At 70.4% G+C, this 51101-nt stretch carries 47 protein-coding genes and 1 riboswitch; of the genes, 24 read left to right on the top strand and 23 right to left on the bottom strand.

Annotated elements, in window-relative coordinates:
- The 3 genes from addB to trxA form a co-directional block, all read left to right on the top strand.
- Positions 1–2400: double-strand break repair protein AddB (gene addB, locus B2742_RS05890; protein ID WP_292064002.1), on the top strand; the 2400-nt coding region annotated here is incomplete at its 5' end.
- Positions 2397–5894, top strand: a complete 3498-nt coding sequence (gene addA / locus B2742_RS05885) for a double-strand break repair helicase AddA (protein ID WP_292063999.1) — start codon at positions 2397–2399, stop codon at positions 5892–5894. The genes addB and addA, both read left to right, overlap by 4 nt.
- A gap of 98 nt (positions 5895–5992) precedes the next feature.
- Positions 5993–6331 (top strand): thioredoxin, encoded by a 339-nt coding sequence (gene trxA, locus B2742_RS05880; protein ID WP_292063997.1) that lies wholly within the window; start codon positions 5993–5995, stop codon positions 6329–6331.
- A 68-nt stretch (positions 6332–6399) separates the two neighbouring features.
- Here the strand turns inward: trxA and B2742_RS05875 are convergent, their stop codons facing one another.
- The 12 genes from B2742_RS05875 to B2742_RS05820 all read right to left on the bottom strand — a co-directional run bounded on the left by B2742_RS05875 (position 6400) and on the right by B2742_RS05820 (position 15742).
- A complete protein-coding gene (locus B2742_RS05875; protein ID WP_292063995.1) occupies positions 6400–7686 on the bottom strand; it encodes a bifunctional folylpolyglutamate synthase/dihydrofolate synthase in 1287 nt (428 codons plus the stop codon).
- A 10-nt stretch (positions 7687–7696) separates the two neighbouring features.
- Positions 7697–8593, bottom strand: coding sequence for an acetyl-CoA carboxylase, carboxyltransferase subunit beta (gene accD / locus B2742_RS05870; RefSeq protein WP_292063993.1), 897 nt, complete (start codon positions 8591–8593; stop codon positions 7697–7699).
- 9 nt (positions 8594–8602) lie between these two features.
- Complete coding sequence (gene trpA, locus B2742_RS05865) at positions 8603–9433, bottom strand: tryptophan synthase subunit alpha (RefSeq protein ID WP_292063990.1); 831 nt, start codon at positions 9431–9433, stop codon at positions 8603–8605.
- Entirely contained in the window at positions 9433–9861 is a 429-nt protein-coding gene (locus tag B2742_RS05860) for a hypothetical protein (RefSeq protein ID WP_292063988.1), read from the bottom strand. The genes trpA and B2742_RS05860 overlap by 1 nt, the downstream gene beginning before the upstream one ends.
- The gene (locus B2742_RS05855) at positions 9858–10268 is read right to left on the bottom strand and encodes a hypothetical protein (protein ID WP_292063987.1); all 411 of its coding nucleotides are present in this window, start codon (positions 10266–10268) and stop codon (positions 9858–9860) included. Before B2742_RS05855 ends, B2742_RS05860 begins: the two co-directional genes overlap by 4 nt.
- 2 nt (positions 10269–10270) lie before the next feature.
- Entirely contained in the window at positions 10271–11455 is a 1185-nt protein-coding gene (gene trpB, locus B2742_RS05850) for a tryptophan synthase subunit beta (RefSeq protein ID WP_414633047.1), read from the bottom strand.
- 62 nt (positions 11456–11517) lie between these two features.
- Positions 11518–12156: a phosphoribosylanthranilate isomerase gene (locus B2742_RS05845; RefSeq protein ID WP_292063983.1), complete on the bottom strand. Its 639-nt coding sequence runs from the start codon at positions 12154–12156 to the stop codon at positions 11518–11520.
- Entirely contained in the window at positions 12153–12566 is a 414-nt protein-coding gene (locus B2742_RS05840; protein WP_292063980.1) for a type II toxin-antitoxin system VapC family toxin, read from the bottom strand. Before B2742_RS05840 ends, B2742_RS05845 begins: the two co-directional genes overlap by 4 nt.
- Positions 12563–12811 carry a type II toxin-antitoxin system Phd/YefM family antitoxin gene (locus tag B2742_RS05835; protein ID WP_292063979.1) on the bottom strand — a complete coding sequence of 83 codons (249 nt, stop codon included), beginning with the start codon at positions 12809–12811 and terminating at the stop codon, positions 12563–12565. Before B2742_RS05835 ends, B2742_RS05840 begins: the two co-directional genes overlap by 4 nt.
- A 36-nt stretch (positions 12812–12847) precedes the next feature.
- The gene (locus B2742_RS05830) at positions 12848–14062 is read right to left on the bottom strand and encodes an NAD(P)/FAD-dependent oxidoreductase (protein ID WP_292063975.1); all 1215 of its coding nucleotides are present in this window, start codon (positions 14060–14062) and stop codon (positions 12848–12850) included.
- Between the two features lie 52 nt (positions 14063–14114).
- Entirely contained in the window at positions 14115–14804 is a 690-nt protein-coding gene (locus tag B2742_RS05825; protein ID WP_292064014.1) for a pseudouridine synthase, read from the bottom strand.
- Positions 14805–14842: 38 nt separating this feature from the next.
- Positions 14843–15742, bottom strand: a complete 900-nt coding sequence (locus tag B2742_RS05820; protein ID WP_292063971.1) for a class I SAM-dependent methyltransferase — start codon at positions 15740–15742, stop codon at positions 14843–14845.
- Positions 15743–15884: 142 nt separating this feature from the next.
- On the opposite strand from B2742_RS05820, the gene B2742_RS05815 reads away from it, so the two are divergent.
- The 3 genes from B2742_RS05815 to B2742_RS05805 all read left to right on the top strand — a co-directional run bounded on the left by B2742_RS05815 (position 15885) and on the right by B2742_RS05805 (position 20241).
- On the top strand, positions 15885–17246 hold the full coding sequence (locus tag B2742_RS05815; protein WP_292063969.1) for a serine hydrolase domain-containing protein: 1362 nt from the start codon (positions 15885–15887) through the stop codon (positions 17244–17246).
- Positions 17247–17364: 118 nt separating this feature from the next.
- Entirely contained in the window at positions 17365–19257 is a 1893-nt protein-coding gene (recQ, locus tag B2742_RS05810) for a DNA helicase RecQ (RefSeq protein WP_292063967.1), read from the top strand.
- 90 nt (positions 19258–19347) lie between these two features.
- Positions 19348–20241, top strand: coding sequence for an aldo/keto reductase (locus B2742_RS05805; protein WP_292063966.1), 894 nt, complete (start codon positions 19348–19350; stop codon positions 20239–20241).
- On the opposite strand, the gene B2742_RS05800 is transcribed toward B2742_RS05805, so the two are convergent.
- Positions 20225–22063, bottom strand: a complete 1839-nt coding sequence (locus tag B2742_RS05800; protein WP_292063965.1) for a TonB-dependent receptor plug domain-containing protein — start codon at positions 22061–22063, stop codon at positions 20225–20227. The two genes, B2742_RS05805 and B2742_RS05800, sit on opposite strands and share 17 nt — an antisense overlap.
- A 165-nt stretch (positions 22064–22228) precedes the next feature.
- Positions 22229–22437: riboswitch (cobalamin riboswitch) on the bottom strand.
- Positions 22438–23151: a DUF4328 domain-containing protein gene (locus tag B2742_RS05795; RefSeq protein WP_292063963.1), complete on the bottom strand. Its 714-nt coding sequence runs from the start codon at positions 23149–23151 to the stop codon at positions 22438–22440.
- A 97-nt stretch (positions 23152–23248) separates the two neighbouring features.
- On the opposite strand from B2742_RS05795, the gene mutS reads away from it, so the two are divergent.
- On the top strand, positions 23249–25939 hold the full coding sequence (gene mutS / locus B2742_RS05790) for a DNA mismatch repair protein MutS (RefSeq protein ID WP_292063961.1): 2691 nt from the start codon (positions 23249–23251) through the stop codon (positions 25937–25939).
- On the opposite strand, the gene B2742_RS05785 is transcribed toward mutS, so the two are convergent.
- Positions 25940–26581 carry a CAP domain-containing protein gene (locus B2742_RS05785; RefSeq protein WP_292063959.1) on the bottom strand — a complete coding sequence of 214 codons (642 nt, stop codon included), beginning with the start codon at positions 26579–26581 and terminating at the stop codon, positions 25940–25942.
- 61 nt (positions 26582–26642) lie between these two features.
- Here B2742_RS05785 and glnD point away from each other — a divergent pair, with 61 nt between their 5' ends.
- The 4 genes from glnD to B2742_RS05765 are packed head-to-tail and all read left to right on the top strand — an operon-like array spanning position 26643 to position 32506.
- Entirely contained in the window at positions 26643–29372 is a 2730-nt protein-coding gene (gene glnD, locus B2742_RS05780) for a [protein-PII] uridylyltransferase (RefSeq protein ID WP_292063957.1), read from the top strand.
- Positions 29373–29403: 31 nt separating this feature from the next.
- Positions 29404–30999, top strand: coding sequence for a murein biosynthesis integral membrane protein MurJ (gene murJ, locus B2742_RS05775; RefSeq protein WP_292063956.1), 1596 nt, complete (start codon positions 29404–29406; stop codon positions 30997–30999).
- A complete protein-coding gene (gene trpS / locus B2742_RS05770) occupies positions 30999–32048 on the top strand; it encodes a tryptophan--tRNA ligase (RefSeq protein ID WP_292063954.1) in 1050 nt (349 codons plus the stop codon). Before murJ ends, trpS begins: the two co-directional genes overlap by 1 nt.
- Positions 32048–32506 carry a hypothetical protein gene (locus tag B2742_RS05765; protein WP_292063953.1) on the top strand — a complete coding sequence of 153 codons (459 nt, stop codon included), beginning with the start codon at positions 32048–32050 and terminating at the stop codon, positions 32504–32506. The genes trpS and B2742_RS05765 overlap by 1 nt, the downstream gene beginning before the upstream one ends.
- On the opposite strand, the gene B2742_RS05760 is transcribed toward B2742_RS05765, so the two are convergent.
- Together B2742_RS05760 and B2742_RS05755 are read right to left on the bottom strand one after the other, a co-directional pair.
- Positions 32503–33906, bottom strand: a complete 1404-nt coding sequence (locus tag B2742_RS05760; protein ID WP_292063951.1) for an RsmB/NOP family class I SAM-dependent RNA methyltransferase — start codon at positions 33904–33906, stop codon at positions 32503–32505. The genes B2742_RS05765 and B2742_RS05760 overlap by 4 nt on opposite strands.
- Positions 33903–35885, bottom strand: a complete 1983-nt coding sequence (locus B2742_RS05755; protein WP_292063949.1) for a potassium transporter Kup — start codon at positions 35883–35885, stop codon at positions 33903–33905. The genes B2742_RS05760 and B2742_RS05755 overlap by 4 nt, the downstream gene beginning before the upstream one ends.
- A 173-nt stretch (positions 35886–36058) precedes the next feature.
- Between B2742_RS05755 and B2742_RS05750 the strand changes: the two genes are divergently transcribed.
- Together B2742_RS05750 and B2742_RS05745 are read left to right on the top strand one after the other, a co-directional pair.
- Complete coding sequence (locus tag B2742_RS05750; RefSeq protein WP_292063948.1) at positions 36059–36529, top strand: Rrf2 family transcriptional regulator; 471 nt, start codon at positions 36059–36061, stop codon at positions 36527–36529.
- A 31-nt stretch (positions 36530–36560) separates the two neighbouring features.
- Complete coding sequence (locus tag B2742_RS05745; RefSeq protein WP_292063945.1) at positions 36561–37343, top strand: SDR family NAD(P)-dependent oxidoreductase; 783 nt, start codon at positions 36561–36563, stop codon at positions 37341–37343.
- On the opposite strand, the gene B2742_RS05740 is transcribed toward B2742_RS05745, so the two are convergent.
- Complete coding sequence (locus B2742_RS05740; RefSeq protein WP_292063944.1) at positions 37340–37684, bottom strand: hypothetical protein; 345 nt, start codon at positions 37682–37684, stop codon at positions 37340–37342. The genes B2742_RS05745 and B2742_RS05740 overlap by 4 nt on opposite strands.
- 2 nt (positions 37685–37686) lie before the next feature.
- On the bottom strand, positions 37687–38385 hold the full coding sequence (locus tag B2742_RS05735; RefSeq protein WP_292063942.1) for a MarC family protein: 699 nt from the start codon (positions 38383–38385) through the stop codon (positions 37687–37689).
- Between the two features lie 104 nt (positions 38386–38489).
- Between B2742_RS05735 and pyrF the strand changes: the two genes are divergently transcribed.
- A complete protein-coding gene (gene pyrF, locus B2742_RS05730; RefSeq protein ID WP_292064012.1) occupies positions 38490–39209 on the top strand; it encodes an orotidine-5'-phosphate decarboxylase in 720 nt (239 codons plus the stop codon).
- 25 nt (positions 39210–39234) lie between these two features.
- Positions 39235–39771 carry a hypothetical protein gene (locus B2742_RS05725; protein ID WP_292063941.1) on the top strand — a complete coding sequence of 179 codons (537 nt, stop codon included), beginning with the start codon at positions 39235–39237 and terminating at the stop codon, positions 39769–39771.
- On the opposite strand, the gene B2742_RS05720 is transcribed toward B2742_RS05725, so the two are convergent.
- The 3 genes from B2742_RS05720 to B2742_RS05710 form a co-directional block, all read right to left on the bottom strand.
- On the bottom strand, positions 39768–40673 hold the full coding sequence (locus B2742_RS05720) for a hypothetical protein (RefSeq protein ID WP_292063939.1): 906 nt from the start codon (positions 40671–40673) through the stop codon (positions 39768–39770). The two genes, B2742_RS05725 and B2742_RS05720, sit on opposite strands and share 4 nt — an antisense overlap.
- Positions 40674–40809: 136 nt before the next feature.
- Complete coding sequence (locus tag B2742_RS05715) at positions 40810–41289, bottom strand: hypothetical protein (RefSeq protein ID WP_292063938.1); 480 nt, start codon at positions 41287–41289, stop codon at positions 40810–40812.
- Between the two features lie 58 nt (positions 41290–41347).
- Positions 41348–41584, bottom strand: a complete 237-nt coding sequence (locus tag B2742_RS05710) for a DUF1674 domain-containing protein (protein ID WP_292063936.1) — start codon at positions 41582–41584, stop codon at positions 41348–41350.
- Between the two features lie 86 nt (positions 41585–41670).
- Between B2742_RS05710 and htpX the strand changes: the two genes are divergently transcribed.
- The 6 genes from htpX to B2742_RS05680 all read left to right on the top strand — a co-directional run bounded on the left by htpX (position 41671) and on the right by B2742_RS05680 (position 46563).
- Positions 41671–42627, top strand: a complete 957-nt coding sequence (htpX, locus tag B2742_RS05705) for a zinc metalloprotease HtpX (RefSeq protein ID WP_292063934.1) — start codon at positions 41671–41673, stop codon at positions 42625–42627.
- A gap of 97 nt (positions 42628–42724) precedes the next feature.
- A complete protein-coding gene (locus B2742_RS05700) occupies positions 42725–43957 on the top strand; it encodes an argininosuccinate synthase (protein WP_292063932.1) in 1233 nt (410 codons plus the stop codon).
- Between the two features lie 91 nt (positions 43958–44048).
- The gene (locus tag B2742_RS05695; RefSeq protein ID WP_292063930.1) at positions 44049–44537 is read left to right on the top strand and encodes a translation initiation factor IF-2; all 489 of its coding nucleotides are present in this window, start codon (positions 44049–44051) and stop codon (positions 44535–44537) included.
- Positions 44538–44648: 111 nt separating this feature from the next.
- The gene (locus tag B2742_RS05690) at positions 44649–45230 is read left to right on the top strand and encodes a hypothetical protein (RefSeq protein ID WP_292063929.1); all 582 of its coding nucleotides are present in this window, start codon (positions 44649–44651) and stop codon (positions 45228–45230) included.
- 66 nt (positions 45231–45296) lie between these two features.
- Positions 45297–45929 (top strand): LysE family translocator, encoded by a 633-nt coding sequence (locus B2742_RS05685; protein ID WP_292063928.1) that lies wholly within the window; start codon positions 45297–45299, stop codon positions 45927–45929.
- Between the two features lie 82 nt (positions 45930–46011).
- Positions 46012–46563 carry a CC0125/CC1285 family lipoprotein gene (locus tag B2742_RS05680; RefSeq protein ID WP_292063927.1) on the top strand — a complete coding sequence of 184 codons (552 nt, stop codon included), beginning with the start codon at positions 46012–46014 and terminating at the stop codon, positions 46561–46563.
- Between the two features lie 77 nt (positions 46564–46640).
- Here B2742_RS05680 and B2742_RS05675 read toward each other — a convergent pair whose 3' ends face one another.
- Positions 46641–47381 (bottom strand): DUF6065 family protein, encoded by a 741-nt coding sequence (locus B2742_RS05675; protein WP_292063926.1) that lies wholly within the window; start codon positions 47379–47381, stop codon positions 46641–46643.
- 53 nt (positions 47382–47434) lie between these two features.
- On the opposite strand from B2742_RS05675, the gene B2742_RS05670 reads away from it, so the two are divergent.
- The 3 genes from B2742_RS05670 to purH all read left to right on the top strand — a co-directional run bounded on the left by B2742_RS05670 (position 47435) and on the right by purH (position 50906).
- A complete protein-coding gene (locus B2742_RS05670; protein WP_292063925.1) occupies positions 47435–47965 on the top strand; it encodes a prolyl-tRNA synthetase associated domain-containing protein in 531 nt (176 codons plus the stop codon).
- Positions 47966–48100: 135 nt separating this feature from the next.
- Complete coding sequence (locus tag B2742_RS05665; RefSeq protein WP_292063924.1) at positions 48101–49150, top strand: alpha/beta fold hydrolase; 1050 nt, start codon at positions 48101–48103, stop codon at positions 49148–49150.
- A gap of 151 nt (positions 49151–49301) precedes the next feature.
- Positions 49302–50906 (top strand): bifunctional phosphoribosylaminoimidazolecarboxamide formyltransferase/IMP cyclohydrolase, encoded by a 1605-nt coding sequence (gene purH, locus B2742_RS05660; RefSeq protein WP_292063923.1) that lies wholly within the window; start codon positions 49302–49304, stop codon positions 50904–50906.
- Positions 50907–51101: the final 195 nt, after the last annotated feature.

The following is a 51101-nucleotide window of genomic DNA, read 5'->3' as shown; positions in this document are numbered from 1 at the left end:
GCCGATGTGCTGGCCGCCGTCGCCGCCGCCCCGCGCGGCTGCGTCGTCCTGCCCGGCCTCGACCGCGAGCTCGACCCGGCGGTCTGGGCCACGCTCGGCGACAACGAGCAGCATCCCCAGAACGCCCTCTGGCGGCTGTTGAAGGCGCGCGCCGAACGCGAGGCCGTCCGTCCGTGGTTCCAGCCCGTCGAAGATCCCGTCGCCGGGGCGCGCGGGCGCGCCCGCCAGCGGTTGATCAACGAAGCCCTCCGCCCCGCCGACGCCACCGATGACTGGCGCACGGTGATAAGCGCACTGCGCGCCGACGCCTTTCACGAACAGTCCGCCGACCCCATCGCCCAAGGCCTGGAGGGCCTGTCGGTGGTGACCGTCCGCGCCGAAGAGGACGCCGCCGCCGCCCTCGCCCTGATGATGCGCGAGACGCTGGAGACGCCGGGCCGGACCTGCGCCCTCGTCACCCCGGACCTGGCGCTGGGCCGCCGCGTCGCCGCCCGGCTGGAGCGCTGGGGCGTCGTCGCCGACGTCTCCTCCGGCCAGCCGCTGTCGCGGATGGACGCGGGCCGGCTGATCGACCTCGCCGTCCGTTTCGTGGCCGCGCCGCTCGACCCCCACGCCCTGCTCGGCCTGCTCAAACACCCGCTGACCCGGCTCGACCTCGGCGGGACCGACGCCGCGGCCGCCCTGCGCGCCCTCGAACACCATGCCTTGCGCGGCCCCCGCCACCGCGACTGGCCCCGCCTGCGCCGCGCCCTGCTCAAGGCCGGCGAACCCCGCGACGACGGCAAGGCTCCGTCAGACGGGACGCGCGCCCGGCTGGCCGCCGCCGGGACCCTGGTCGACCGGCTCGAGGCCCTGTCCGCCGACGCCCTCGCCCCCTTCACGCCCGACGCCCCGCTGGACGCCGCCGCCCGCGCCCTGACCGGATTGATCGAGGCCCTCGCCGGTCAGGACGCCTGGGCCGGCCCCGACGGCGAGGCCGCCGCTGCGCTGCTGTCCGGCCTGATCGCGGGCGGCGCGTCGCTGGGCCTCGTGTCGCGTGCCGAGTTCGCCGACCTGATCCGGAGCCTGTTGACTGAGGAGACCGTCCGCACCGGCGGGGCCAACCAGCCGCGCCTGCGCATCCTCGGCGCCATCGAGGCCCGGCTGGTGCGCGCCGACCGTATGATCCTCGCCGGGCTGGAAGAGGGCGTCTGGCCCAACGCCGCCCCGACCGATCCCTTCCTGTCGCGGCCCATGCGCCAGACCCTCGGCCTGCCGCCGCCCGAGCGCCGCCTCGGCCAGACCGCCCAGGACTTCGTCCAGGCCGCCTGCGCCGACGAGGCCATCCTGGTCCACTCAGAGCGTCGCGGCGGTCAACCCGCCGTCCGGTCGCGCTGGCTGTGGCGGCTGGAGATGCTGACCCGCGGGGCCGACGCCCCGGCCACGCCCATCGTCCTTGAACGGCCGTCCAACCCGGTCGAGACCGCCCGCGCGCTGGATGTCCCGCCACCGGGACCGCCGCGCTACGCCCGCCGTCCAGCCCCGACCCCGCCTGTCCGTCGTCGGCCACGTCAGCTGCCGGTCACCGGCATCGAGCGCTGGGTCCGCGATCCGTACGCCGTCTACGCCCAGCGCATCCTCGGCCTGCAGAAGCTCGACCGGCCCGGCGCCTCTGCCGAGGCCATGGCGCGCGGCAATGCGGTCCACCGGGCCATTGAGCGCGTCGTCGTGTCCTGGCCCGACGCCCTGCCCGAGGACTGCGCCGACCAGATCGAAGGCTTCCTGCGCGAGGAGCTCGACGCCGCCGGCTTCGAGGATCACGCCATGGCCCGCGAGACCCCGCTGGCCCGCAACTGCGCCGTCTGGCTGGCCGGCTGGGAGGCTGAGCGCCGGGCGCGCGGCGCCACCCTGCTGATCGAACAGACCGGCCAGATGACCTTCGGCGCCCCCTTCGGACCCTTCACCCTGACCGCGAAAGCCGACCGTATCGAGCTCGATGCTGACGGCGCGGCCGTGATCGACTTCAAGACCGGATCGACCCCCAGCGCCAAACAGGTCGCACAAGGCTTCGCGCCGCAGCTGACCCTGACCGCCGCCATCCTCGCCGACGGCGGCTTCGCCGACGCCCCGCCGACGCCGGCGTCCGAGCTGCTCTACGTCAAGGTCACCGGCCGCAAGACTCCGGGCGAGGCCGTCGACGTCGGCAAGGTCACCCGCAACCAGCCCCTGACCGCCGCGGAATTGGCCGAGCGCGAACTGGCCCGGCTGGTCGACGGCGTCGCCGCCTTCGACGACGAGGCCCGGCCCTATGTGTCCTGGGCCGCGCCCCAGTTCATGGGCAATTTCGGCGGCAACTACGACCATCTGGCCCGGGTCTGGGAATGGCACGTCGTCGGCGGCGAGGACGAGGCCGCCGAATGACCCTCTCACCGCTGGACCAGGCCCGCGCCCACCAGACCGCCGCCGCCGATCCGGGCCGGTCGGTCTTCGTCACCGCCAACGCCGGCTCGGGCAAGACCACCACCCTGGTGGACCGCGTGGCCCGGCTGCTGCTGCAAAAGGCCCCGCCCGGCGAGATCCTCTGCGTCACCTACACCAAGGCCGCCGCCGCCGAGATGCAGGCGCGGCTGTTCGAGAAGCTGGGCCGCTGGGCGGTCATGGACGACGCCGAACTGTCCGGCGATCTGGTCAAGCTCGACGGCCGCGATCCCGCCGGCCTCAAGCCCGCCGACCTGAAGGAGGCCCGCCGCCTGTTCGCCCGCGCGCTGGAGACGCCCGGCGGGCTGAAGATCCAGACCATCCACGCCTTCTGCGAAAAACTGCTGCGCCGCTTCCCCATCGAGGCCGGCGTCTCGCCCGCCTTCAAGGTGCTGGAGAACGAGGCCGCCGTGGCCCTGTCCCACGCGGCGCGCGAGGATCTGGCCCGCGAGGCGCTGAAAGACGTCGAGGGGCCCGTTGGCCTTGCCTACTCCCATTTCGCCGTCGAGCTGGACTGGAAGGCCTTTCACGCCCTTCTGGCCATGATCGAGGCCGAGCGTGGCAAGCTCGTCGCCTATGTCGACCGCGTCGCTTCGGGCGCCGCCCCCGGCCCGTACATCCTGGCCGGCGTCTCTCCGGACGAGACCCCCGCCGCGATCGAGCGCGACTTCCTCAACTGGCTCGACCCCGCCGCCTGGCGCGCCGCCGCCGACGGATTCGCGACCGGTTCGACCAATGACCAGAAAATCGCGACCCTGATGCGCGACGCGGTCCCGCCGCACTCCAGCCTCGCGGCCATGAAGGCCCTGTTCATCGACTCCAAAGGCGAGGCGCGGACCAAATTCGGCACAAAGAGCGCCCCGGCCGGGGCGGCGGGCTACCTCGACTCCGTCTCGCTGAAATACTGCGCCGTGCTGGACCGCATGCGCGCCGCCCGGGTCGCCGACGACACGGTCAAGGCCCTGACCCTGGCCAAGGCCCACGCCGCCTTCTACGAGAGCGCCAAGGCCCGGCAGGGCGCGCTCGACTTCTCCGACCTCGTCGTCCGCACCGTCGATCTGCTGACCAAACGGTCCACCGCGGCCTGGGTGCTGTTCAAACTGGACGGGGGGATCGAGCACGTCCTCGTCGACGAGGCCCAGGACACCGCCCCCGACCAGTGGGCCATCTTCAAGGCCCTGACCGAGGAGTTCTTCGCGGGCGAGGGCGCGCCGCGGCGGGGCGAGACCGTCCCGCGCATCCCCCGCACCGTCTTCGCCGTCGGTGACGAGAAACAGTCGATCTATTCCTTCCAGGGCGCGCGGCCCGAGAGGCTGCGGCAGGAAGCCCAGGCCTATGAGGCCCTCGCCCGCGGCGCCGGACGCCCGTTCGAGGAAGTGCCGCTCGACACCTCCTTCCGCTCGACCGAGGAGGTGCTGGCCTTCGTCGACGCCGCCTTCGAGGGGCCGGAGCGGACCCGGGCCCTGGTCGGCGCCTCGGGCGACATCCCGACCCATCACCCCGCCCGCGTCGGCGAGCACGGCGCGATCGACCTCTGGCCGCTGTTCCACGACCCGGCCACGCCCGACCGCGAGGCCTGGAACGCCCCGGTCGACAAGGAAGACGCCCGCAGCGGCCGCAAACAGCTGGCCCAGGCGCTGGCCCGCGAAATCCGCGCACAGGTCGAGGCCGGTACGGTCGTTCACGACCACAAGGTCGACGAAGGCCTGCGCCCGGCGCGCTGGGGCGATTTCCTCGTCCTCGTGCGCCGCCGCGACGCCCTGTTCGAGGAGATCATCCGCGCCCTCAAGGCCGAGGCCGTGCCCGTGGCCGGCGCCGACCGGCTCAAGCTCAGCAGTCATATCGTCTTCGACGACCTGATCGCCGTGGCGCGTTTCGTCCTCTATCCCGACGACGACCTGAGCCTCGCCGAGGTGCTGCGCAGCCCGTTCTGCGACGTCAGCGACTTCGGCGATCCGCACAGCCTGTATCCGCTGGCCGACAAGGAGGCCCGCGCGGGCCGGACCCTGTGGCGCGAACTGCAACAGCGTGCCGACGACCAGCCGCAATGGCGCCGCGCCCGCGACTTCGTCCAGGCCGCGCTGGACGCCCGCGACCGCGACCCCTTCGCCTTCTTCTCCAGCCTGCTGAACCGGGTCGACGACACCGGCATCACCGGCCGCGCCCGCATCCTCGCCCGGCTGGGGCGCGAGGCCGAGGAGGCGATCGACGAGACTCTCGCCCAGGTCCTCGCCGCCGAGGGCCGCGGGGGCGTCGACCTCGAGACCTGTGTGTCGCTGCTGGAAGCCGCCGACGTCGAGGTCAAGCGCGAGATGGAAGGGGCCCGCGACGAGGTCCGGGTCATGACCGTGCACGGGGCCAAGGGGCTGGAGGCGCCCGTCGTCATCCTTCCCGACACCACCTCGCGGGCCAAGCCGCAGGGCCCGACCCTGATGCCCGCCGCCGACGACGACGGGTCGGAGGGAGAAGGCTGGCTGATGTGCCCCGGCTCGGCAAAGGACGACTGCCCGGCGTCGAAGGCCGCCCGCGAGGCCCGCATCGCCCGCGCCGACGCCGAATCCCTGCGCCTGCTCTATGTCGCCCTGACCCGCGCCCGCGACCGGCTGGTGATCATGGGCCGGGCGCTGAGACGTTCGGACACGGGCTTCGAGCCCGGCAGCTGGTGGGACGTCATCGCCGGGACCTTCGACCGGCTGGGCGAGGACGAGCCGCTCAATGTTCGCGGCATCAACGACGGCGTTCGCCGCTTTGGCGTCGATCCGGAGCGCCTTCTGGCGGGAACCATCGGCCGCGCGCGATCCATCGTCGTTCCCGCCTGGGCGCGGACCGCTCCGGCGGCCGATAGCGCGGCCCGCTTCGCCTCGCCCTCGAAGATGGACGAAACGATCCGCATCCCCGCCCCCTCGCCGCTGGCCACTGCCGCGGGCCCCGGGGCGCCGCTGGGGCGGTTCCGGCGCGGCAACCTGATCCACCGGCTGCTGGAGCGACTGCCCGAGATCGCGGTGACCGACCGTTCCGATGCGGCGGCGCGCATCTTGTCCCGTGAACGTGACCTTGATGACGCCCAGCGCGCCGAGATGATCGATGCCGCCTTCCGCGTCCTGGACGACGCCCGGTTCGCGCCCGTGTTCGGCGCCGGCTCCCGGTCCGAGGTCGCCCTGACCGGGTCTGTCGGCGATGTCCCGATATCGGGACGCATGGACCGGCTGGTGGTGACGCCCGACCGGGTGCTGGTGGTGGACTACAAGACCAACCGCCCCGCGCCGGACCGGATCGAGGACGCCGACCCGGCCTATGTGGCCCAGCTGGCCGTCTATGCGGCGGTCCTCAGGGTCCTGTATCCGGATCGCGCGGTCGAGGCGGCGCTGGTCTGGACCGACGGCCCCCGGCTGATGGCGGTTCCGCAGACGATGATGGACGCGGCGCTGTCCGGCTGACGCCGGGATGCGTTGAATTGCCGGACCCGGCGCCCCACATCGGCTGTCGAAGCGCCGGAATCAGCTCATGATGCCCGGCCGATCTGGAGAAAATCCCCATGGCCACCGTCAAGGTCACCGACGACAGTTTCGAAGCCGACGTCCTCAAGTCCGCCACCCCCGTGCTGGTTGATTTCTGGGCCGAGTGGTGCGGCCCCTGCAAGCAGATCGGCCCCGCCCTGGAGCAGATCGCCGATGAACTGGCCGGCCAGGTCGTGATCGCCAAGGTCAATATCGACGACAGCCCGATGATCCCGTCGAAACTGGGCGTGAAGGGGATCCCGACCCTGATGCTGTTCAAGGACGGGCAGATGGCCTCGATGAAGGTCGGCGCCATGCCCAAGGGCAAGATCGTCGAATGGCTGGCCGAGGCCGGCATCGGTCAGACCGCCGCCTGACGGAAGGGTCGAGGGGCGAGGGTCGAGGGTCGAATGACCCCGGATCCTTCCTTGCTCGACCCTCGCCCCTACTCCGGCCAGGTCTCGCGCGCGGCGCCCAGCACCTCGCCCGCCAGATACAGCGACCCGCAGATCACGACCCGGCCGGCGCCGAGCCTGAGGGCGCGCGTCAGCGCCTCCTCGACCGAGGCGCAGGGCGTCGCGCCGAGACCGTGGCCACGCGCCACCGCGGCCAGCGCCTCCGGCTCGGCCGCCGCGCCGTCGAACGGCACGGTGAACACCGCCGCGCCTGACTGGCCGAGCGCCGCGAAGAAGCCGCCCGCGTCCTTGTTGGCCAGCATGCCGACGATCAGGGCCAGGGGCCGGGGCGCCTTCGCCTGACGTTCCGCGAGGGCCAGCGCCAGGGCCGCCCCGGCGTGCGGATTGTGCCCGCCGTCCAGCCACAGTTCCGCGTCCGCCGCCCGCGCCGCTTCCCCATAGGGCCCGGCCGTCAGCCGCTGCATCCGCGCCGGCCAACGCACCGACCGCAGCCCCTCGGCGATGGCCGCCTCGGGCAGGTCCAGTTCCAGGGCGACCGCGACGGCCAGACCGGCATTGTCAATCTGGTGCGGCCCGGTCAGCGCCGGGGCGGGCAGGTCGAGGAACCGCTCCTGATCCTGGTACGACAGCCCGCCGCGCTCGGCCCAGGCGTCGAAATCCACGCCCATGACGGTCAGGGGGGCGTGCACCGCCCGCGCGGCCGCCTCGATGGCCGCCATGGCGACCTCGGGCTGGCGGGCGATCAGGCCGCGCGCCCCGGCTTTCAGGATGCCGGCTTTCTCGACCGCCACCCCGTGCAGGCTGTCGCCGAGGAATTCGGCGTGATCCAGATCGACCGGCGCGATGACGCTGAGCAGCGGCCGTTCGATGACGTTGGTGGCGTCCAGCACCCCGCCGAGGCCGACCTCGACAATGGCCAGGTCGGCGGGCGTCTCGCTCATGGCGACGAAGGCGGCGGCGGTCGTGCTTTCGAACACCGTCGCCTCGGCGCCGCTGCGGTCTATGGCCGCCTCGACCCGGTCAAGAATGCCGTTCAGCGCCTCATCGCTGATCAGCTGGCCCGCCAGCCGGATGCGCTCGTTGAACCGCACCAGATGCGGCGAGGTGTAGGCGTGGACGGTCAGGCCCGCCGCCTCGGCGATGGCGCGGATGAAGGCGACGGTCGAGCCCTTGCCGTTGGTGCCGGCCACGTGGACCACCGGCGGCAGCCGGTGCTGTGGATCGCCCAGACCGGCGCACAGGACGCGCATCCGCTCCAGCGACAGGTCGATGCGCTGCGGATGGCGCGCGCGGAGGCGTTCGGAAATCGGATCCATCGGGCGGAGTCTAGGCCGCCCGGCGCTTCCCGCCCATCAGCATCGACAGGATCCGGCCGAGGGTTTCGGGCAGTTCCGCCCGGGGCACGACCTTGTCGACCATGCCCTTCTCCTGAAGGTATTCGGCGCGCTGGAAGCCGGGGGGCAGTTTCTCGCGGATGGTCGCCTCGATCACGCGCGGGCCGGCGAAGCCGATCAGGGCCCCCGGCTCGGCCAGATGGACATCGCCCAGCATGGCGTAGCTGGCGGTGACCCCGCCGGTGGTGGGGTCGGTCAGCACCACGACGAAGGGCAGCTGGACCGCCTTCAGCTCCTGGATGGCCAGGGTAGTTCGGGCCATCTGCATCAGGCTGAGGGCGCCTTCCTGCATCCGCGCCCCGCCGGCGGCAGTGAAACAGACCAGCGGCACGCCGCGTTCGATGGCGGCGCGGGCGGCGGCGATGAAGGCCTCGCCCGCGGCCATTCCGAGCGAGCCGCCCATGAAGGTGAAGTCCTGAACGATGACCACGGCCGGCGTGCCGTCCAGTTCGCCGAAGCCGATGGCCATGGTGTCCTTGCGGCCGGCGGCCTTGCGGGCGGCGGCCAGACGGTCCTTGTAGGGCTTGCCGTCCGAGAATTTCAGCGGGTCCTCGGGCACCTCCGGCGTGTCGATCGGCTCATAGTCGCCGTCGTCGAAGGTGGCGCGCAGCCGGGTCGGGGCGTCGATCCGCATGTGCCGGCCCGAAGGCGTGACCCACAGGCTGGCCTCCAGGTCCGGGCGGTACAGCATCTCGCCGGAATCGGGATCCTTGACCCACAGATTGTCGGGCGTGTCGCGCCGGCTGACGATCTTGCGGACGCCGGGCGCGAAACGCGACAGCCAGCCGCCGCGCTTTTCCTGGGGTTTGGGAGGGTTCTTCTCAGCCATAGGCGCGCTTTAGACCGTTTCCGCGACCCGCGCACCCCGGACCGCGTCCGCGAGGGCCTTCACCTTCGCCAGAACGCGCGGGACGGCGGGTTCGTTCGCCGCCAGCGCGGCGGCGACCTCGTCGACCAGCACCGATCCGGCCACCACCGCATCGGCGACCCGGGCGATCTCGGCGGCCCGTTCCGGCGTCTTGACCCCGAATCCGACCGCCACCGGCAGGCCCGAAGCCTTGCGCACCCGCTCGACGGCGGGGGCCACGGACAGGGTCTGGGCCTCCTTGACGCCGGTCACGCCGGCGACCGAGACATAGTAGACGAAGCCCGAGGTCCGCTCGGCGATCAGCTTCAGCCGCGCGTCGTCCGAGGTCGGGGTCGCGAGACGGATCAGTGAGACCTGCGCCGCGTCCAGGGCGTCCGACAGCGGTCCGGCCTCTTCCGGCGGGCAGTCGACCACGATCAGCCCGTCGACGCCGCTGGCCGCCGCGTCGCGGGCGAAGGCGTCATAGCCGTAGCTTTCGATCGGGTTGAGATAGCCCATCAGGATCACCGGCGTGTCGGCGTCCCCGGCGCGGAAGTCGGCGGCCAAAGCCAGCGTCCCCTTCAGGGTCAGCCCGGCCTTGAGCCCGCGCAGCGCCGCGCGCTGGATCGGCGGCCCCTCGGCCATCGGATCGGAGAAGGGAAAGCCCAGTTCAATCAGATCCGCGCCCGCCGCCGGCAGGCCGCGCAGGATTTCCAGCGCCTGATCCCGGGTCGGATCGCCGGCCATCACATAGGCCACGAACCCGGCCCGGCCCTCGGCCTTCAGCGCGGCGAAACGGGCGTTGATACGGGCAGTGGTCATCAGAGGCCCTCAGCGACGCAAGCGACTTCGGGCCGCTTCATAAACATGATCATGCTCGGAAATCTCATGTCTTCCGGTTTGGACTCCGGCCGTTCGAGCATCTCGAAATCGGCCATGGCCGCCAGATCGATGCCCTCGCAGCCGCCGCCCGGGCGATCACGTTGGAAGTAGAAGACAATTGCCGCCCCGCCCGTGAACCGCCAACCGGAGCGTCTGAGCAGACCGACGTACTCGTAGAAAACCTCATTGAGTGTTTCCAGCGGCACGGTGACACAATCGGTTACGGTTACGGTTCCGGCCTCCGCCTCAAACAGGCCACAGGCCGGGTCGCCGGCGATGACAGGCAGATCGGCGTATCCGGGCAGAAGGGTTCGTTCCTGAGCCTGAACGCCAGCAGCCAAACTCAGCGCAAGTAATCCGGCGATCACTGGCCGGAGCCCGTGTCTGGAGCTTCCGCCTCCGCCGCGCAGACGTCGCCGGGCACAGACGCGACGCCCAGCCAGGCCACGCTCTCGGCCGTCGCCGGGGCCGAGGTGTCGCGCACGATCAGCATCTGCACGGTGTCGCAGCCGCCGCCGTCCTTGCGCCGCACCAGCACGGCGCGGCTGGCGCCGCCGTCTGCGACCAGCCAGCCCTGGCCGGTCAGGTCGGCCACATAGGCCCGGGCCACGCCTTCCATCGCCGACAGGGGCGCGCTGACGCACCAGGCGCCGACCAGCACCGGCTGGTTGCCGCAATCGGGCGCGGCCGTGGCCCCGGCCAGCAGCGGCAGGTCCGGACCCGCCTGCCCCGGTTCGGCCGAAAGGGCCGCGGCCATCATCATCGCCATCATCATGGTCAGAGCTCCACGCCCAGATGCTTCGCCACCGCGAAGATGTCCTTGTCGCCCCGCCCGCACATGTTCAGCACCACGTCGCCGCCCCTGCCCACTTCCCGGGCGATCTCGCCGACCCGGGCGAGGGCGTGGCTGGGCTCCAGCGCCGGGATGATCCCCTCCAGCTTCGAACACAGCTGGAAGGCCTCCAGCGCCTCGGCGTCGGTGGCGGCGCGGTATTCGGCCCGGCCGATGTCCTTCAGCCAGGCGTGTTCGGGACCGATGCCCGGATAGTCCAGCCCGGCCGAGATCGAATGGCCCTCGAGGATCTGGCCGTCGTCGTCCTGCAGCAGATAGGTGCGGTTGCCGTGCAGCACGCCGGGCCGTCCGCCCTGCAGGCTGGCCGCATGGTCCGGCCCGTCCAGCCCGCGCCCGGCGGCCTCGACCCCGATCAGCCGCACGCCGGCGTCGTCGATGAAGGGGTGGAACAGGCCGATCGCGTTCGACCCGCCCCCGATCGCCGCCACCACCGCATCCGGCAACTTGCCGCGCCGCGCCAGCATGGAGGCCCGTGTCTCGCGCCCGATCACGCTCTGGAAGTCGCGCACCATGGCCGGATAGGGATGCGGCCCGGCGGCGGTGCCGATCAGATAGTAGGTGTCCTCGACATTCGTGACCCAGTCGCGCATCGCCTCGTTCATGGCGTCCTTGAGCGTCGCCCGGCCGGCCGTCACCGGCACCACCTCGGCCCCCAGCAGCTTCATGCGGAAGACGTTGGGCGACTGCCGCTCGACATCGGTCGCACCCATATAGACGATGCATTTCAGGCCGAAGCGGGCGCAGACCGTCGCCGTGGCCACGCCGTGCTGGCCGGCGCCCGTTTCCGCGATAATCCGCGTCTTGCCCATCCGCATGGCCAGCAGGATCTGGCCCATGCAGTTGTTGATCTTGTGCGCGCCCGTATGGTTCAGCTCGTCGCGCTTGAACCAGATGTCGGCGGCTCCGTAGTGCTCTGTCAGGCGCTCGGCCAGATACATCGGGCTGGGCCGGCCGACATAGTCGGTCAGGAAGCCGTCCAGCTCGGCCTGGAACGTCGGATCGGCCTTGGCCGCCTCATAGGCCGCATCCAGCTCGTGGATCAGCGGCATCAGCGTCTCGGCCACGAACCGTCCGCCATAGGGACCGAACCGGCCCTCGGCGTCAGGCATGGCGTAGTGGTTCGGGATAATGGCGTTCACGTCATAGCCTTCGCGCGGGGGAGCGGCGGAAATCAGGCCGATCGCACCGCCTCGAGGAACGCCGCGATCAGGGCCGGGTCCTTAACACCCGGCGCGGTTTCCACGCCAGAGGACACATCCACCAACGGGGCCCCGGAGACCCGGATCGCCTGCGCCACATTGTCCGGGGTCAGGCCCCCGGCCACGAACCACGGATCGCGGAAGGCCCGGTCGGCGAGCAGGGCCCAGTCGAACCGCGCCCCGACTCCGCCCGGCAGGTGCGACCCCTCGGGGGGTTTCGCATCGAACATCAGATGATCGGCGAACGGCTCCCAGGCCTCGGCCCCGGCGAAATCCTCCTCCGTCCGGATCGGCAGCACCTTGATGATCCCCGCCCCGGTCAGCAGCCTTGCCCGTTCGGCCTGCTCGCGCGTCTCATGACCGTGCAGCTGGATCAGGTCCGGCTTCAGGATCAGGGCGATTTCGGTCAGCAGGGCGTCGTCGGCGTCGACCGTCACGGCCACCACCTTCGCCCGCCCCCGCGCCCGCTCGAACAGGGTCGCCCCGTGCAGCGGGTCGATGTGGCGCGGGCTGTTCGGAAAGATCACCGCCCCGACGAAGGCCGCGCCGCCGGCGAGGGCGGCATCGAGCGCATCGGGCGTGGTCAGGCCGCAGATCTTGGCCTGGGTCAAAGGTCTATGACCTTGAGGCCCTCGGCGACGGCAGCGTCGCGCAGGTCATGGTCGAGCGTCGCCAGGGGAAGCCCCTCATGCCGTGCGATCGCGAGGTGCAAGGCGTCTGGCGCGCGCAGGCGACGATGCCCCTGCATCAGAATCCGGGCATCCTGGAACCGCTCCCGCGCAACCTCAAGAACGACGCCGCGCATGGCCCAACGGTCGAACGCCAGTTCGGCGGCCTTGCGCTCCCGATCGGACAACGCCCCAAGCCGCACATGATGTGACAAGGCTGAAGAGAATTCCGTCGCCGTCCAGTCGCTGATCGCCACGCTTGGGTCCGTCCGGGCCCAGCGCCGCGCGGCATCGGCATGGTCGTCCTGGATGAAGAAGGACACGACGACGCTCGTGTCGATATAGATGCTCAATAGCGGTATCCGCGCCGCATCTCTGCGACCCCCGCCACCGTGTCGATCGGTCCTTTCTCAGGCTTCACCCGGTTGGCGTCGAGCCACTCGAGATCGAGCGGAAAGCCCACGGCCGGCGCCTTCTCCGGTTCAAGCCGCGCGATCGGCTTCCCGCGTCGCGTAATCACGACCTCCTCGCCCGCCAGCATGCGGTCGAGCAGTTTTGGCAGGTTGTTCTTGGCCTCGGCGACGGAATAGTGGCTCATGTGATAAAGATGGCTATCTTGATGGCTATCGTCAAATCACGTTGCGTAAAGGTCCGCATCGGGGTCGCTGCCGCCCCGCAGGGCCGTCGACACCACCTGGGAGGCGATGACCGAATAGGTGATGCCGTTGCCGCCGAACCCCATCACCGCCCAGGCGTGGTCCATGTCCGGTACGGGCGCGATCGAGGGCAGGCCGGTCGCGCTCTCGCCGAAGGCCCCGGCCCAGCTGTAGTCGACCTCGAACTCCACGCCGGGCAGCAGGGCGTGGAGCTTTTTCACGATGGTCTCGCATTTCCGAGTCAGCTTCGCCTGATCGGCATGGGCGTCCGGATCCGCCTCGTCCTCGCCGCCGACGATCAGCCGCCCGTCGCCGCCCATGCGGAAATAGAGATACGGGTCCGACGCCTCCCAGACGAGCGTGTCCCGCAGCCAGGCCGGACAGCGCAGGCGCGGCTTCGAGGCCAGGGCCCAGGTCGAGATCACCTTGGCCCCCGGGGTCGGCACCCCCTTCGGGAACTCATAGCCGCAGCAGAACACCACCGTTTTCGCCCGCACCGCATGGCCGGCGTCGGTCAGCAGGGTCACCCCGTCCGGATCGCTGGCCGCCTCCATCACCTCGACCCGCGAGTACACCGTGGCCCCCGCCTTCTGCGCCCGCCGCAGCAGCCCCGCCGCCAGCCGCGCGGGATCGGCGCTGGCCGAGCCCTGGCTGACGATGGCGCCGGTCCGGTCGATGCCGAACCGCTCGCGCAGCGCCGCCGGCCCGGCGTATTCGCTCTCCAGCCCGATCGCCGCCCGCGCCGCCGCCTCGGCCTCCAGCGCCCGGTGGCCGTATTCGTCCCCGGCCAGATAGAGGGTCGCCTTGTCCTTCAGCCCGCAGACGATCCGCTCATCCGCCACGACCCGCTTCAGGGCGTCGACGGCCGAGCGCGACCGCAGATACGCCCGCTTCGCCTTCGCCGGCCCGATCTTCTCCGCCAGCGCCGTGAGCGGCAGGTCGATCTCCCACTGCAAGAGGGCCGTCGAGGCCACGGTCGAGCCGGTCAGCGGCGGCCGCCGGTCCAGCACCGCCACCGAATGGTCCCGGCTCAGCGCATGGGCCATGAAGGCGCCGCTGATCCCGGCCCCGACGATGGCCACATCAACGGGGATGGCCTCTTTCAGCGGCCGCACCGGCACGCCCAGCCCGGGGCTGTCGGCCCAGAGCGATCGCCCCGTGCGCAGGTTCTTCTTGATCGTCGCCCCGGTCATGTCGTCTCCGCTGGAAGCGGAGCGATAAGTCAGACGGCTGAACGTGGTTCCGTCAGGCGAAGATCAGATCGATCTGATCCTGATCCAGCAACCGCCACTCGCCCGGCGCCAGATCGTCCGGCAGGGCCAGTCCGCCGACCCGTTCGCGGTGCAGCCCCTCGACGTGGTTGCCCACCGCCGCGAACATCCGCCGCACCATGTGATAGCGGCCCTCGGTCACCGTCAGCCGCGCCTCGGTCGGCGACAGCACCTCCAGCACCGCGGGCGACAGCGGCTTGTCCTCGCCCTCCAGCACCAGACCCCCGGCGGCGAAGACGTCGCCCTCGGTCCCGACCAGAGGCCGGGCCAATGTGGCGCGATAGACCTTGGCGACATGCCGTTTGGGCGAGATCACCCGGTGCAGCAGGTCGCCATCGTCGGTCAGCAGCAGCAGGCCGGTGGTCTGTTTGTCCAGCCGGCCGATGGTCGAGATGGCCGGATCGCGCCGCTTCCAGCGCGGCGGCAGGACGTCATAGACCAGGGCCCCGTCCTCCTTGCGCGAACATGTCATGCCCAGCGGCTTGTGCAGCATCATCACCAGACCCGGCGTCGGATCGAGCGGCTGGCCGTCGATCTCCATCCGCGCCGGCAGGTCCGGCGTCACCGCGATCCGCTTCGACACATCGGTCAGGTCGACGCCGTCCAGCACGATCCCGCCCGCCTTGCCCAGCCGCGCCATCTCGGTCCGGGAGCCATAGCCCATGGAGCCCAAAAGCTTGTCCACGCGGCTCGTGGGCGTTTTCACTTCACCGCCTCGAACACCTTGTAGCCGCCGCTGTCAGCGATCATGTCGACCCGCTTGAAGGCGTCCTTCAGCTCGGCCTCATAGGGCAGGTGGCGGTTGGCCACGATCCACAGGACGCCGCCCTTCTTCAGCAGGCCCGCGGCCTTGCGGATGAAGGCCTGGCCCAGCCGCTTGTCCTCGGCGCCGCCGTCATGGAAGGGCGGATTGCTGACGACGAAATTCAGGTCGCCGACGTCATCCAGCGTGCGCGCATCGGCCCATTCGAAGGTCGCGCGCGGGTCCGTGACATTCTTCCGCGCCGCCGCGATCGCCCGCCGGTCCAGATCGACCAGACGCAGCGATGTCACCGCCGCCGAACCCAGCACCACCGTCGCCAGGGCGCCGTAGCCGCACCCCAGATCAATGCCCGCGCCCTTCAGCGGCGGCAGAGCCTGCGCCAGCAGCAGCGAACCCGCATCGATCCGGTCCCAGGCGAACACCCCCGGCTGCGACCAGGCGTCCAGCCCCTCGACCAGACGCGGCGCGCCCGCCGCGATGGCCGCATCGAGCCCCGTCACCGTCTCCGGCCGGATCACGACGCAGCGGCGATGGTGCGCCTTGGCGCTCTCGCCGACCTCGACGCCGAAGCCTTCCAGCTCCTTCTTCAGCCGCGACCCGCCCTTGTCCTTGGCCGCCATGACGTCCAGCCGCCCGCCGGGCTTCAACGCCCTGAGCGCCAGCGCCAACGCATACCGCCGCTCCAGCACCCCCGGCGGAGCGTAGATCATGATGTCGTCGACCGAACCTTCGGCCACGTCCTCGAGCGGCGTCGAGCCGGGAATGAGGGGCGAAACCTGGGTCGCCGCGCCCGGCGGATCGAAGACGGCCGGCGGGCGGCCATGGAGAAGGGTGGTCATGGCGGCGCCTATAGCCGGATTGAGCGCCGGCGCGAAGCGGCCCGCGATCGGCGACCCGGCGACCCGGTCTTGTGCGCCTTCCAGCGCTACCGCATCATTCGTCCCGGGCCGCGGTCGCGGTGCGGGGGGATTTTTTGTGCGAATGATCGTCCGGGGCCTGCTGGCCTCCGCCCTGTGCCTGTTCGCCACCGCGGCCCACGCAGCGCCGATCGGCCCTCTGGTGACGGCCGCCCTCAAGCGCGCTCACATCCCCGGGGGCGCGGTCGCGGTGGTCAGCAGTTCAGGACCCGTCGAGGTCGTCACCTTCGGCGCCTGTCGTGCCGGGACGCCGATCACGAGCGACCAGCCCTTCCTGATCGGCTCCCTCAGCAAGTCGTTGACCGCCGCCGCGGCCACCCGTCTTGCATGGCAGGGCCGGCTGGACCTGGAGGCTCCCCTGCAAACGCTGGAGCCGTCGTCTGGCGGCGCCGCCCCGATCACTCTGCGACAGTTGCTGAACCAGACCAGCGGTTTCAGTCACCGACAGGGGTTCTCGATCCCCACGCCCGACAGCCCGGGCTTCGGCAGGCTCCAGCCCGCTGGTAATCCGGGCGCCTACGCCTATTCGAACCTCAACTATGTCGTCCTCGGCGAGGAAGTCCGGTCGCGATCCGGTACGGCCTTCGACGCGCTTGTCGCCCGCGAGGTCTTCCGCCCCCTCGCCATGTCCGCCACCGCCGCTCCCGTTCGCGATCGCTGCGGGCATCGCCTGTTCTTCGGGTTCGCGACGCCCTGGGCCGAAGAGCCCGCGCCCGCGCATCTCGCGCCGGCCGGTTTCATCCGGGCCAGCGCCCCCGACCTCGGCAAATTCATGACCGCCATCCTGGCCCAGGCCCGTTCCGGCCAGGACCAGGGCTGGCCTTCCCTGGACCTCGCTGACTCTGACCCGGTTGCGTATCACCAGGGCTGGCGGACAGCGATGGATGAGGGCGAACGCATCTGGTGGCACAGCGGCTCGACCGGCAGCTATCGCGCCACCATGGTGATGTTGCCCTCGCGGGACCGGGCCTTCGTGATTCTGACCAATCTCGGCGGCCACAATGTGGACGACCCTGTCGACGACCTCGCCCAGGCGCTCATCGCACACGTCCGGGGGAAGGCGGCGCAGCCCCCCGCGGCCCCGCTCGAACCATGGGCGCGAATGGCGCTTCTGCTGGTCATCGCCGGGTCGCTGATCACCCTCTTCCTGACGACGAGGCGCTGGGTTGCGCGGGACCGCTCCGTATCCGCCAGCCCGGTTTCGACAGCCCTGGCGCTCCTGCCCTGGATCGTCGCCGGCGGGCTCGGGGTCCTGGCGCTGCAACACTTCACCGGTCTGTCGCCGCTGGGCGTCTGGCGGCTGGGGCCGGACCTGGGCCTGACCGCCGCCGTGGTTCTCATATCCGGCGCGGCGCGGAGCGCCATGAACCGCTCAATCCCGAAAGCCTCCAGGGCCGGGACACCGACGGCGCGCCACCAGACCTGACCGCCGCGGAGGCCCGTCCGGGCGAAAGCCCCGACGTTCCGCCCTGCCTCCCGTCATCCACCGCGGACGCGGGCGTCGCCGCCGCGCGCCCCAATTCCCGACTGACAAACGAGAACAAATGAGGCACAAGCGCGCGATGCTCGCCGATTCAACCCTGACGTCCCCTGCGACGCCTTCGCTCGCCGACGCCCGTGCGACGCTGGAGCGGGTCTGGGGCCACGGCGACTTTCGCGGTCTGCAGGCGGAGGTGGTCGCCGAGATCCTCGCCGGCCGCGACGTGCTGGCGGTCCTGCCCACCGGCGGCGGCAAGTCGGTCTGCTACCAGATCCCCGCCATGCTGCGCCCGGGGCTCGGCCTCGTCGTCTCGCCCCTGATCGCCCTGATGACCGACCAGGTCGAGGCGCTGAAACAGCAGGGGGTGGCCGCCGCCCGTCTCGACTCGGGCGTCTCCATGGACGACCGCTCGGCGATCTGGCGTCAGGCGCGCGCCGGCGAGCTCGACCTGCTCTATGTCTCACCCGAGGGACTGGCGCAGCCGCATCTGATCGACCGGCTGCACGACCTGCCCCTCAGCCTCATCGCCATCGACGAAGCCCACTGTGTCTCACAGTGGGGACATGATTTCCGTCCGGATTACCGGACCCTGGGCCGGCTGGCCGAGCTCTTCCCCGGCGTGCCGCGCATCGCCGTCACCGCCACCGCCGACGCCCGCACCCGCGATGACATCGTCCGCTCGCTGCGGCTGGACGGCGCCAAGGTGCTCGTCGACAGCTTCGCCCGCCCGAACCTGCAGCTCTCGGCCGTCCGCAAGGAGAACGCCTCGCGGGCCAAGACCGACGCGGCGGTCATCGATCTGGTGCGCCAGCGGCGCGGCAAGTCCGGCGTGGTCTATTGCGGCTCGCGCGACGGCTGTGAGCGCGTCGCCGACGCCCTGAAGAGCGCCGGAACCAACGCCATCGCCTATCACGCCGGCATGGACGCCCGCGACCGCGACCGCCGGCTGGAGCGCTTCCTGGCCGAAGACGGCGCGGTCATGGTGGCGACCATCGCCTTCGGCATGGGGGTCGACAAGGCCGACGTCCGCTTCGTCATCCACGCCGATCCGCCCGGATCGCTGGAAGCCTACTGGCAGGAGATCGGCCGCGCCGGCCGCGACGGCGAGCCCGCCGAGGGAATCACCCTCTACGGTCCCTCCGACATCGCCTGGACGCTCAAGCGCCTCGAGGGCCGCCCCATGGCCGAGGAGGTCAAGGCGGTGCAGGTGAGGAAGGCGCGCCAGCTGTTCGCCATGCTGGACGGCGCGACCTGCCGCCCGCAGACGGTGCGGCGCTATTTCGGCGAGACCGACGCCCGGCCCTGCGGCGTCTGCGACCTCTGCCTCGACCCGCCCGCCGTGTTCGACGCCACCGTCCCGGCCCAGAAGGCCCTGGCGGCGGTCCAGCGCCTGGGCGAACGCTTCGGCAAGACCCGCGTCATCGACCACCTGCTGGGCAGGACGAAAGAGGTCCAGCCGTGGGAGACGGCCCTGTCGACCTGGGGCATCGGCGCCGACACGGCCCTCCACACCTGGCGCGACATCGTCGACCATCTGATGTTCGAGGGCCTGCTGGTCGAGGACCCCAATGAAGGCAAGCCGCTGGTCCGCATCGGCGACCCCGGGGTGGTGCGGGCCGTCTATCGCGGCGAACGCGTCGTCGAGGTGCGCCTGACGCCGGCCCGCGCCGGCGGCGGGACGAAGGAGCGTGTCCGCACCGGTCGCAACGCCGCCCTCGAGACCATGGACGCCGACGTCCGCGCCCGCTTCGAGACCCTGCGCGCCTGGCGCCGCGACCGCGCCGCCGAACAGCGCGTGCCGCCCTATGTGATCTTCCAGGACAAGACCCTGCTGGAGATCGCCCTGGCCGAACCGGGCGATCTCGAACGCCTGGGGCATATTTCCGGCGTCGGCCAGACCAAGCTGGACCGCTATGGCCAGGGCGTGCTGGAGGCCCTGCGCCAGTCCCCCGGCTGAGGCCGGGGGCCTGAAACCGACGTTCGCCGGTTAAGCTTCGCGCAAGGTCTCGGAAGGGGGGCCTTAAACTTTCGCCGTCACAGTCCGGCGGTGATCCCAAGCCGTGCTCCGTCTCCGGTCGACAAACTGGCTCTGGCCGTCGTGCATCAGCCCGAACGCGCCATACCGGCGCCGGCCGGCGCGCGCGAGGAATCGCTGCGCCTGCTGCTCCAGACCGCCGCCGATTCCGGCGTGACCCGGATCGCCACAAAACCCGACGGCGACGGCGAACGCTGGCTCGGTCAGGCCTGGCCCTTCCCCTCGCCCTTCCAGGTCTCGGTCCGCACCGTGCCGGTCAGCGACGGCGTCGACCGGGTCGAGGCCCGCGCCCGCCGCTCGCTCGAACGGCTCGGCCTGCCGCGCGGCGACCTGCTGCTGGTCTCCGCCGCCAATGATCTGGCCGGCGCCGAGGGCCGCGCCCTGTGGGACCGGCTTCTGGCCCTGAAGGATCGCGGCCTGTACCGCCGCATCGGCTTCTGCGCCACGGTCGAGGACGGCCCGGCCCTGCTGGCGCGGCGCTTCCAGCCGGATGTGATCCAGCTGCGGTGCAATCTGCTGGACCAGCGCGCCCAGCATTCCGGCGCCCTGTCGGAGCTGGCGGCCCTCGGCGTGGACGTTCACGCCTCATCGGTGTTCGCCGACGGCCTGCTGTTCGTCAGCGGCGACTCCCTGCCGCCCGAGATGCAGCGCCACGCCCCGGCCCTGTCGCGCATCCGCCGCCGTCTGGCCGAGGCGCGCATCGACCCGATGCAGGCCACCCTGGCCTACGCCATGGGCCTGCCCGAGGTCACCGCCGTCGTCGCCAGCGTCGCCTCGGCCGCCGAACTGCGAGCCGTCGTCGCCGCGGCCCATGCGCCGACGCCGGCGCTGGACTGGACGGCGCTGCAGCTGGAACCGGCGGCGATCGCCGCCGCCGGCCCGCGCAGGATCAGTAGCGCAGCCTGATCCCGACATAGGCGGATCGTGCCGGCTCGCCGTAGCCGAACACCTGCTGATAGCGTTCGTCCGCCAGATTCTCGATCCGCGCCGTCAGCGTGACCGCGTCGGTCAGCGCATACGCCCCGTTGAGATTGGCCGTGATGAAGGCCTCGCGGACGCCGCCGACGTCATCCTGATCGCCTTCCCCGCGAAGGGTGAGGGCGCCCGACAGTCGGGCGCCGGTCCAGCCCAGGGTGGCCGATACCGACTGTTCCGGCACGCGCAGCAGCCGCGCCCCGGTGGTCTCATCCCGCGCATCGGTCCAGGCCCAGGCGAGGCTGAGATCGAACCCGCCGCCCAGCCGCGCCCGGCCCTCCAGTTCGACCCCGTCGGCCGCCGTCTCGGCGACATTGACGTAAAAGCTGTCGAAGGTGAGCGGGTCGAAGACATAGGTGATCTGGTCCTCGACCTTCAACCGATAGACCGTCGCGCGACCCTCGATCCGGCCGTCTTGCGACGCCCAGCCGATCGCGGCCTCATAGCCCTCCGCCGTCTCGGGCCGCAGCAGAGGAAACGGCTGGGACGAGAAGCAGTAGTCGCACACGGACTGGCTGATCGACGGGGCCTTGAACCCGGTCCCGTACGCCGCCGACAGGGTGATCCCGCCGCCCGCATCGAAAGCCCCGGAAACCCGCCCCGTGGCCTTCGCACCGAAGTCGTCGGTGTCGTCAAGGCGCAGGGCTCCGGTCAGGCTGAGCCGGTTCGTCGGTTCGATCCGGGCCGTGGCGAAGGCCGAGGTCGTGCCCAGCTGTTCGGTCAGGCCGGTGGACAGGCTCCCCTCGGTGTCCTCGCGCTCGACACCGATGACGAAGTCCACGCCCCGGACCGCGCCGTCCGCCTGCCAGCGGAGAACCTGCCGGTCCGCCTCAAAGGCCGTCGGGAAGGCGGAGACCGTCTCCCGCGCGATGTTGGAGGCCGACAGGCTGAACTGATGCGCCAGACCGAGCGCGTTCAGGCGCAGGCGGCCGAACCCTGACCACTGTTCACTGGTCTGGCTGTCGAGGGTGTCCGACAGGGCATAGGTCGGGGCCGGATTGCCGTCGAGGTCCGCATCGCCGTCGGTCCAGCGGACCGATCCGTCCACGACCGCGCCCGGCGTCACGGCATAGCGGCCGCGCGCGCCGATCGTTGTCGCGCTGAAACCGTCGGCCTCCGTGGCGCCGTCGGCCTCGTCCGCGGCGGAAATCCCGTCGGTGTCGAAATGCGAGACCCAGGCGCCGAGGCCGTACCGTTCGGTCGACACCCCCGCCGCCAGCCGGCCGCGCCCGGTCGCGAACGACCCGGCCTCCAGATCGGCCGCGAGGCCGTCGAGGTCGCGCGTGGTGAAGGCGATCACCCCGCCGATGGCGTCCGAACCCCACAGCGACGACTGCGGCCCCGACAGCACCTCGATCCGTTCGATGTCCGACAGTTCGAGGCCGGAGAAGTCGAAGGCCCCGTTGACCTCGGCCGGGTCGTTGACCGGCACGCCGTCGACCAGCACCAGGGTCTTGCCCGGCGCGGCCCCGCGCATCCGCACCTGGGCGACGCCGCCGAAGGCGCCGGAGCGCACCACCGACAGGCCGGGCACATCGGACAGGATGTCCGCGGCAAACACCGCGCCGCGCTGCTCAATGGTTGAGCGGTCGATCACCCGCGCCCCCGGCGTGTCGGCGACGATGGCCGGCAGGCGGGTGGCGGTGACGACGACCTCGGGCAGGACGGCGTCAGGATCGTCCGCCGTCTGGGCGTAAGCGGACAGGGGCAGGCACACGGCCGCGGCCGTGGCGTAGAGGATGGATCGCGTCATGCGCGGATCTCCGTCGGCCCCGCGCTGGCGCTGCGCGCGGCATGTGAAAGCGACCGACCCGGCCCCCCGGAAGGGGCGCGGCGCTGGGGTCGGGTCGCTTCGACGGAACAGCTTCCGCAGCTGCGGAAGGGTTGGCCCCACGCCTCTGTCTGATCCCGGACAGCGGACGAGCGACGTCGGCGGCCAGGTCTCCTGGCTTGCGGGTCAAAAACGGTGGATCGCGCCTTCCCGGTTGCCCAGTGACGCCGGAGCCGAAGCCCCGGAATGATCGTCCGTCTCGCCGCCTACAGTTGCGGGCACAGCCGCGGCGTCACACCGCGTTCCCTTAACCGCCTGCGCCGCTTGTTGCAGGCGCCCGCGACCCAGGCAAGGGATCAGGCCGTCCAGGCCGGTTGCGACGGCGGCGGCGCAACCCGCCCTTCGGATATCAAGGCGGTTTGCCGCCGTGAGATTTGACCGCCGATCCGGAGAAAAAGCACCCCGGCCAGAATCTGCAGGGCATAGCCGCCGATCAGGACGGAATCGCTGATCACCAGGTGGCTGACGCTGGCGGCGCTTCGGCTGAGGATGGTGCTTATGTTGATGACTATTCCACTGACCAGGACCGCGCCCCACCACCATCGGAGCAGGGCGGGATCAGGCAGGCTCTTCCAGCCATCGGGCTGACGGCTGGACCGCCAGAGTTCGCTCGTCATCGAATACGGCTTCCAGAGCGACACGAGGGGGATGAAGAACCACCAGATCGCCCACTTGGGCGAGGTCTCCACGCCGTTGCTCAGCGCGTGCGCGTTCCGGACGGACCGGAGGTACCACATCAGCACCAGAAAGGCCGAAACGAGATAGGTCAGGAGGTAGACCAAGGCCGCGCCGGCTGTGGTGAACGCCTCGGCTTCGGCGCCGGGGACATAGTCGGAAATGTAGCTGGCTTCGTTCATCAGGGTGTCGCCGGCAATCCCGGCGAGAAGCCAGACCCTGTATCCAAACGCCGCCATCGCGGCGGCAGAGCTGAAGATGAACAGGACAGCCCAGATCCTGATCGCCCCCCAGAGCCGGTCCGTCCGTTTGGACGAATACGATCTTCTCGCCATGGTAGAGCCCCTCCCCCAACTCCATCTCCCACAGCGCGCGCCGGAGACGCAAGGCGCTTGAGGCGCGGACCGCAATCCTTCACCCTGCGCCGCTTCCATGAATGCTCCCCTCGTCCATCCCCCGACAGCCGACGCCGTCCCGTCCAGCGAGGGCGTGACGCCGGTCATGGCGCAGTTTCTGGCGGCCAAGGCCAGCCAGCCGGACGCCATCGTCTTCTTCCGCATGGGCGATTTCTACGAGCTGTTCTTCAAGGACGCCGAGATCGCCTCGGCGGCCCTCGGCATCACCCTGACCAAACGCGGCAAGCACCAGGGTCAGGACATCCCCATGGCCGGGGTGCCGGTGCATGCGCTGGACGGCTATCTGGCGCGGTTGATCCGGCAGGGGTTCAAGGCCGCCATCTGCGAACAGATGGAAGCGCCCGCCGAGGCCCGAAAACGCGGGTCCAAGGCCATCGTCCATCGCGACATCGTCCGCGTCGTCACCCCCGGCACCCTGACCGAGGACAGTCTGCTGGACGCACGCGGCGCCAACCGGCTGGCCGCCGTCTCGGTGCGCAAGGGCCGGGCCGCCGTGGCCGTGGTCGAACTGTCGGCGGGGTCGGTGGACGCGGTCGCCTGTTCGCTGGAGGACCTCGGCGCCACCCTCGCCTCCTTCCGTCCCTCGGAAGTGCTGGTCCCGGACCGGCTGTTCTCGGACGAGAGCACGAAGTCCGCGCTGGAGGGCTGCGGCGGCGTGGTCCAGGCCCTGCCGCAGGCGCTGGCTGAGCCGGTCGGCGCCCGGAGCCGGGTCGAGCGGCTGTACGGCGTCGCCTCGCTGGACGGCTTCGGCGCGTTCGAGGAGGCCGAGGTCTCGGCCCTGGGGCTGATCGCCGCCTGGCTGGAGACCACCCAGGCCGGGAAGATCCCTGCCCTGTCGCCGCCGCGCCGCTCGGGCGACAGCGGCTTCCTCGCCATCGACCCGGCGACCCGGCTGAGCCTCGAGATCGACCGCACCCAGCGCGGGGAACGCGAGGGGTCGCTGCTGGCCTGCATCGATCGCACCGTCACCTCGGGCGGCGCCCGGGCCCTCGCCGAACGGATCGCCCGGCCGTTGCGCGATCCCGCCGCCATCAATCATGGACTCGATGCGGTCGAATGGCTGCTCGAGCGACGCGACCTGCGCCGCGACCTGCGCGACGGTCTGAGGGCCTCATCGGACGTCGCCCGCGCCGTGTCGCGGCTGGTTCTGGGCCGCGGCGGGCCGCGCGATCTGGCCGCCATCCGCACCGGCCTGTCGGTCGCGGAGGGCATCGCCGGCCTGTTCCCGCCCGCCGGCGATCCCCTGACCGGCCCGCCGGCGCGGATCGTCGCGGCGCTTGACCAACTGACCCTGTCGCCCGATCTGGGCCGCCTGCTGGTCGATCTGGCCGGGGGTCTGGTCGCCGAGCCGCCGCATCTGGCCCGCGACGGCGGCTTCGTTTCCGCCGGCTACCGGCCCGAACTGGAAGAGGCCCGCCGCCTGCGCGACGACAGCCGCCGCGTGGTCGCCGATCTCGAGGCCCGCGCCGTCGCCGAGGCGGGCGTGCCGTTCAAGGTCCGCCACAACGCCGTGCTCGGCTATTTCCTCGAGACCTCGGCCAAGGCCGCCGAGCCCCTGCTTCGGCCCTCCGGCGACAGCCCGTTCATCCACCGCCAGACCCTGGCCAACCAGGTCCGCTTCACCACCGTCGAACTGTCCGAACTGGACGCGAAGATCAGCCAGGCCGGCCATCGCGCCCTCGCCATCGAGGGCGAAACCTTCGAGGCCTGGCGCGCGACGGTCCAGTCGTTGGCCCGGCCGCTGCAGGCCGTGGCCGAGGCCCTCGCGGAACTGGACGCCCATTCCGCCCTCGCCGAATGGGCCGAGGAGGTCGGGGCCGTCCGCCCCGCCGTCGACGACACCGCCTGTTTCGAGGTCACGGCCGGCCGCCACCCCGTGGTCGAGGCGGCGGTGAAGGCGCAGGGCGATCCCTATACGCCCAACGACTGCCGGCTGGACGGATCGGGCGCGGCCTGCGCCCGGCTGTCGATCGTCACCGGCCCGAACATGGCCGGCAAGTCGACCTTCCTGCGCCAGAACGCCCTGCTGGTCGTGCTGGCCCAGGCCGGGGCCTTCGTGCCCGCCCGGGCCATGCGCCTCGGCGTGGTCGACCGGCTGTTCAGCCGCGTCGGCGCCGGCGACGACCTCGCCCGCGGCCGATCGACCTTCATGACCGAAATGGTCGAGACCGCCGCCATCCTGACCCAGGCCACGGACCGCAGTTTCGTGGTGCTGGACGAGATCGGGCGCGGCACCGCCACCTATGACGGCCTCGCCATCGCCTGGGCCGTGGCCGAGGCCCTGCACGACCACAACCGCGCCCGCACCCTGTTCGCCACCCATTATCATGAGCTGGCCGGGCTTGAGACGCGGCTGGCCCACGTCTGCAACCTGTCGATGGCGGCGCGGGAGTGGAACGGCGACCTCGTCTTCCTGCACGAAGCCCGGCCCGGCGCCGCCGACCGCAGCTATGGCGTCCAGGTGGCCAAATTGGCCGGCGTCCCCGCCGCCGTGGTGGCGAGAGCCCGCGAAGTGCTGGACCGGCTGGAGGGCGAGAAGTCGGCCGCGATCAGCCTCGACGACCTGCCGCTGTTCGCCATGGCCGAGCCGGTCGCGCCGCCGCCGCCCTCGGCCCTGAAGGAGGCGCTTTCGGCCATTGAGCCCGACAGCCTGTCGCCGCGCGAGGCGCTGGAGGCGCTCTACCGGCTCAAGGCGATCAAGGGTTGATCAGCGGGCACGGGCGAAGTCCAGGACACAGACCGTCCGCCACACCGGATGCGGCGCGCAGGCGGTCCCGATCAGGGTGTAGGCCGGGTTGAACAGGATGCGGCGATGCCCCCGGCCGGGGACGCCGTCGTCGATGATAAGCTGCAGGACGACGTCTTCGGCGCGGTCCGATCCATAGGCGATGACCTCGCCCGTCGCCGTCCATCGGGCGTAGCGGCGCATGCGGTCGGCCGGTCCCGACCCGTCGCTCCCGATATGGCCCGTCGCGCCGGTGCGGGACTGGTCGGCGGCGTGATCGGCCGTGGCCCGGTCGATCAGGGGACTGGCCCGCAAGGCCGGCAGCGGGGCCTGCTGTTCCAGAAAGGCGATCGCCTCATCGACCGCGGCCGCGCCTTCCCGGGTGACCACAACCGTCTCGCCGGGCCGTTCGAACCGGTCGCCGACAAACAGGTTCCGGAGCGTCCGCGCCTTGCGGGCGTAGCCTGCGGGATCGGTCCGCGCCGCATTGACCTCGTCCACGATCCGGGCCGGCAGGGCGGCGTCGGGCGCGGGGAGGAAGACCTGGCGACCGGCCGGCGGCGGCGCGGCGGACGCCCCCGCCAGGAGCAGGGCGGCGACGGTCAGCGCCAGGGTCCTCATCATGCGGGGGTCTCCATCGGGCCCCACTGTCGCGCACGGTCGCGGCGCGGTCTATACGCAGGCGATGAGCCCCCGCAACCGCCGCCCGGCCGAGCCTCAAGACGGACGCGGTCCCGACGGCGATCCCTGGGTCGCCGCCGCGACGGCGGCCGATCCGCGCGCCGCGGCCACGGCGATCCTTCGCGAGACCTGGGCCGCCGCCCGGGCGCGCGCGGCGCAGCGGCTGGATCACAAGCTCGGCGGGGTCGAGGTGGCGCGCCTCTATTCCGCCGCGGCCGACGAGTTGCTGATCCGCCTGTGGCGCTTCACCACCGAGGTCGTCTACCCCGCCCACAATCCGAGCGAGGCCGAACGGCTGAGCCTGATCGCGGTCGGCGGCTACGGCCGGGGCGTGCTGGCGCCGCATTCGGACCTCGACCTGCTGTTCCTGCGTCCGTGGAAGCCGATTCCGCGGACCGAACAGGTGATCGAGTTCATGCTCTACGTCCTGTGGGACCTGGGGGTGAAGGTCGGCCAGTCGGCGCGCTCGGTCGACGAATGCCTCGCCCTGGCGAAGTCCGACATGACGATCCGCACCACCCTGCTGGAGGCGCGGCCCCTGGCCGGCGACCAGACGCTGGCCGAAGACTTCATCGCCCGCTTCCGCGCCCTGGTCACCCGATCCGATCCGCGTCCCTTCATCGCCGCCAAGCTCGAGGAACGGGATCTGCGTCACCAGAAATCCGGCGCCGTCCGCTATCGCGTCGAGCCCAATGTGAAGGACGGCAAGGGCGGCCTGCGCGACCTCAACACCCTGTTCTGGATCGCCCGCTCGCTGGCGCCGGAAAGCCCGCTCGGCGCGCGGGTGCTCGACGACCTGCTGACGGCGCGCGAGCGCCGGACCTTCGAGGAAGCCTTCGACTTCCTGTGGCGCACCCGGGCCCATCTGCACCTGATCGCGGGCCGGGCCGAGGAGAAGCTGACCTTCGACTTCCAGCCCGAGGTCGCCAAGCGCATGGGCTGGCGCGGGCGCGGCGACGAGCCGGCGGTCGAGCGGTTCATGCGCCGCTATTTCCTCGTCGCCCGCGACGTGGGCGCCCTGACCCGCGCCATGTCGGCCAAGCTGGAGGCGCGCCAGCAGAAGCCGACGATGAGCCTGTCCCGCCTGATTCCGGGCCGCAAACGCCGGCTGGGCGTCGAGGGCTTCATCAAGGACGCGGGCCGGCTTTCGGTCACCGGCCCCGAGGTCTTCGCCGCCGCGCCCGAAAAGCTGCTGATGCTGTTCCGCACGGCGGACGAGCACGACCTCGACCTGCACCCGGACGCCTTCTCCGCCGTCAGCCGGTCGCTGTCGCTGGTGACCCCGTCCCTGCGCCGCGACCCCGAGGCGACGCGCGCCTTCCTCGACATCCTGGCGCACGGCCAGCGGCCCTACCGCGTCCTGACACTGATGAACGAGACCGGACTGCTGGGCCGGTTCCTGCCCGAATGGGGACGGATCGTCGGCCAGACCCAGTTCAACATGTACCATGCCTATACGGTCGACGAGCACACGCTCCAGGCCATCGGCATCATCAACGACATCTGGCGCGGCAAGCTGAAAGCCGACCATCCCTCCTCGACCGAGATCGTCCACCGCATCGACGATTTCGAGGCCCTGATGCTGGCCATGCTCCTGCACGATGTCGGCAAGGGCGGCGACCGGGGCCAGCTGGAGGACGGGGCCATCGCCGCGCGCCGCGCCTGTGACCGGCTCGGCCTCGACCCGCGCCGGACCGAGTTCGTGGTCTGGCTGGTGCGCCATCACCTGGCGCTCAGCGACTACGCCCAGAAGCGCGACGTCTCGGACCCGGCGACGGTGCGCGCCTTCACCAGACTGGTCGGCGACCCCGAACGGTTGCGCACCCTGCTGATCCTGACCGTGGCCGACATCCGCGCCGTCGGGCCGGGCGTCTGGAACGCGTGGAAGGGCGGGCTCATCCGCGACCTCTACCAGCGCACCGAAGGGGTGTTCCGCGGCGAGGACGTCGCCCATGCCGACCCGCTGGGCGACTATCCCGACCTGGTCGCCCGCGCCCGCGCCGAGGGGGCCGCCGCCGAGGCTGTGACCGTCGAGGAGAGCGAGCAGGACGAGCGCGCCGCGACCCGCGTCGCCGTCGCGGCCCGCGACCGGTCGGGCCTGTTCGTCGACCTGGCCGACGCCCTCGCCGCCGCCGGGGCCGATGTGGTCGGCGCGCGCGTGGCCACCGCCGGCGACGGCACGGCGCTGGACGTGTTCGAGATCCAGGACGGCGGCGGGGCGCCCTACGGTCAGGCCGAACCGCGCCGCCTGACCCGCCTGATCCGGGCGCTGGAAGCCGCGGCGCGCGGCGGCGTACCCGTCGTCCCCGCGCCGCCGTCGCCGCCCAATCCGCGCCGCGCCGCCTTCGACGTCCGGCCCACCGCCATGGTCGATCTCGATGAAAGTCCGACCGCCGCCGTCGTCGAGGTGTCGGGGGCCGACCGTCCCGGCCTGCTGGCCGATCTGGCGCGGGCCTTCGCCATCCACGGGCTGTCGATCCGCTCGGCCCATATCGCCGGCTTCGGCGAGCGGGCGGTCGACAGCTTCTATGTCACGGACGCGACTGGCCGTAAGCCGAAGCCGGGCCCGAAGCTCGAGGCCTTGCGCGCCGATCTGGAGACGGTGCTCGACTTCACCGAACGCGCCGGCCATCGCGTCTCCGCCCCGGTCCGGGCCAGCCTGCGCGACGTCTCCGAGATCGGCCGCCGCCGCGCCGCGCAGGAGCCCGTATCGCGCGCGCCTGAACCACGCTAAGCGCTGATCGAACGCCTTTTCCGAGCACTGCATGAGCCTGGCCCGCAACACCCTGGTGCAAGCGACCCTGACGCTGGGAAGCCGCATCCTCGGCTTCGCCCGCGACATGGCCCTGGCCGCCCGCTTCGGCCAGGGGCCGATGATGGACGCCTTCACCACGGCGTTGATGCTGCCCAACATGTTCCGCCGCCTGTTCGCCGAGGGCGCCTTCGCCCAGGCCTTCGTGCCCGTCTATGGCGGGGTCAGGGCGCGTGAGGGGGAAGAGGCCGCGGCGGTCACGGCGTCCGAAGCGATGTCCTTCATGCTCGCCGTCGTCGCGGGCTTCTGCATCCTGCTGCAGGTGCTGATGCCGTGGATCATGCCGTGGCTGCTGTCGGCCTATCGCGATCAGGCCGGGATCATGTCGGTGGCGGTGACCGCGACCCAGCTGGCCATGCCCTATCTCGCCTGTATGACCGTCGCCTCCCTCCTGTCCGGCGTGCTCAACACCGGGGGCCGGTTCGCCCTGTCGGCAGGCGTGCCGGTGTTCCTGAACCTGTGCACCCTCGCGCCGCTGCTGGCGGCCTATGTCATCCCCGCCAGCCAGCCGGACGTCCTGCTGTGGGTCACCGCCGCCGTGACCCTGTCCGGCTTCATCCAGGCCGGCCTGCTGTGGTGGGGCGTGCAGCGGCTGGGGATCACCATCCGCCTGTCCTGGCCGCGCCTGACGCCCAATGTGAAACGGGCCCTGGCGCTCGCCGTGCCCGGCGCCATGGCGGGCGGGGCGATGCAGGTCAATTCGGTGGTCAGCCAGATGCTGGCCGGGTCCGACGAGGGCGCCCGGTCGGTGCTGTACAACGCCGACCGCCTGTACCAGCTGCCGCTCGGTCTGATCGGCGTCGCCATCGGCTTGGCCCTGGTGCCGCGCCTGACCCGGGCCTTCGTCACCGGTGATCACGAGGGCGGGCGAAAGACGCTCGACGACGGCATCACCCTGGCCATGGCCTTCACCCTGCCGGCCGCCGTGGCCCTGTTCGTCATTCCCTTCTTCGTGATCGACGCGACGGTGACGCGCGGCGCCTTCACCAGCGAGGACGCCGCCCGCACCGCGGACGTGCTGCGCCAGTTCGCCTGGGGCGTGCCCGCCTTTGTTCTGGCCAAGGTCCTGACCCCGCCCTTCTTCGCCCGCGAGGACACCCGGCGGCCGATGATCTACGCCGTCGCCGCCGTGATCGTCACCGTCATCGTCGGCTCGGCCCTGTTCTTCTGGCTGTCGCGCCTCGGTGTGGACGGCGTGCTCGGCCTGGCCATCGCCACCAGCCTTTCGGCCTGGATCAATGTCGCCCTGCTGGCCGGGACGCTGATGCGTGAGCATGTCTGGCGGCCGTCGCCGGCCTTCCTGTCCCGCCTGTTCCGCGTGCTGGCCGCCAGCGCCGTGATGGCCGGTCTGCTGGTGGTCGCGGGCCTCGGGTACGAGACCCTGAGCCGTGTCCTGCTGGCCAAGGAAATCGCGGTCCTCGTCGTCTGCGGCGCCGGCGCCCTTGTCTATGGCGTCTGCATCGTGCTTTTCCGCGCCGTCAGCGTGGCCGAACTCAAGGCGACGCTGAAGCGTGAACCGGGCGCAGTCGCGCCGACCGGACTGGATTGATGACCGACGACGCCTCCCCCGCCGCTCCCCTCGCCTACCAGGGCCCCCGCCGTGTCCTGTCGGGCATCCAGGCCTCGGGCGCCCTGCATCTGGGCAACTACCTCGGCGCCCTGAAGCGGTTCACCCAGCTGCAGGACACGGGCGCGCCCTGTTTCCTGTTCGTGGCCGACCTGCACGCCATCACCGTCTGGCAGGACCCGGCCCTGCTGACCGCCCAGACGCGCGAGATCGCCGCCGCCTATCTGGCCTCGGGCCTCGATCCGGCGCGCTCGATCATCTGGCCCCAGTCGGCGGTGCGGGCCCACTCCGAACTGGCCTGGATCCTCAACTGCGTCGCCCGCCTCGGCTGGCTCGACCGGATGACCCAGTTCAAGGAGAAGTCGGGCAAGCACAAGGAGCGCTCCTCGGTCGGCCTCTACACCTATCCGGTGCTGCAGGCCGCCGACATCCTGCTCTACAAGGCCACCGAGGTGCCGACCGGCGAGGACCAGAAGCAGCACCTCGAACTGACCCGCGACATCGCCGCCAAATTCAACAATGACTTCAACGCGCCCGGCTTCTTCCCCCTGCCCGAACCCCTGACCCAGGGGCCGGCGCCCCGGGTGATGAGCCTGCGCGACGGCGCGGCCAAGATGAGCAAGTCCGATCCGTCGGACCAGTCGCGCATCAATCTGACCGACGACGCCGACACCATCGTCGCCAAGATCCGCAAGGCCCGCACCGATCCCGACGCCCTGCCCGAGACGCTGGAAGGCCTCGAGGGTCGCGCCGAGGCGAAGAACCTGGTCACCATCTATGCCGCGCTGGCCGACATCAGCCGCGAGGCCGTTCTGGCCCAGTTCGCGGGACAGGGTTTCGGCGCCTTCAAGCCGGCGCTGGCCGACCTCGCCGTCGCCTCCTTGGCCCCGGTGACGGCGGAGATGCGCCGGCTGATGGACGACACCGCCGAGATCGACCGGGTGCTCAAGGACGGCGCCGAACGCGCCGCCGCCATCGCCGATCCGGTGGTGGATGAGGTGAAGAAGATCGTGGGCTTCTGGAGGGCGTGATGCTGGAACTGATCTGGGCACTCGTCGCCGCGCCTCTTGCGCAGGATGCAGCGACCGAAACACCGACGTCCGCCCGGAGCGGAGACCTGACCGTATCGCAAGGCGGCATGATGGCCTGGAGCGCGAACGGCGGCCTCGGCGGCCAGGTGACGGTCCTGGTCGACAACGCCGGCGCCGGAACGGACAGGATTCTGTCCGTGACCACGCCCTCCGGGACGGTCGGCGACGTCGGCGTCTATCCGGTCGTCAACGGTCGCGGTGAACGCGCGCCGGACGGCGATCTGACGATCCGTCCCGGCCGGACGGGGGTGCTGGCCAAGCTGACCGATCTCGCCTCCGGCGTGCCCGCTCCGGTGCTGACCTCGGTCACCATCACCTTCGAACAGGCCGGCGCGGTCACCATCCAGGCCATGCCGGCTTCACCCGCCCCGCCGTCGCCTCCTTCGCCGACGCGTTAGGCGATCCGGTCCAGCCGGGCGATGAAGAAGCCGTCCAGCCCGCCCTTTTCCGCCCACATCGACGGCAGGATGCGCAGCCAGCCCTCCGGCGTCAGCGCCTCCGACGGCGCGCCGACGGCGGCGGGATCGGCGACGGCCGTCCGGAAGGCCGGGTTGCGGCGCAGGAAGGCGATGATCTGGGTCTCGCCCTCCTCGCGTTCGAGCGAACAGACGCAATAGACCAGCCGGCCGCCCGGCTTGACCCGTTCGGCGGCGGCGTCGAGCAGCCGGTGCTGCACATCGGCCAGTTTGGCGACGTCGGCGGGCTTGGTGGCGCGCAGGACTTCGGGATTGCGGCGGAAGGTGCCGGTGGCGGTGCAGGGCGCGTCCAGCAGGACGGCGTCGAAGCTCCGGGGATCGTCCCAGTCCTCGGCGGGCACGGCCACGACCTCGGCGGACAGGCCGGTGCGGGCCAGATTCTCCGTCAGTCGCCGGAGCCGCGGGGCAGACCGGTCCAGCGCCACGACCGAGGCGCCCGAGGCGGCGATCTGCAGCGTCTTGCCGCCGGGGGCGGCGCAGAAATCAACGATGGATTCGCCGGCCTTCGGCGCCAGCAGACGGACAGGCACGGCGGCGGCGGCGTCCTGGACCCACCAGATCCCGTCATCGAAGCCGGGCCAGCCGGCCAGGTCGCCGCGACGGCCGGTGCGGACGGTATTTCCCGCCATCACTTCGCCGTCCAGCGCCTCGGCCACGGCGGCGGCGTCGACGTCCGGCTTCAGGCTGAGGTCCGTCGCCGGCTCCTCGCGGGCGGCGAGCGCCAGACCCGTCAGGGTCGCCTCGCCATAGGTCGCGCGCCAGCGGGCGGCCAGCCATTCGGGCAGGTTGGACTCCGCCGTCGTCAGACCCGGCCCTTCGCGCTCAATGCCGCGCAGCACGGCGTTGACCAGATTCTTGTAGGGCCGCGTCTTGGTCTCGCGCTCGGCCAGTTTCACCGCCGTCGACACGGCCGCGAAGGCCGGGGTTTCCAGCACCAGCGTCTGGGCCAGGGCCACGCGCAGGATGGTGCGCACCGCCAGCGGCGGGGCCTTCTGCAGCTTGCGGTCGAGGATCTGGTCGATCTCGCCGAGGCGGCGCAGCGCGGCCATGGCCACGGCGCGGGCGAAGGCGCGGTCGGGACCCGGCAGGTCGGCGACCTCGCGGAACGACAGGGCCGTATCCAGCCCGCCGCGGCCTTCCAGCGCCGCGTTCAGCAGGACGCCGGCGGCCAGACGGGCCTCGACGCCGATGTCGGGGCCGTCGTCACGAGGGTCCGCGACCTGAACCCGGGGCTTCGGCGGACGGGTCCCGGCACGCGCCTTGTCCGCGATCCGGCGGCCCCGCGCGGCCGAGCTGCGGCCGCCGGCGGGTTCACGGCTCACACTGACACCTGGGTGCCCAGCTCAACCACCCGCCCCGGGGGGATGTGGAAGAAGTCGGTCGGGTTGGCGGCGTTTCGCATCAGGAAGATATACAGACGATCCTGCCACAACGGCATGCCCTTGTTGGCCGAGGGAATGACCGAGCGCCGACCGAGGAAGAAGCTGGTCGACATGATGTCGAACTTCAGCCCCTGCTTGCGGCACAGGCCCAGCGCCTTGGGCACATTGGGCTGTTCCATGAAGCCGTAGCTGATGGTCAGCTTCTTGAAGTCGTCGCTGATCGGCTCGAGCACGATCCGGTCGGCTTCCGAGACGCGCGGCCGGTCCGTGGTGCGCACGGTCAGGATCACGTTCTTCTCGTGCAGCACCTTGTTGTGCTTGAGATTGTGCATCAGGGCCACAGGGGCGATGTCGGCGTCGGAGGTCAGGAAGATGGCCGTGCCCGGCGCCCGGTGCGGCGGGCGGGCCCGCAGCATCTCGATCAGATCGGCCAGCGGCAGGCTGTCCTTGCGGGTCTTGGTGGTCAGCAGCTGCGTCCCGCGCACCCAGGTCCACATCAGCAGGACCAGGAGGCCGCCCAGCACCAGCGGGAACCACGCGCCTTGCGGGATTTTCAGCAGGTTCGAGGTCAGGAAGACCAGGTCGATGGCGATGAAGGGAACGATGGCCGCCAGGCTGAGCGGCAGGCTCCATTTCCACAGCCGCCGGACGATGAACCAGGCCAGCAGGGTGTCGACGAACATCGAGCCGGTCACGGCGATGCCATAGGCGGCGGCGAGGGCGGTCGAGGTCTGGAAGGTGACGAGCAGGGCCAGGACGCCGACCATGAGCAACAGATTGACGGCCGGCACATAGATCTGCCCCGCCTGGCTCTCGCTGGTCTGCATGATCTTGATGCGCGGCAGCAGGCCCAGTTGCACTGCCTGCTGGGTGACCGAGAAGGCGCCGGTGATCACCGCCTGGCTGGCGATGACGGTGGCCATGGTGGCCATGATCAGGACCGGCCAGTAGGCGGCCTCGGGGACCATCATCCAGAACGGGTTCTCGGCGGCGAGCGGGTTGGCCAGTACCAGGGCGCCCTGGCCCAGATAGTTCAGCGTCAGGCAGGGCAGGACGAAGACCAGCCAGCCCTGGCGGATCGGCGCCTTGCCGAAATGGCCCATGTCCGCATAGAGGGCCTCGGCCCCGGTGACGGCGAGGAAGACGCTGCCGAGGATGACGAAGCCGATGAAGCCGTTGTCCAGCAGGAACAGGACGCCGTAGTGCGGCGACAGGGCGCGCAGGATCGAGACGTCGTCGAAGATGTGCCAGAGCCCCAGACCGGCGAGGATCAGGAACCAGACCGCCGTCAGGGGGCCGAAGAACCGGGCCACGCTGGCCGTGCCGCGCGACTGGATCATGAACAGGGCGATGAGGATGCCGGCGGCGATCGGCAGGACGAACGGCACGAGGGCGTCGCCCATGCCGGGCGCGTCGCGCAGGCCCTCGACGGCCGAGACCACTGAAATGGCCGGGGTGATGACCCCGTCGCCGTAGAACAGGGCCGCGCCGCAGACGCCGAGCAGGAAGACCAGGCCGGAGCGCCGGCCCATGGCGCGCTGGGCCAGGGCCATCAGGGCCAGGGTGCCGCCCTCGCCCTTGTTGTCGGCCTTCATCAGGAAGACGACGTATTTCAGCGTCACGACCAGGATCAGGGCCCAGAACACCAGCGAGACGACGCCCAGCACGGCCAGTTCGGCGGTCCCGCCGCTCTTCGAGTGGTGCAGCGCCTCGCGCATGGCGTAGAGCGGGCTGGTGCCGATGTCGCCGAACACCACGCCGATGGCGCCGATGATCAGGCCCCATTTGCCCGCCTTGACGTGACCGCCCTCGCCGGCCGCCGCGGGGTGCGGGTGGGCCGGGGAGACGGATTTGTCCTGTGGCGTCTGGGGGGGTGCGGCGCTCGGGCCGTCTTCACCTTGGGGAGGGGCCCCGGCCATGAAGTTCCTCCGGGACCCCGCACGCCGCGGTTCCCATCAAAAGAGCGGCGAGCCTTTAGGCCCTTTCGCAGGATCGTTCAATCGTGCTGCATGTGCGAAGGTTGCCGGATCTCCGCCCCGCCCATGCGGCTGTTTGTGAAAGGCCGCCGGGCGTCCTATCTTGATCACACACCATGTCCGACAGCCAACGCTTTCCCGTCGCCGCCCACGCCCTGGCCTATCTGGCCCACAAGGGCGCGATCTCGCCGGCCCAGGCCGTGCCGAGCGCGATTCTGGCCGCCTCGATCCCGACCAATCCCGTCGTCGTGCGGCGGGTGACGGCGATGCTGGCCAGGGCCGGGCTGATCGCCACCCGGCCCGGCGCCTCGGGCGGGGCCTGGCTGTTGCATGAACCGAAGGATATTTCGCTGGAGACCGTGCTGCGCGCCGTCAACGGCTGCGCCCATCTCGGCTCGCCGCCCGCCGGGGCCAAGGGCTGTCCGGTCAGCGAACACATCCCCCGTCAGGTGGCCAAGGCCCTGACCGCCGCCGACCAGGCCGCGGGCGCGGCCCTGTCGAAGATCACCATCGCCGACCTGCTGGACCACGAGCCCGCCTCGCTGGCGGCCTTCGCGCCCCACGCCTCCTGCCCGGTCGCCGCCTGAGATGAGCCTGCCGTCGCGGCCGCGGCCTGTGATGCTGATCACCGGCGCCTCGGCCGGGATCGGCGCGGCCCTGGCCCGGGTCTATGCGGAAAAGGGCTGGGACCTGATCCTGACGGCGCGGCGGGAGGCGCCCCTGCGGGCCTTGGCCGATGAACTGGCCCTCACGGGCGCGACGTCCACCGTCCTGACCGAGGACCTCGCCGACCCCGCCGCCCCCCGCCGACTGTTCAATGCGGTCTCGGCGCGCGGTCTGATGGTGGACGGCCTGATCAACAACGCCGGCTTCAGCCGCACCGACGGCTTTCTCCACACCGACCCGGCCGCGCACAAGGCGATGATCCAGGTCATGCTGGCCGCGCCGGTCGAACTGGCCCGTCTGTTCGTCCCGGACATGGTCGAGCGCGGCTTCGGCCGCATCCTCAATGTCGCCTCCCTCGCCGGCCAGATGCCCGCCACCGGCGGCGACACCCTGTACGGGCCGATCAAGAGCTTCCTGATCAAGGCGTCGCAGGGCCTGCATCTGGAGCTGCGCGGGACCGGCGTCCACGTCACCGCCCTGTGCCCCGGCTACACATTGACCGAGTTCCACGACGTCAACGGCACGCGGGCGGAGGTGTCATCGGCCTATCCGGCCTGGATGTGGCAGACGGCCGACCATGTGGCGCGGGTGGGCTACGAAGCCTGCGAGGCCAACCGGCCGAAGGTCACGCCGGGCGCGATGAACAATCTGCTGGCGGGGCTGGCCAAACATCTGCCGGACCGCGTCGCGCTGCGGATGGTCGGCGGGCATGCGAAGCGGCTGAAGCGGATTTAGCTGTTCCGATTTAGCGCGAACAAGGCGCGCTGGGCCGGACTCAAGGCTGCGTCGTCCCAGTCCGTCTCCCGCCGACTCGCCGGATAGAACGGCATCCGCTCCATGCCCTCATAGATCAGAAGGCCATGCAGCCCGTTGACGTCCCGCCTCAAGATCGGTCGTTCCCATATTGGGGCGATCATTTTAGCCGTGAGGAGCTCCCCAAGGGCCGCGATCACCTCCTCAATGAAGGCTATGTCCTGTCCCGGGGCCGGAAAGATTTTATCGAACTCGGCCTCGGTCGCCTGAAACACACTGAAAGTAGCGTTCAGCGCGCCATCGACGACGAGGATGTTCCGCATGCTCAGTGCCCACCGTCCGGATACGGCGTCGTGGCGATCGAGCTGAACATGCCGGGGATGGCCTCGGACAGGCCCGAAAGCATGAACTGGATGGCCAGGGCGCACAGGATCAGGCCCAGCACCCGGACGATGACCGCCATGCCGACGTCGCCGAGCAAGCGGCTGAGCGGGCCGGTCAGGGCGAAGCAGACGAAGCTGACGAAGCCGACGGCGCCGATGGCCGCGAGGGCGGCCATGGTCCCGCCCGGGCCGATCTGCTCGCCTTCGCCGGCGACGATGATGACGGTCGAGATCGCCCCGGGGCCGATCACCAGCGGGATGGCGAAGGGCACGATCAGCCGCTTGAAGCGCCGCCGGGCGTAGCCGCGCACGTCGAGGGCGTCGCTCGAGGCGTCGGCGTCGGCGAACATCTTGAGGAAGTCCTCGCGCACCATGTCGAGCCCGAGCAGCAGCAGCAGGATGCCGCCGGCGATACGGAAGGCGGCCATCGAGATGCCGAAGAACTGCAGCAGGCCCAGGCCGGTGAACAGGAAGAAGGCCAGGAAGACCACGGCGAAGAGGCAGATCAGGGCCGAGACGGAGATGCGCTGGCGCAGCGAGGCCCCCGCCGTGGCGGCGGCGAAGATCGGCAGATTGCCGATCGGGTCCATCAGCGCGAACAGGGCCACGAACAGGTTGACGCCCAGATCGACCGCGTCCATGTGCTGACCTCGCCCCGCAATTCATCGTCCGGCGGCCATCAAGGCTGAGGCGCGCCCGCGCGTCCAGCCCTTAGCCGCATCCAGGGAGAGACGCCATGACCTCCGTGCAGTCCGACCCGCGCCTGATCGTCGGTCTCGACCTGCCCTCGCTGGACGCCGCCCGGGCCATGGTCGATCGGCTCGGCGCGACGGTCAGCGCCTACAAGATCGGCCTGACCCTGCTGGCCCGGCCCGGCGGCGTGACCTTCGCCCATGAGCTGCGCGCCGCCGGAATGGTGGTTTTTCAGGACTGGAAGCTGCACGACATCGGGGCCCAGGTCGAAGGCGCCGCCCGCGCCGTGGCCGAGGGCGGCTGCGACCTGCTGACCGTCCACGCCGAGCCACAGGTGATGCGCGGCGCGGTCCGGGGGCGTGACGCGGCGGGGGCCGGGACGAAGCTGCTGGCGGTCACCGTCATGACCAGCCTGTCGGACGTCGACCTGACCGACATCGGCTACGGCTTCTCCACCGGCGATCTGGTCGAGCGGCGCGTGCGCCAGGCGCTGGACTGCGGCGTCGACGGCGTGGTCTCAAGCCCGCTCGAGGCGGCGCGGGTGCGCGAAATCGCCGTTGAGGCCGGACGACCCGACTTCCTGATCGTCACCCCCGGCGTCCGCCCCGAGGGCGCTGACAAGGGCGACCAGCAGCGCATCGCCACCCCGCGCGCCGCGCTGGAAGCCGGCGCCACCCATCTGGTCGTGGCCCGGCCGGTGGTCGGGGCCGACGATCCGGCGGCGGCGGCGGCGGCCATGGTAGAGGCCATGGCAGGGTTCATGGTAGACTGAAGGGCAGTGCCCTTGGGAGGTTGAGTTGAACTTCTTTGCCCTGCTTGTTTCAGGTCTCCTTGCTGGCGGCGCGGGTGTTGGCCCTCAAGATGACTACAAGGTCGGGGCCAGATATGCGGTTTACCGAAACTACGATGGATACGAGATACTTTATGATTTCGAGTCCGGCATCTATTACACATCTTTTAGGGGGCCGCTGCCTAACCAGACGCTACGGCCTGACGGTCGGGCAGGGTCATTCTCTGACTGCACGACCCCTGAGTACTACTGTGTCAGTATGAACGACCACGCAGGGCTCAACGTTCCGGTCCGGAAGTGCGCATCCCGGTGGTATACCCAGGGCACCAATTTCACGCTGCTTTCCGGGGGCTGCGACGAGAGCGGCCCTTGGGTTGTTCGGATCGAGCCACAGAGCAACGGCACTGTGTTTCACTACGAGCCAAGCATTGGCGTCGTGAAAATCATCTTCCGTACCAACTCGTTCGCCACGCCCGATCAACGACGCTCGTACGAGTATGATCTTGTCTCGGAGCGGGCGCTGCTTTCGCCGCCTAGCTATTAGCCGCGCTCCCCCGGCTCCTGGCTATAGTGCTGGCGCGGCGGACGGGACGAACGGGGCCGCTCCGGATGGTGCGGGCGCGGCGAGGGCTCGTAGTGGCGCGGGGGCTCGGGCAGATAGGGCGGCGGATAGGGGGCGCCGGCGTGGTCGTCGCGGCGGCAGCCGCAGTCCCGGTTATAGGAGCCGCCGCGGTCCTCGTAGCCGTACTCCTCCTCGCGATAGCCGCCGGAATACCCTTCGTATTCCTCGTAGGATTCATAGCTCTCGTAGGATCCGCCGGACTGCGCATAGCCCTCGTACGCGTCCTCGCGCCGGCCGCCGTCGCAGCCGCGACGCTCGCTGTAGCCGTAGCGGCCGCCGCGGTCGTCGCCGCGGCACGTCGCGCCGCCGCCGACGCAGGCGGGAGGACGCCGGCCCTCGCGGCCGAAGCCGCCGACGACATAGCCGAACGGGGCGCTGGCGCAGGTGCGGCCTGTGTAGATCTCTTCGTTGTAGACCGCGCCGCCGCCGTAGTAGCCGCCGCCGTCCCCGCCATAGCCGCCGCCGACATAGACCGTGCCGCCGCCATAACCGCGCCCGCGGATGCCGCCGACATCATAGGCGCGGGCGTTGAAATGCGAGGTGGCCGAAGCGCCCGCGTATGCGTTCGCATTGGCGTTGGCGTTGACGTTCACATTGATGTTGCCGCCGTAACCGCCGCCGCAGCCGCCGCCGCCACAGCCGTGGGAAGGGGGCGGTGGCGGAGGGGTCGGATGGCCGCCGCCGCCGCCGCAACCGCTGCCGCAGGCTCCCCCGCCATGCTGGCCGCCGCCGGGCCGTCCGCCGCCGCGCGGATCGCCCGCGAAGGCGGGGCTGGCGACCAGGATCAGAAGGACGGCGCCGACCGCAGCGTTAAGGATACGCATGTTACAGACTCCAATTCGGAGCTGTTTTAAGCCTTTGGAAACAAATGGAAGCGGCTTGCACCGAGGGCGCGAAAGACGACCGCGCGCATTCCCCTCAGGGCGTCCAATTTAACCGTGTTGCCGGAAAACCGTCGGCTTAGCGGTCGTAGAGATAGACGTCGCCGCAGCCGCAATCGCGATCATCGCGGTAGGAACGCCGGTCTTCCGACCACCCCCGCGCTGACGGCGGGCGGTCGTCGTTATAGCCCCACTCGTCGCGATAGCCGCCCTGCGACGGGCGACCGTACCGACCGTAGCCACGGTCGTAACCGTGACCGGAGCGAGAGCCATAGCCATGGCTGTAGCGGCCGGAATCATGGCGACCGTAGGCATGGGCCGCGCCATAGGCCTGGCCGTATCCGGGGCCGGGCACATAGACATGGGGTTGGTCCGAATAGCCGCCGGCCCAGCGCCCGGTTTCGACATAGGACCGGGTCTCGACCTCCGACAACGGCGAGCCGCCGACCGGGCGCCCGTAGCTGTCGAGATAGACGGGCTGGCCGTACGTCTGCGCCGAGGCGGCGCCGGCGAGCGACAGGGCGGCGAGGGCCGCGGCGGCGGCGAGGATGCGGATCATCGGAAGCGTCTCCTGAACGAGACGGTTAACGCCGTTCGGCCGCCTTTGTTCGGCTGCGTCAGAAATCGACCGCCAGACCCTTCTTCTCCCAGTCGCCATAGCGGGTTGGCTCGGGGCCGTTGGGGCCGCCGTGCTCGGGCGGCAGGCCGGTCTCGCCCGCCGCCGCGCGGCGTTCGGCCGCCTCGAGCAAGGCCCGCCGCGCGGCCTCTGTCAGGGGCCGGTCGGAGGCGGCGTGGGGCACGTCCGCGTTGAGCGCGGGCGGCGCGGCGTCTTCGGGGGTGGGATGATCGGTCACAGCGGCCTCGCCTTGAGCCTGGGCGTTGATCCGCACACATGAGGTGTCAGCCCGCCCGGCGCCAGCCTCGATCGATTTTCCGGACCATGAACCACCTCAAGACCTTCACCCTGCTGGCGGCCCTGACGGCCCTGTTCGTCGGTCTCGGTTATCTGATCGGCGGGCCGACCGGCATGCTGATCGCCCTGGTCCTCGCCGGCGGCATGAACCTGTTCAGCTACTGGAACGCCGACAAGATCGTGTTGAAGATGTACCGGGCCCAGCCGGTCGACGAACAGCATCCCAACGCCGTGGTCCGCACCTATGTCGCCGATGTCGTGCAGATGGCCCGCGACGCCGGCCTGCCCCGGCCGGTCATCGCCATCATCCCCAACGACCAGCCCAACGCCTTCGCCACCGGCCGCAACCCGGCCAACGCCGCCGTCTGCGCCACCACCGGCCTGCTGGACATGCTGACCCGCGACGAAATCCGCGGGGTGATGGCGCATGAGCTGGCCCATGTGAAGAACCGCGACACCCTGACCATGACGGTGACCGCGACCGTCGCCGGGGCCATCGCCGCCCTGGCCAATTTCGCCCTGTTCTTCGGCGGCGGCGACGACCGCGAGCGGCCCGGCGGCATCATCGGGACCCTGGCCCTGATGATCCTTGCGCCCATGGCCGCGGGCCTTGTTCAGATGGCCATCAGCCGGTCGCGCGAGTACGAGGCCGACCGCGTCGGGGCCGAGATCGCCGACGATCCGCACGCCCTCGCCGCCGCCCTGCAGAAGATCGAGGGCCACGCCCGCCAGATCGTCAACACGACCGCCGAGCGCAATCCGGCTTCGGGCCAGTTGTTCATCATCAACCCGCTGGCCGGACGTGGGGCCGACAACCTGTTCTCGACCCATCCGGCGACGGGCAATCGGGTCAAGGCGCTGATGGCGCTGGGGACGAAGATGGGGCTGGCCCCGCGCCGGGCCGCCTTCGCCGAGGGTGCGTCGGGACCGGCAGGCACCAGCGTCCCGACCACGCCGACGCAGCCGCGCGGTCCCTGGGGCTGATCCTGCCCCATTCCCGCCCTTGCATCGCCGGGCGTCTGGTCCTTTAAGCGCGCGCAACGCCGCCGAACGCCTCCCCGCGTTCCACGAAGGATTCCCCATGACCCAGTCCGCGCCCAGGAAAGTCGTCCTCGCCTATTCCGGCGGCCTCGACACCTCGATCATCCTGAAATGGCTGCAGACCGAATACGGCGCGGAGGTCGTGACCTTCACCGCCGATCTGGGCCAGGGCGAGGAACTGGCGCCGGCGCGCGAGAAGGCGCTGAAGATGGGCATCAAGCCCGAGAACATCTTCATCGACGACCTGCGCGAGGAATTCGTGCGCGACTACGTCTTCCCGATGTTCCGGGCCAACGCCCTGTACGAGGGCCAGTATCTGCTCGGCACCTCGATCGCGCGGCCGCTGATCGCCAAGCGCCAGATCGAGATCGCCCGCATGGTCGGCGCGGACGCCGTCTGTCACGGCGCCACCGGCAAGGGCAACGACCAGGTCCGCTTCGAGCTCGGCTACTATGCGCTGGAGCCCGACATCCGCGTCATCGCGCCGTGGCGCGAATGGGAGTTCAAGTCGCGCGAACACCTGCTCGACTTCGCCGAGAAGCATCAGATCCCGATCGCCAAGGACAAGCGCGGCGAGGCCCCGTTCAGCGTCGACGCCAACCTTCTGCACTCGTCCAGCGAGGGCAAGGTGCTGGAGGACCCCTCGGTCGAGGCCCCCGAATTCGTCCACCAGCGCACCCTGTCGCCGGAAGACGCGCCGGACGTCGCCACCGTCATCACCCTCGGCTTCGAGAAGGGCGACCCCGTCTCGATCAACGGCGAGGCGATGTCGCCGGCCACCCTGCTGACCGCCCTGAACCAGTACGGCCACGACAACGGCATCGGCCGTCTCGACCTGGTCGAGAACCGCTTCGTCGGCATGAAGTCGCGCGGCGTCTATGAGACCCCCGGCGGGACCATCCTGCTGGCCGCCCACCGCGGCATCGAGTCGATCACCCTCGACGGCGGGGCCATGCATCTGAAGGACGAGCTGGCGGTCAAATACGCCCATCTGGTCTACAACGGCTTCTGGTTCTCGCCCGAGCGCGAGATGCTGCAGGCGGCCATCGACCACAGCCAGCTGAAGGTCTCGGGCACGGTCCGGATCAAGCTCTACAAGGGCAACGCCACCGTCATCGGCCGCGAGAGCCCCGAGAGCCTGTACGACCAGGAGCTGGTCACCTTCGAGGACGGGGCCGTGGCCTATGACCAGAAGGACGCCGCCGGCTTCATCAAGCTGAACGCCCTGCGCCTGCGCGTGCTGGGCAAGCGGGACGCGCGCGACCGGGGCTGAGCCGCCCCACAAATCCGCTCGCGCCGGAACCGGATCGGCGCCACCTTGGCCATGGGAGCATGGGCTCCCGCGCTCGCATCAGGACCCCGACATGTCTGCTCGCACCGCCCTCGCCGCCGCCGCCCTTCTGGCCCTCGCCCTGCCCGCCGCGGCCCAGGAGGCTCCCACCCCCCCGCCGGCCGCGCCGGCGGAGCTCAGCGCCGAAGCCGAAGCCGCCATCGCGGAAGCGGAGGCGGCGTTCGAGGCCAAGGGCGAGGCCTTCGGAGCCGTCATGGAGGCCATGTTCGAGGAAATGGACACCGCCGTCTCCAACGCCGACGGCGACCGGGCGAAGGCGGAGGCGGACCTCGACGCCATCGTCGCCCGCTATCAGCCCCAGGCGGACGCCTTCGCCGAAGAACTGGACGCCTTCCTCGCCGCCCAGATCCCCTCGATGCCTCCGGAAGCCCAGGCGCAGATGACCCAGATGGGTCCGGTGATCCGCGGCCAGATCAGCGCCGTGCCGGCCACCATCAAGGCCCGGGTGCTTGAGGCCGCGGCAGCCGAGGCCGCCGCCGAAGCCGTCGAACCGTCTCAATAAGAGTTTGATTTGCAAGGGTGAATGGCGAGCGATCGGCGCCTTACCGCGATTTCACTTGAGAGCGGACGCTGTTCGGCGGACCTTGGCGGCGACCTTCCAGGGAGCTCCACGATGATCAAGGCCCTATCGCTCGCCGCCGCCCTCGCGATTCTGCCGCTGGCGACCGCGGCCGCGGCCCAGACGCCTCCCGGCCCGTCCGAGGCCGCGATCGAGGCCGCCGCCGAAGCCTTCGAGGCCCGGATGGAAGCCTTCGGCGAACGCGCCGAGGTCATCGCCGAGGACCAGAGCCTGACCGAGGCGCAGCGCGAGGTTCGCATCGCCGCCCTCTGGACCGAGTATCAGCCCGACGTGACCGCCTTCACCGCCGTCGTCTCCGAGCATGCGGCGGCCATCGCCAGCGAGGCCCTGGCCGGGATCGACGTCGACGCCCTCGTCGCCGAGGCCCTGGCCGGCGTTGAAGCCTCCGGCGCCCTGAACGCCGCCCGGGGCATCGCCGCCAACGGCGCCTGGGCGTCCAACGACCCGGAGCATATGGCCACCTACGGACTGATGGCCGAATACGCCGTCGGCGAGGCCATGGATTCGCTGGACGAGATCGAGGGCGAGGTCGAGGCCGCCGTCCAGGAGGCCAACGAAACCGCGGCGGAAGCCGTCGCGGCCGCCAACACGGTCGAAACGCCCGACGAAGACTGACCGGTTGTCGTCGCCTGAGCGCGCCTCAGGCTTGACCGCCGCCGTCGCCCGCCCGACAGGACGGCCATGGCCAGCCTTCCCGTCGATCCGCACCTGTACCTGACCTTCCTCGGCGTCATGGCGGTCATGGCGATCACGCCGGGGCCGGCCAACGTCTTTTCGGTCGCCAATGGCGTCCAGCGCGGCAAGGCCGGGGCCATGGCCGGGGTGGTCGGGATGAACGCCGCGACCCTGGTCTGGTTCGGGGCCGCGGCCCTGGGTCTCGGCGCCCTTGTGATCGCCTTCCCCGAGGTGTTCCGCCTGATCTCGATCGGCGGCGCCCTGTATGTGGCCTGGCTGGGGATCAACGCCCTGCGCGGCGCCTTCCGGACCGCGGCCGACCCCGATGCACCGACCGTCCGGATGGGCCGCAGCGCCCTCGTGGACGGCTTCATGGTCCAGATCGCCAACCCCAAGGCGGTGCTGTTCTTCACCGCCGTCCTGCCGCCGTTCATGGACGTGACCCGGCCGGCGGCGCCGCAGCTGGCCCTGTTCGCCGCGGCCACCATCGGCATGGACGTGCTTTCGATGTCCGCCTACGGTCTGGGCGGCGCGGCCCTCGCCCGGCGCATGAGGGAGCCCCGCTTCCGCAAGGGTTTCGCCATCATGACCGGCGTCCTTCTGCTGGCGGCGTCCGTACTTATTGTCTCGCGTTTATAGAGGGTTGCCGGAGTCGGGAACCCGCCCGTTCATGTCCCGTTCAGCCGACAGGGCGCGCACTGTCGGGTCAAGGAGAGTTCCCATGCGACTTCGTTTCCTCAAGCCTGCGCTTCTGGCGGCGACGGCGGCCCTCGCCCTGTCCGCCTGCGCCACGGCCACCCCCTATGGCCCCGCCGGTGTCGACAGCCGTTACGGCTATGCCGAACAGCGGGTGGATGCGGATCGCTACCGCGTCAGCTTCTCGGGCAACTCCGTCACCTCGCGCGACCAGGTCGAGATGGCCCTGCTGTTGCGCGCCGCCGAGATCACGGCCGAGAACGGCTACGACTGGTTCGCCACGGTCAATCGCGCCACCGACCGCGATGTTCGCCTGCAGAGGACGCCGAGCCTCTTCGACGATCGCTACAGCCCGTTCTGGGGTCCGTCGTGGCGCTACTATCGGCGCGGATACTGGAGCCCGTGGGGGGATCCCTTCTGGGGCCGCCGCGACTTCGACGTCCGCGAGATCGATCGCTACGAAGCCTCGGCCGAGGTGGTCATGGGCCGCGGCGCCAAGCCGGCCGATGATCCCAACGCCTTCGACGCCCGCGAGGTGATCCAGAATCTCGGGCCGCGCGTGACGCGGGCGATGTAACTAGGGATTAGGTTCCAGGGGCCAGGGGCGTCGGATCGACATCTCCTCTTCCCTCGCCCCTAGAACCTAGGACCTGCCTATCCGATCCTCGGGCTCTTCAGCCGCCGCTTGTTCACATGCGTCTCCGGCGCCACGCCCAGGTCCTCGGGCACCTCGCCCTTGAAATAATAGCGCTGCCACGCCTCCTTGGCCGCATCGGGATCGCCCGAGGCCAGCCGTTTGTTGAAGTCGGTCCGCGCCCGGTTCCAGGCCTCGAACTGGCCGTGCATGACCGGATTGGATTCCAGGGTGCGGATCACCGGCTGCATGGTCTCGACCTTGCGGTGCTCGATCGGTGTGATGAAGCAGAAGGGCTCGCCCTTCTCGAACTTGACCCGGCCGGGACGGGTAAAGAGCCAGTTCATGGTGAAGGGGAAGGGCAGCCAGTCGGTCTCGATCAACCCGACCAGCGGCTGGATGCCGTCCTTCATGTGATTGGGCGAGCCGCCCGCCAGCAGGCCCCAGCCCGGCGGTGTGCGGAACAGATACTGCGGATGCATGGTCAGGACCCCGCGCGAGAAATGCGAGGTCACGACATGGGTCAGATTGGCGTTGTGCCGCTCGGGGGTGATGACGATGTCGGCCTGGCTGGGCCCGCCGTTCCATTCGGCGGTGAAGGTCAGCGGGCACAGGATCTCCCAGCCCGTGGTGTTGGCCATATTCAGCGGCAGGCAGCGATAGGGGTGGCGGCTGGCGAAAGCGTCCATCCAGTTGCGCGACTGCCGTCCCGGCACGAGGTCGGGCGGGGTCGCCGTCATCGGATAGCATTCCAGTTCCAAGGCGGGCCTCCGGGCGGTATCGAGGGACGTCTCTGCATCCCTAGCGGGCCCCCATGACCGAAGACAAGCCGACGCCTGAACCCGCCTTCGACCGCGACCGTCTTCTGGGGTGGATGGCCGACAACGGCATCGACCAGACGACGCACGACCACCCCGCCGTCTTCCGGGTCGAGGAGGGGCTGGAGCTCAAGGCCGCCCTGCCCGGCGCCCACACCAAGAACCTGTTCCTCAAGGACAAGAAAGGCCGGCTGTGGCTGGTCTCGGCGCGGCAGGACACGGTGGTGGACCTGAAACGGGCGCCGAAAGCGATCGGTTCGGACCGGCTGTCGTTCGGCAATGAAGCGCTGCTGTACGAGACGCTGGGCGTGCGCGGCGGCTCGGTCACGGGACTCGGCCTGATCAACGACCCCGAGCAGCGTGTGACTTTCGTAATCGACAAGGCGCTGTGGGACGCTGACATCGTCAATTTCCATCCCCTGACCAATACGGCGACGACCGGGTTGGCGCAGGCGGACTTCCGACGCTTTCTGGGGTTGATCGGGCGGGAGCCGGTGGTGGTGGATTTCGGCCAACTAACCATCTGACGCCCGCGGCCTTGCCGGACCCGCGACAAGATCTCGCTGATTGCCTCGGCATACATCGGTTCCTAAAAGGGTGTTGTCGCCCCGATCCCGAGGTAGACGGGAACACCCGGCACCAGCATGAAGATTCTAGGTTTGATGGCGGCGGTTCTCCTGCTGTGGAGCGCCGCCGTCGACGCGGCCAGTGCGGCTGAACCGGACCAGCGGTGCCACACTCCGGGCCAGGCGGTGCACGAGGCCGGCCTGGTCACCATCGGCGGCATAGAGCAGTGGGTGGTCGTCGACGGGGCGGACTGCAGCAACCCCGTGCTGCTCATCGTGCATGGCGGGCCGGGCAACCCCAACACGCCTTTCGCCCGCAATGTGTTCGGTGGCTGGGAGACGGATTTCACCATCGTTCAATGGGACCAGCGCGGTTCGGGCAAGACCTATGGAGCCAGCCCGCCGGCCGAGGACGAAGCCCTGACCATGGAAGGCCTGTCGGCGGATGGCGTCGAGGTGGCGCGTTATGCCCTTGAACGGTTTGGCAAGCGCAAGGTGATCCTGATGGGCGGGTCCTGGGGATCGGTCCTCGCGACACACATGGCGATGGCGGCCCCCGACCTGTTCCATGCCTATGTCGGCACCGGGCAGATGGTGAACTATCAGGACAGCCTGAGGATCAGCTACGACCGCACGACGTCCCTGGCCGCGGCAGCCGGTGACAACGAGGCCCTGGCCCGCCTTGAGGCCCTCGGCCGCCCGCCCTGGACCAATCCCCGTGCCTTTGGAATCCTGCGTCGCATCACGCGCAAATATGAGGCCCTGGTGAGCGAACCGGCTCCCGAAGGCTGGTTCACCTTTGGCCCGGGCTACGACACTCCGGCCTATGCCGCCGATTATGAGGCGGGCGAGGACTATTCGTTTTTCCAGTTCGTGGGACCGGCCAACAACGGCATCGCCTCCGGGATCGATCTTCGGAAGCTGGGGACCGCGTTCGCCATGCCGGTCTACCTGCTGCAGGGCGAGGCGGATCGCGTTACCCCGCCGGAGCTGTCGCGGGCCTATTTCGAAGACCTCTCGGCGCCGGAAAAGACCTATGTGCCGCTCGCCCGAACCGGCCATGATCCCAATCCGATCATGATCGACGCGCAGCACGCGGCGCTGATGCAGTTGCGGCCCGGGGCCATGGCGACCGACGCGCGCTGAGCAGGTGCCGTTCCGCCGCTGATCCGGTCACCTTGGTCCGCTGTCGTCGATTTTCCCGGCTCGACCCGCCCCCGACGGTTCTATCCCGCCGCTTCCGGTGCTAGAGCCCGGCGCGTCTCCCCGACCCCCACGCCAGCATACGGACGCCGCCATGCCCGCCGCTCCCGACTTTCCTCCCGCGCCGGACCGCGTGGCGCCGAAGCGCGCGCTGATCTCGCTGTCCGACAAGACCGGGCTGGAGGACGCCGCCCGCACCCTGCACGGCCTCGGCGTCGAACTGGTCTCGACCGGCGGCACCCGCGCCGCCATCGCCGGCTTCGGCCTGCCGGTGAAGGACGTGGCCGACCTGACCGGCTTCCCGGAAATGATGGACGGCCGGGTCAAGACCCTGCACCCGGTGGTGCACGGCGGCCTGCTGGGCGTGCGCGACGCCGCCGACCATGCCGAGGCCATGGCGACCCATAACATCGGCCCGATCGATATCGTCTGGGTCGACCTCTATCCGTTTGAATCCACCGTCGCCTCGGGCGCCGGTTTTGACGCCGTGGTCGAGAACATCGACATCGGCGGCCCGGCCATGATCCGCTCGGGCTCGAAGAACCACGGCTATGTCGCCGTCTGCGTCGATCCGGCCTCGGTCGCCGAGCTGCTGGAGGCCCTCAAGGCCGACGGTGCGACCACCCTGGCCCTGCGCAAGCGGCTCGCCGCCCGCGCCTTCGCCCGCACCGCCGCCTATGACGCCGCCGTCGCCGGCTGGTTCGCCGGTCAGGTGGGCGACGCCGCCCCGGCGCGCAAGTCGATCGCCGGTTCGCTGGCCCAGACCCTGCGCTATGGCGAAAACCCGCACCAGACGGGCGCCTTCTACCGCACCGGCGACACGCGCCCCGGCGTCGCCCATGCCCGCCAGCTGCAGGGCAAGGAGCTGGGCTACAACAACATCGCCGACGCCGACGCCGCCTATGAGCTGGTCGCCGAGTTCGACGGCCCCGCCTGCGTCATCGTCAAACACGCCAACCCCTGCGGCGTCGCCGTCGGGACCGATCTGGCGACCGCCTACGCCCGGGCGCTGGAGTGCGACGCCGTCTCGGCCTTCGGCGGCGTCATCGCCGTCAACCGGACCCTGACCGGCGCCGACGCCCGGCTGATCACCGACATCTTCACCGAGGTCGTCATCGCCCCCGGCGCCGACGAGGAGGCGCAGGCCGTCTTCGCCGCCAAGAAGAACCTGCGCCTGCTGCTGACCGACGGCCTGCCCGATCCGCTGGCGGCCGGCGAAGTGTTCCGCTCGGTGGCCGGCGGCTTCCTGGTCCAGTCGCGCGACCGCAGCCGCATCGCCGCCTCCGACCTCAAGATCGTCACCCGCCGCCAGCCGACGCCGCAGGAGATCGAGGACATGCTGTTCGCCTTCACCGTGGCCAAGCACGTGAAATCGAACGCCATCGTCTACGCCAGGGACGGACAGACCGCCGGCATCGGCGCCGGCCAGATGAACCGCCGCGACAGCGCCCGCATCGCCGCCATCCGGGCGAGGGAGGCCGGCGAGGCCAAGGGTCTGGCCCATTCGCTGGCCCAGGGGTCCGCCTGCGCCTCCGAAGCCTTCTTCCCCTTCCCCGACGGCCTGCTGGAAGCGGTCGCCGCCGGCGCCACGGCGGTGATCCAGCCGGGCGGCTCGATCCGCGACGACGCGGTGATCGCGGCGGCGGACGAGGCCGGGGTGGCCATGGCCTTTACGGGCGTGCGGGTTTTCCGGCACTGATTGTCGTCGGTGTCCCTGTTGTCTCGACGCAATGTCTCTGTTCTCCCGGCTATTTCGGCCAGAGTTGTCCTGCATATCCCATCGGATTGTCGCGCTTGTCTCTGATCAGGCTGGCCAAAATGGTCGCTGAGCGGCGGTCTGGACGGGCTAAAATCGTCACCCCGCGCCGCGACATTTCACCCCGCCGTCTGAACC

It is taken from the genome of Brevundimonas sp. UBA7664, from assembly GCF_002483305.1.
In the GTDB taxonomy this organism is placed as follows: Bacteria; Pseudomonadota; Alphaproteobacteria; order Caulobacterales; family Caulobacteraceae; genus Brevundimonas.
This window is presented reverse-complemented; position numbering and strand designations above follow the sequence as displayed.

Excerpts from the sequence above, each read along its gene's own strand:
- addA (WP_292063999.1), top strand. The coding sequence starts at position 2,397 with ATGACCCTCTCACCGCTGGACCAGGCCCGCGCCCACCAGACCGCCGCC.
- trxA (WP_292063997.1), top strand. The coding sequence starts at position 5,993 with ATGGCCACCGTCAAGGTCACCGACGACAGTTTCGAAGCCGACGTCCTC.
- B2742_RS05875 (WP_292063995.1), bottom strand. The coding sequence starts at position 7,686 with ATGGATCCGATTTCCGAACGCCTCCGCGCGCGCCATCCGCAGCGCATC.
- accD (WP_292063993.1), bottom strand. The coding sequence starts at position 8,593 with ATGGCTGAGAAGAACCCTCCCAAACCCCAGGAAAAGCGCGGCGGCTGG.
- trpA (WP_292063990.1), bottom strand. The coding sequence starts at position 9,433 with ATGACCACTGCCCGTATCAACGCCCGTTTCGCCGCGCTGAAGGCCGAG.
- B2742_RS05855 (WP_292063987.1), bottom strand. The coding sequence starts at position 10,268 with ATGATGATGGCGATGATGATGGCCGCGGCCCTTTCGGCCGAACCGGGG.
- trpB (WP_414633047.1), bottom strand. The coding sequence starts at position 11,455 with ATGCCTGACGCCGAGGGCCGGTTCGGTCCCTATGGCGGACGGTTCGTG.
- B2742_RS05835 (WP_292063979.1), bottom strand. The coding sequence starts at position 12,811 with ATGAGCCACTATTCCGTCGCCGAGGCCAAGAACAACCTGCCAAAACTG.
- B2742_RS05830 (WP_292063975.1), bottom strand. The coding sequence starts at position 14,062 with ATGACCGGGGCGACGATCAAGAAGAACCTGCGCACGGGGCGATCGCTC.
- B2742_RS05825 (WP_292064014.1), bottom strand. The coding sequence starts at position 14,804 with ATGGGCTATGGCTCCCGGACCGAGATGGCGCGGCTGGGCAAGGCGGGC.
- B2742_RS05820 (WP_292063971.1), bottom strand. The coding sequence starts at position 15,742 with ATGACCACCCTTCTCCATGGCCGCCCGCCGGCCGTCTTCGATCCGCCG.
- B2742_RS05815 (WP_292063969.1), top strand. The coding sequence starts at position 15,885 with ATGATCGTCCGGGGCCTGCTGGCCTCCGCCCTGTGCCTGTTCGCCACC.
- recQ (WP_292063967.1), top strand. The coding sequence starts at position 17,365 with ATGAGGCACAAGCGCGCGATGCTCGCCGATTCAACCCTGACGTCCCCT.
- B2742_RS05800 (WP_292063965.1), bottom strand. The coding sequence starts at position 22,063 with ATGACGCGATCCATCCTCTACGCCACGGCCGCGGCCGTGTGCCTGCCC.
- B2742_RS05795 (WP_292063963.1), bottom strand. The coding sequence starts at position 23,151 with ATGGCGAGAAGATCGTATTCGTCCAAACGGACGGACCGGCTCTGGGGG.
- mutS (WP_292063961.1), top strand. The coding sequence starts at position 23,249 with ATGAATGCTCCCCTCGTCCATCCCCCGACAGCCGACGCCGTCCCGTCC.
- B2742_RS05785 (WP_292063959.1), bottom strand. The coding sequence starts at position 26,581 with ATGATGAGGACCCTGGCGCTGACCGTCGCCGCCCTGCTCCTGGCGGGG.
- glnD (WP_292063957.1), top strand. The coding sequence starts at position 26,643 with ATGAGCCCCCGCAACCGCCGCCCGGCCGAGCCTCAAGACGGACGCGGT.
- murJ (WP_292063956.1), top strand. The coding sequence starts at position 29,404 with ATGAGCCTGGCCCGCAACACCCTGGTGCAAGCGACCCTGACGCTGGGA.
- trpS (WP_292063954.1), top strand. The coding sequence starts at position 30,999 with ATGACCGACGACGCCTCCCCCGCCGCTCCCCTCGCCTACCAGGGCCCC.
- B2742_RS05765 (WP_292063953.1), top strand. The coding sequence starts at position 32,048 with ATGCTGGAACTGATCTGGGCACTCGTCGCCGCGCCTCTTGCGCAGGAT.
- B2742_RS05755 (WP_292063949.1), bottom strand. The coding sequence starts at position 35,885 with ATGGCCGGGGCCCCTCCCCAAGGTGAAGACGGCCCGAGCGCCGCACCC.
- B2742_RS05750 (WP_292063948.1), top strand. The coding sequence starts at position 36,059 with ATGTCCGACAGCCAACGCTTTCCCGTCGCCGCCCACGCCCTGGCCTAT.
- B2742_RS05745 (WP_292063945.1), top strand. The coding sequence starts at position 36,561 with ATGCTGATCACCGGCGCCTCGGCCGGGATCGGCGCGGCCCTGGCCCGG.
- B2742_RS05740 (WP_292063944.1), bottom strand. The coding sequence starts at position 37,684 with ATGCGGAACATCCTCGTCGTCGATGGCGCGCTGAACGCTACTTTCAGT.
- B2742_RS05735 (WP_292063942.1), bottom strand. The coding sequence starts at position 38,385 with ATGGACGCGGTCGATCTGGGCGTCAACCTGTTCGTGGCCCTGTTCGCG.
- B2742_RS05720 (WP_292063939.1), bottom strand. The coding sequence starts at position 40,673 with ATGCGTATCCTTAACGCTGCGGTCGGCGCCGTCCTTCTGATCCTGGTC.
- B2742_RS05715 (WP_292063938.1), bottom strand. The coding sequence starts at position 41,289 with ATGATCCGCATCCTCGCCGCCGCCGCGGCCCTCGCCGCCCTGTCGCTC.
- htpX (WP_292063934.1), top strand. The coding sequence starts at position 41,671 with ATGAACCACCTCAAGACCTTCACCCTGCTGGCGGCCCTGACGGCCCTG.
- B2742_RS05700 (WP_292063932.1), top strand. The coding sequence starts at position 42,725 with ATGACCCAGTCCGCGCCCAGGAAAGTCGTCCTCGCCTATTCCGGCGGC.
- B2742_RS05695 (WP_292063930.1), top strand. The coding sequence starts at position 44,049 with ATGTCTGCTCGCACCGCCCTCGCCGCCGCCGCCCTTCTGGCCCTCGCC.
- B2742_RS05690 (WP_292063929.1), top strand. The coding sequence starts at position 44,649 with ATGATCAAGGCCCTATCGCTCGCCGCCGCCCTCGCGATTCTGCCGCTG.
- B2742_RS05685 (WP_292063928.1), top strand. The coding sequence starts at position 45,297 with ATGGCCAGCCTTCCCGTCGATCCGCACCTGTACCTGACCTTCCTCGGC.
- B2742_RS05680 (WP_292063927.1), top strand. The coding sequence starts at position 46,012 with ATGCGACTTCGTTTCCTCAAGCCTGCGCTTCTGGCGGCGACGGCGGCC.
- B2742_RS05670 (WP_292063925.1), top strand. The coding sequence starts at position 47,435 with ATGACCGAAGACAAGCCGACGCCTGAACCCGCCTTCGACCGCGACCGT.
- B2742_RS05665 (WP_292063924.1), top strand. The coding sequence starts at position 48,101 with ATGGCGGCGGTTCTCCTGCTGTGGAGCGCCGCCGTCGACGCGGCCAGT.
- purH (WP_292063923.1), top strand. The coding sequence starts at position 49,302 with ATGCCCGCCGCTCCCGACTTTCCTCCCGCGCCGGACCGCGTGGCGCCG.